This window comes from Niallia sp. MER 6, from assembly GCF_023714395.1.
GTDB lineage: Bacteria > Bacillota > Bacilli > Bacillales > Cytobacillaceae > Niallia.
Map to the genome: position 1 here is coordinate 1 of NZ_JAMAUK010000023.1, position 57671 is coordinate 57671.

Below are 57671 nucleotides of genomic sequence, written 5' to 3' on the forward strand. Positions count from 1 at the left end.
CTGTTTAGCAGACGGGATCTCTGTCCCACTGGCAGTTACGTTTTACCCCGGCTACAGTTATAATAAGCCCATATAAAAAATGGTCAACTAGAAATATTTTCATTTCTGGTTAACCTTATAATACGAACTCGGCAGGTTAGTTTAACAAGCATTCCGAAAGTATTATGGTGCTTTAAGAAAAAATAATTTTTGGGAGGGGTTGGGAGAAGAAAGAAAATGAAAAAATTATTGTTAAATCCCTTTTTAATAAAGATAAATAACAAAGAGTTTTATTTAACCATTAGGGCTTTAAGTGGTAAATGTTCTTCTAGTCCTGGTCATACTAGCATTCCTCTATAACCGAATAAGATATAATCGACTTCCGAATTTAGTGGTAACCATCGCAACTTGACAAGGTGCCTCCAAGTCCATACTTTTGCCAGCCAGAAAACCAGATGGAAAAGATATCTGGCTTGCTAGCTAGGCTAGCATAACCGCCTCTCCTAGTATTGTTGCTAGTATGAATCTCTTATACTATTTAGCAGTATGCCCTGATTTAGTGATTAGTCGACTGGACCTTATTTTTTGTCCAGTTATGTGTAGCTCATTCAACACATGTAATAAAATGGAATTATTTTGCTAGTACATCTTGATATTCTTCTTTACTTTCAAGAACACTTTTTGCGTAAGGACATACAGGAATAATATATAAGTTTTCATCTCTTGCATATTCAACTATCTTGTTTACTAATTCTTTGCCTAATCCACGGCCATTATGTCCCTCGTATACAACTGTATGGTTTACAATAATTAAATTTTGTCCATTTACATCTTTTCCACTTGGGATAAATTGAATTCTTGCAATAATTTCATTAGATTCCTCAATATAGAATTCATTCTTGTCCATTTTAATTTCAGTCATTTCCTCATTCTCCTAACTTTTTAGTCCTGTTTATTTTTGTTCATAAGTAAGTGCTCTGCTTGGACAAAGATCAATCACTTCCATGATTTTTTCAGCTGTTGCATTCTGTGGTGATACCCAAGGTCTGTTCTGGGTATTGAATACACTGGGCAATCCCTTTACACATTCTGCTGCATGTTTGCAATTACTGGGTTTCCAATATATTTTGATACCTTCAGTATCATAAGTTTTAATTTTTTCGCTCATAATATCCTCCTTCTGATAGTTCCATGGTAATAGTTTTGAATTACTCTTAATTCTTACTCTAATTGATATTTCACAAATATGTATGATGGGTTTTTACCAGCAAAAGAGCTATTTAGTAGCAACATTATAAATTTTTGAAAAACAATATTAATTTAATAGTACTATATGTTAAGAGGAATCTCCAATTCGAGACTTGTTATTTAAAAATAAAATTATTGAAACATAGTGAAGTTATTTATAATCAGATTTTATTCCACAGAAATAAAAACAGTAAAGGTGCAGTATTCCTTTAATAAGTGGAAGCCTGCCTATTGAAGAAAAGTAGCTGGTTATTGGATGTGATTGAATATAATGAAATGTCTTTAAAAAGGATTATCTACTTCAAAAAATGTTTAATTTGATAAGAAGGAATTCTAGCAAAAACCAGAAGCCAAATTAAGATTTCTGGTTTTTAGTTTTATTATATCTTACTATGTCATATACAGCTCGAAGCGAAAAAATAAAAAGTATTAGTATCATAATACTAGAGGTTATCCCTGTTTTATAAGTAAGTAAAAAAACGAGTATTGCAGATAATATTAGGTTAGCAATTAAGTTTGTAAACTCTGATTTGAACATAGTTAACTTCCCCTTTATTCTTGTCTTTCTTGTATTCTATTAATTTGTAAATCATATAATAGGCGGTAGGTAATTTTATATGTTATTAAAACGAATTGCTTAGAATAAGGAAGAACCAATAAAATGAATTAAGTAACCGAGGTGCTTCCATATGACATATAACTAACAAACAAACTCTCTTCGAATAAACTTTCCAATCCTAAAAAATAAAAAATGGAGTTAGTATAGTTTCATGGACACAATTTAATTAAGTCCTTACAATTATTTTGAGAGGATGTGTCCGAATTGGAACGTAAACCTGCAGGCAAAAAATATAACGATGATTTTAAGAAAACGATTGTGGATTTGTATCATTCCGGCAGCCCGGTTAAAGAATTAAGCAGCGAATATGGCGTATCAGAAGTAACGATTTATAAATGGGTGAAAGACTTTACCCCTATTGGTTCAGAAAAAGAGGCGCTGACACCAAAAGAGTTAGCCGAAATTCAGAAAGAAAACCTTCGGTTAAAACAGGAGGTAGAAATTCTAAAAAAGGCTATGGCCATATTCGCCAAAAAGTAACCGAATCAGAGCTCATCGATTTTATCGAGGAACACAAGGATCAATATCCCGTCCAGAAAATGTGCGAAGTACTGGCCGTGCCAAGAAGCAGCTACTATGGCTCCCTTGAAAAAACGACGTCAAAACGCGAACTGGAAAACCAGGAACTCACACAGGAAATCCAACGGATTCACCTGGAAAGTAAGGCGCGTTATGGCGCACCGAAAATCCATAAGACCTTATTAAACAACGGGGTTTGTTTAAGCCTGAAGCGTGTCCAGCGCTTAATGAGAAAGGCAGGCATCCGTTCGATTACCAGGAAAAAATACCGTCCTTTCCCCTCAAAAGAAAAGATTGTGCAGCTGGGTAATCTTTTAAAAAGAGACTTCTCTACCTGCACGATCAATGAGAAATGGGTGGCGGATATTACGTATATTCCTACGGTAAAAGACGGCTGGTGCTATCTGGCCTCTGTATTGGATCTGCATTCGAAAAAAATTGTTGGCTATTCTTTTTCTCGTTTTATGACTTCGGAATTAGTGATCGAAGCACTTCAAAACGCCTGTTTTTCTCAAAAGCCCCGAAAGGGCTTAATTCTTCATACCGATCTGGGCTCACAATATACCAGCAGTGAGTTTACTCAGCATGTCCAAAAATACGGAATAAGGCAGTCTTTCAGTCAGAAAGGCTGTCCTTATGACAATGCCTGTATAGAGTCATTTCACGCTATATTAAAGAAAGAAGAAGTCTATCATACCAAGTACACAGACTACCGGGCAGCGAAGCTGGCCATGTTTCAGTTTATAGAGGGCTGGTACAACAGAAACAGAATTCACAGCAGCATCGGCTATCAAACACCTCAAGCTATGGAGGATCAGATTAGAAGAACCGCTTAATACTTAACTTTTTTGTGTCCAAATTATTGACTCAAATCCAAAAATACCTCACTTATCAAACCTCCGTTATAATAAATATGAAGTCAATTACAGTATATACATTTAATGCCGTTTTTACAAAAAAAACCATTTGATTAAGACTGAGAGATTATATAATACCAGGTTGTTATGTTAAATATAAGCTGCCAATTATGAAAACTTATCTTCTTCCTAAAGGGGAGAAACCAAGGATGAAAAATGTTAATAATATTAGGGAAATCCTAAAAAGGAATTCCTATTTATATAGAGAAGAAATCCATTTTCTATCATAGGTATGTAGCAGATTCAGTACAGTATTGGCAACTTCAATGTAATCTTGGTTTCTTTTTACAGATTCAAAATTAAATCATATACCGTCTTCTTCTAGAGATTCACTTCCTAGTCTAAACCGATCATTCGCCGATTCAGATGCCTGATAGAAATATAAAGGCTCCTAGCAACAATCCGCTTTTTACAAGACATGCAGAAGAAGGAGTTCTTAATGAGTTTGATGCTGCTGTTATTCAGAAGGGATTGAATCCAGAAGAAGTAACAGGTACATTAAGATTACATCAGTCTAATCCATCTGGTGTTTGTAGAAAATGCTATCAAGGATTAGCTAATGATAAAGTACCTACTGGCATTTTAAAGCAATTAAGTCAGCGTTATCCTAATTTAACTATTATAGTTACATCTGACCCAATGAAGCTGTTAAGGTTACAGGTAGGTTAGAATTAAATATTAGAAATGGAAAATACATAGAATAAAGATTTATAGGAGGGTATTATGGAAGAACATACATTTAGCCATTTAACAGATGAAGGAAAAGTACTCTTTTTCATTCTGCTATCAAAAGAAATTTTAAGTGACTTTTCACAGATTGAAGATAGACAGCTAGCACAAAATGCTCTTTCAAAAAGTTTGGAATGGGTAAAAAACAAAGAAGAAATTGGTTACGAACTTTATAATTTGTTGGATGATGAAGAGAATGGAATAACAATTATTCAAGAGATGTCCGAAAATGAGAACGATATTGCTGCATGGAATTGTATTATCGACACAGTTGCTTATACAAGTCGAAAAGCTATGGAAAAGGAGGGTGTAGAATACTTTCCAGAACCAATTGCCCTAGTGGATGATACTTTAGTGGAACATTTTATTAGTTCAATTGAACAAATTAAAGGTAATGCTACTCTCCTAATAAAGAAGACTTACGACCAACTTTTAACAAACTTAGATTAAGCGTAAAATAAATAATATAAATTTATATCTGTTTTTAGGGATGCCGATATCGTTGGATGTCGGCATTTTGAAATTACATACTTAAGAAAGATTCTAGCGAGAAACTAAACCAAGACTTAGAGAATAGATATATAGAAAAGCAAGTTATTATCATTCTTTGACTCTAATCGTATGTGTAACAGAAGTTAGTATATTGTTTATAAATCAAAAATATTAAATAAATTTTATACTCTCCCTTATATTAGGATAATTTTTGAAATGTAAATTCCAAAATAAAAGTTATTTGGTTAAAACTTAAATATTAAACTTCTGCATATCTTAAGTAATTATGTAAAAAAATGTTAGATAAAGGGCTTGTCTTATTATTTTGAAATCTTTATATTTGTTAGAATATTGACATACGATCACTTACATAGGAGGACTATTTAATGAAAAAGGGAGTATTTATTTTTGCGACGTTGGTTTTAGTAGCTCTTGTTGTTTTTATATTTAACAAATTAATCAATACTGAAAAAATTGAATCAGAAGTTCAATTTGATTCGGAGGCAGAGGCATTAGAATATGCTAAAGATGAATCTCCATATATTGTTGACTTCATCAGTCAAACAAAATTAGTAGATAGTGAGAAAATGGTAATTTATAAATTTAAAAAAGATGAAGCGGTTGGTATAGGTACTGGAACTTTGGTATGGAAAAACAAAAAAGTTTCATGGTATAAAAATGGAAACGATGTAATTATTAGCGATAAAAACAATAATACGAATATTATAGGGGATGTTGAATCTTATTCAGGAAAAAAATTCAAATTGTATGCTGGTATAACAAATTCAAAAAATATTAAAATTGAAACAGAAACAGATAGTGAAATCTCTCCCCATATTGATGATAACTCTGGTTTATATTATTTATTAGTTCCAAGCTTGAGACAAAAATAATTAAATATTTACATATTTTATCAATTTTTATTTTAGGCATTTTTAGTTTTTCTCAAGGCATGCAGAAGAAATTCAGAAGGTTAATGTTAATGCTAAAGGTGTGGCAACATTTTACGATGAAGAATTAAAAGCAGAAATTTCACCTTTTATAGTGACTGAATCTGGTCTTATTCCTGTTTCTGAAGAAGAATATAAAGAATCTACGAATATATCAGAAGTGGAAAACTTAGAAAATGAATTTATTGATAATAGTGAAAGTTCAGTTGCTAAACTAGTTACGACAATTAATAGTAACCAAACAGTCACTCCTTACGCAGATATTGATTGGGTAACATGGAGATACAAAGAAAAATCAGCAACAAAATATTATGGCGATTCTATTAAAGTTTCTGCTAGCATTGACTGTAATACAAAAACTTGTAGAGTAGATAAACAATGGTCAGCAACAGTCTCTAAATCTTATAGTGCTAGTGCTAAAACAGAAGTTAAAGCTATAGACGTAGGAGCAAGTTTTACTTTAACCACAGCAAAATCAAGTTCTAGTACATATTCATTTACTGTTAATAAGTGCCAAGCTGGATATGTAGCTTTTAAGCCTTATAAAAGAAAATCTACAGGTACACTAAGTCAGGTTTCAGAAATGCGAGGAGTACTCAAGAGTAAATCAGCATATGCAAGGTCTGCTATTAAGTTAAAGTCTGGAGAATTTAGATAATTTAATGATTACTTCTCCAAGAATGCTTCAAGTTATTTTGGATCCTGCATATCACTTTGGAAAGAAAGGGAATTAATTAAGGATGGTGGATAACATGGAAAATAAAATGTCAAAAGAAGAATTAGTTCAATTAGTAAATAAGATAATAAACCCATTACTTTCTGACGAAGAGGTAAGTGAGTATATTGATATTCTTGAAAAGAATGTACCACACCCAGCACCGAGTGATTTAATTTTCTGGAGTGATAAAGAATTAACACCAGAAGAAATCGTAGATATTGCCCTAGCCTACAAAGAACAAGAAGACGAGTAAGGGGTTCTTGTCAATGTATATACATAAAAGAAAACACTCTAACTATGTGTTAGGGTGTTTTTTTATTAGAAGAGATAGTTTGGCTATCTTTTAAAAAGGAGAGAATGTAATGTTTAAAAAAGAAGTAATCCAGCTCTATAAATATAATGGATAGAGATGGATTAAAAGAAGAGTCTTTCATAATAAAATTATGTATCCGTCTATAAGAGTAGATTGTGTTCTTACAAATTCCCTTTTTTATACGAGTTATATGTTAGATGGATAGGGATGATACAATAATTTCAAAGTTATATTGTACATATAAGTTTATTGACAACGTTTTCTTTACGTGTTAAGCTTATATCAAAATTTAGGAGTGTTACTGATTCGATCAGGCATAACCAATTATAATTGTAATGGAAATAGGGAACCTATCTATCCATGCGATTATAATTGGTTTTTTTTATTTTATTCATAAAGTAAGAGGGATTATCAATGAAACTAAAACAGGCATTTAATAACAACGTTGCTCTAGCTCTAGATAATAGTGGAAACGAAATCATCGTGATGGGAAAGGGGGTTGGTTTTAATAAGAAAAAATATGAAGAAATTAATCCTAAATTAGTTGATAAAGTATATTCTTTAGATTCTCCTGAGTCCAATCAGTTAACAAGTATTCTAAATAGTATTCCAGCCGATTATATCTTCTTAACAAATCAAATTATTCGTTTGGGCGAAGATATTTTACAAAAAAAGTTAAGTGATGCCTTTATTGTTACTTTGGCCGATCATTTAAACTTTGCCTTAGAAAGACATCAAGATAACCTATTAATAAAGAATCCACTTCATTGGGAAGTTAAGAATCTTTATAAGGAAGAATATGAAATAGGCGTTAAATCCCTTAATCTTATTAAGAGATTTACTAACATTTCATTGCCAGAGTATGAAGCGACGTCTATTGCCTTGCATTTTGTTAATGCGCAACATAAGAGTGAAGAAATGAAGGTTACTCTACAAATCACAGAAATTACTAATAAAATTCTTGATATTATTAGCTATCATTATCAAATGAAAATCCAAGAAGACTCAATTAATTATTCAAGGTTACTGACGCATTTACGTTACTTTATTTTAAGGCAATTAAATCATGATGAAAAAACCATGGAAGAAATTACGTCTCTATATAACATCATAAAAGAAAGATATCAAAACGCTTATATCTGTGTGAAGAAAATTGAAAAGTATTTAAACATCGAGTATAACTGGCATCTGTCCAACGATGAACTGGCATATTTAGCAATTCATATACATCGAATGACTTCAAGGAATGAAAAACAAAATTAGGGTGTTACTGTTAAATCAGGCATAACCTAAATATACTTCAGAACAAAATTTTGTTTTGAATTATATTTAGGTTTTTATTTTGTCTAGAAAAAAGAATAGGAGTAAACAAATGAGTCAGGAAAAATTGGCAAAAGATATTGTAAATAGAATTGGTGGCAAAGAAAACATAACAAGAGCTTGGCATTGTGTAACAAGGCTTCGTTTCCATGTCAAAGATGAAAGTAAAGTCGATGTGGAGGGAATTAGAGAGTTAACTGGAGCAATGGGGGCTCAATTTCAAAACGGTCAGTTCCAGGTGATTATTGGAAATAAGGTTATGGAAGTATTTAAAGAGGTAGAATCGTTAGTTGGAAGTAATAGTGAAAGTGGTGTTGATGAATCAAGTGCAAGCAAGAAAAAGCTTTTAGGTAGGTTCTTTGATATGATCTCGGGTGTATTCTCTCCTGTCATTCCAGCAATTGCTGGGGCTGGGATGATGAAAGGGATACTTGCTTTATTGCAAGTATTAGGATGGATATCAGTCGAAAGCGATGCGTATCAAGTTCTTACCATTATTTCTGATGCCGCATTTTATTTCCTTCCTTTCTTATTAGCAATATCAGCTGCTAAAAGATTTAAAGTGAGTGAATATTTAGCGGTAGCATTAGCGGGTGCATTACTGTACCCAACTATTACAGCTGGGGTAGCCAGTGGAGAAGCAGGATTAAAGTTCTTAGGTATGTCTGTTCCTTTCATAGGCTATAGTGCCACTGTTATTCCAATTATTATTGCTGTTTGGGTTCTAAGCTATGTTTATAAAATAATAAATCGAGTTGTTCCTAATACAGTGAGAGTGGTATTAACACCAACACTTGTTTTCCTAATTATGATTCCTTTTACATTAATTGTTGCTGGTCCAATTGGATTTATAGTTGGCGATTATGTAGGAATTGCAGTTGCATGGATTTATGAGCATGGAGGAGTATTTGCTGGGATTTTAATTGGTGGTTTAATGCCTGTGTTTGTAGTTACCGGAATGCATTATGGTTTTGCTCCTATTATTCTACAGAATATGGGTAAGTATGGTTATGATAATGCTATTTTGCCATTAAATATTGTAAACAGTTTAGCACAAGCAGGTGCAGCATTTGCAGTTTCATTTAGAACCAAAAATAAAAAGTTGAAATCTTTAGCAGTTTCTACTGGTGTTTCTGCGTTATTAGGTGTTACAGAACCTGCTGTCTTTGGAGTGAATTTGAAACTGAAACGACCATTATATGCAACCATGATAGCTGGTGCAATAAGTGGAGGAATGGTTGTTTACTTTGGAGTAAAATGTTTCGGTTTTATCTTACAAGGTTTAGAGGCTTTCCCGGTTTATATTGATCCTGTTAGTCCTATGAATTTAGTGTATACCATTATTTCTATGTTTGTTTCCTTCATTATTGCTTTTGTAATGACACTTATATTAGGGTTTGAAGATGTTCGAGCAGATGAGGAAGAAAGTACAGAGAAAACTAAAACAACTAGATTATCCCAAGATGGGGAAGAAATAGGTAGTCCATTAACAGGTAAAGTTTTGCCTCTTCAAGATGTACCAGATAAGACTTTTTCAGGTGAAATTTTGGGGAAAAGTATTGCAATTGATCCTTCAGCGAATACATTAGTTTCTCCCTTTGATGGTACAGTTGCAATGATTTATCCGACAAAGCATGCAATTGGTTTACGTTCTGAAAATGGTTTAGAAGTACTTATTCACATTGGCCTTGAAACAGTAAATTTAGAAGGCAAGTTCTTTGATGTTAAAGTAGAACAAGGTCAATATGTACAAAAGGGTCAAGAGCTTATTACCTTTGACCGAGTGGCAATCAGTAACGAAGGATACAATATGGTTACTTTAGTGATACTGACAAATAGTGATCAATATAGTTCCGTAGAGAAGTTGGATTTAGATTATCAAGAAATAAAGACAGAAGAACAACTATTTAATATTCAAAAATAAGAAGGAGTGTTTATTATGGCTAAAAGATTTCCAGAAGGGTTTTTATGGGGTGGAGCAACAGCTGCCAATCAATTAGAAGGCGGTTATAACTTAGGTGGAAAAGGTTTGTCAACAGCTGATATGATACCATTTATACCTAAGGAAGAGCGTGCTGGTGACAATGCAGTACATATTACATCTGAGCAGTTTGAGGAAGCATTTAAGGAAGACTCTAAAAAGCAATACCCGAAAAGATGGGGAGTGGATTTTTACCATCGCTATAAAGAAGATATTGCTTTGTTTGGAGAGATGGGTTTTAAAACATTCCGATTATCTATTTCTTGGGCACGTATTTTTCCAAACGGTGATGACTTACAGCCGAATGAAGAGGGACTACAATTTTATGATAATGTCTTTGACGAATTAGCAAAATATAATATTGAACCTCTTGTAACGCTATCACACTATGAAATGCCTGCTGCTCTTGTTAAGAAATATAATGGATGGATAGATAGAAAAGTAGTTAATATGTTTACGAAATACGCAGAAACAGTATTTAAGAGATATCGTAATAAAGTAAAATATTGGTTAACATTTAATGAAATCAATGCTATTGCTTTAGCTCCATATAATGGTGGAGGTTTAATAACAGACCGTTTTGAAAATATAGATCAGGCAATCTATCAAGCCCTACACCATCAATTTATTGCTAGTGCAATGGCTGTAAAGCTATGTAGGGAGATTAACCCCGATGCGAAAGTTGGGTGTATGCTTGCGAGACTGGAAACATATCCAGAAACATGTAATCCACAAGATGTGTTAAAAACGCTAAAACAAGAGCAGATGAATTTCTTTTATACAGATGTTCAAGTTCGTGGATATTATCCAAACTTTATCAAAGAATATTTTAAAGAGAACAATATTAATATAATTATGGAAGAAACGGATGAAGATCTTTTATTACAAAATAAAGTAGATTATATTTCCTTCAGTTACTATATGTCTTTAGTGGAAAGTGCCGGACCACATGGAGAAAGAGCTCCAGGTAATTTATTCTCTGGTTTAAAAAATCCATATCTTGAATCATCTGACTGGGGATGGCAAATTGATGCTGTAGGACTTCGTGTTACTTTGAATAAACTGTATGATAGATATCAAGTTCCGTTATTTGTTGTAGAGAATGGACTAGGTGCAATTGATACACCAGATGAAAATGGTATGATTCAGGATGATTATCGCATTAACTACCTAAGAGAGCATATTGTGCAAATGAGAGAAGCTATCTCAGATGGTGTGGAACTAATGGGTTATACTAGTTGGGGACCAATTGATATTATTAGTGTTTCAACTTCTGAGGTAAGCAAACGTTATGGTTTTATTCATGTCGATATAGATGATTACGGAAATGGAAGCTTCAAGAGAACAAAAAAGAAAAGTTTTGAATGGTATAAAGAAGTAATTAACTCGAATGGTCAAGTGTTGTAAAATAATAACAAGGTTATAATTAAAGTTTTGTTTTTTAAGGAGGAACTTCTATGAGTCAAAATAAAGTAGCTATTGTAACTGGTGGTGGTAGCGGGTTAGGTCAAGCGGTAGCATTAAAATTAGCAGATTCAGGTGTGTCTATTACGGTTGTGGACATTTCAGAAAGAGCAGGAAAAGAAACAGTAAGCTTAATTGAAGAAAAAGGAGCAAGAGCAATCTTTGTCCAAGCTGATGTAAGCAAGGCAGAGGATGTTAAAAAATATGTAGATAAAACAGTAGAAGAATTTGGCACAATTGATATGTTCTATAATAATGCAGGTATTTCCGGCCCAGGGGTAAAATTCGTGGATAATACTATTGAACAAATCCAACAAGTGGTTGGTATTAATCTATTAGGTGCATTATACGGAATTAAATATGTAACAGAAGTGATGCTTAAAAACGGTGGCGGTTCGATTGTTAATACTTCGTCTACTGCAGGAGTAGTAGGACAAGCTACTGTTGGTACGTATTCTGCGACAAAGCACGGCATTGTCGGTATTACTAAAACAATTGCTGCGGAATATGCAGAGCAAGGTATTCGCTGTAACGCTGTTGCACCTGGCACGATTGAAACACCTATGGTAAAAGAATACCGAGAAAAGAATCCTGAAAATGTTAAAGCGGTTGTAGAAGCCATCCCGCAGAAACGTCTTGGAAATCCTGAAGAAGTGGCAGAACTAGTTACTTTCTTGCTGGGGGATACAGCTAACTATATTAACGGAACAGTAGTATCTATAGACGGTGGCTTTACTTCCATTTAAATCCCTGATACAAAAAAAGCAATGGACTGATGCCATTGCTTTTTTTAATTACAAACAGAAAAGTTTTACTTGGCAATATAGAAAAGGAAAATATTATGTTGCTATTGCTATAATTTATGTTCAAGAAAAAGGCCGCAAATTTCATTTGTGGCAATAGGTAGTAATAAAATTAAATTTGACAGCCTCGCTACACATACTTTGTATCTAAATCCTAATAATTATTAAGCCTCAAATCTATACTCCTAAGTTGTGATAATTTAAGTAATTATTAGCTCAGCCATAAACCGTACTGCGATCCGTCTTAATTAAAAAAGCGCTGAATAAATCAGCGCCATCTAGCCTATTTCTTAGGAATAAATCTATGCATTTTGTTTACTAAGATCTCGCTGTGCACCCATATAGCTTCCAATTACATTTTGATAGCCTGGGAGATTACTAGCAAGTAAATTCCCAAATCCTTCAACATCGTTGCGCCAATCACGTTGTAATTCGCATGCTACGCTAAACCAGTTCATAAGTTGCACGCCATTATGTGCCATACGGGTATTGGCTGCATCTGCAACTTGTTTGTTGAAAGTCCCTGAAGCATCAGTAACAGCAAATACTTCATATCCAGCATTAATAGCGGAAAGTGCTGGGAAAGCAACACAAACATCTGTAACTACGCCTGCGATGATAAGTTGTTTTTTGCCAGATTCTTCGATTGCCTTAACGAAATCATCATTATCCCATGCGTTAATTTGTCCAGGGCGTGCTATTTTTGGTGCGTTAGGAAACAGATCAACCAATTCCTGCATAAGAGGTCCATTAGGTCCGTTTTCAAAGCTTGTTGTTAAAATAACTGGTAATTCAAAGAACTCAGCAGTGCGAGCAAGAGCTAAAACATTATTTTTGAATTCATCAACACCATAGTCACGAACGAGTCCAGCCATCAGGCCAGTTTGGTGATCCACTAAAAGAACAACAGCATCATCCCTATTAATACGAGAATAAAGATCAGACATTATGTATTCCTCCTAAAAATTAGTAATCGATGAAAATGGTTCGTTTGTTAAATCGGTTTATAGCTAATTGATTATTGATAGTTGATAAATAAACTTATGAGTCGGAATCACTCTTTTCATGTATTTGCTTAATGCTGATACAATTTTAAAATAATTTCAAAATTGTACTCTGGACATACAAATAATGACTATGGACTTTTCAATAGCTGTCTAAAATGATGTTACTTGCTTCTAGTGCACTACCAACTTCTGTAATCCTCATTACTTCGGGAAAGTTTATTCATTTTCTAGCCAGATTGGATACATCCATCTGTGACAATAATTGGATTTTTAGAGTTTTGCGTAAACTACCATATTTGACGGCTATTGTTTAAGTCATAAAATTCCTCCTTTGTTAAAATCAATTTATGTTACCATATAATCCCAAGAGTCATTAAGCGGCTATATACCTAATTTTCAAACTAATAAGTGTCTCTTCAAAACTAGGATGGAAACAATTCTTGTTTCTTAGAAGGACAGGAAGATTATACAGCGAACTTATATAATAAGAAATTCATGTGCCAAAAGTAGACTAGAAACGAGGAGGAGTGGGGGAGAACTCTTTGAGCGAGAACGTATTCTTTAGAATCATACGTTTGTCAGTTTTTATTGTAATTATCTTAGTTCTTGTTTATGGCTATTTTCTACAAACAAAAGGGATGTTAATGCCCTTTATAAAGAGCTCTGTAGTGCCTATGTTAATCAAGATCATTAGCGCTTATGGAATTGTTATATTGGTGGTAATGGCTATTTTCTCTTTTGGTTATTATTGTGGCAGAAGACATGGAAGCAAATCAGGATGATTTAAATATAATCCATTATTGTAATATATTTTCCTTCTATTAGTGAGGAGAAAAAAGCTAGTCTGGACTTATGAATATAAGTGCCAGTCTTTTTTTTGTATTTTTTTTCAGCTCTGTAAGTGGAGTACCTTCAATTTCCATGAGTTTCCGAACATTCACCAAGAATAGTTATCTAAGGTGCACTATAGTAGTACCTGATTTATGTATATGGAAATATTTGTATATTAGGAACGGAAACCACTATAGGTCTTTAGATGTTTTTTTGTTTAAACAGAGACTGAGTTAGTAAATGTTTGATAACGGTTTCATCCTTGGTTTAATCAAAACAATCTAAGCAACAGCGATATAGGAGTAACGCTTTAATACGGAAATGTAGCAAAATGAACATGTGAGAAAATCTAACAAGTTGCTTGCATAACTATTACGTAGCCGATTAAACTAGGCACTAGAATATTGTCGGAATTATCTAACTTTTATTGAGGGGGCTGCCAGTTATGTTAAAGCGAAAGTTAATTTTGATTGGAAATGGAATGGCCGGAATTAGGACGATAGAAGAAATATTAAAAATTGATCCTGATGAATTCGATATAACTGTTTTTGGAAGTGAACCACATCCAAACTATAATAGAATCCAATTATCAAAGGTTTTGCAGGGAGATACAACTGTTGCAGATATTACTTTAAATGATTGGAATTGGTATGAAAACAATAATATTCGCTTATATCCAGGGGAAAGTGTAATTAATATTGATACAAAAAAGCAGATTGTTTCTACAGATAAGAACCGTGAAGAACCTTATGATAAGTTAATTATCGCAACGGGCTCTAATCCATTTATGTTGCCTTTACCTGGTTCAGATAAACAAGGTGTGACGGCATTTCGCGATATTAAGGATTGTGAAACAATGCTGCATTACTCAAAAAAGCATCAGAAAGCAGCAGTTATCGGAGGAGGATTATTAGGACTCGAGGCTGCTCGTGGTTTGCTTAATCTTGGAATGAAGGTAGATGTTATTCATATTAATGATTATCTTATGGACCGGCAATTAGATCGGGATGCCGGAAAAATGTTACAAAAAGAGTTAGAAAATCAAGGTATGAACTTTTTATTAAATAAACAAACTACCGAAATTCTTGGGAAGAAACATGTAACAGGACTACGTTTTAAAACCGGCGATAAGATTGAAGCAGACTTAGTTGTGATGGCAGTCGGAATAAAACCTAATGTTGAATTAGCTAAAAAAACTGGCATTCCTGTTAATCGGGGGATCGTCGTAAATGATTTTATGGAAACAGAAATTCCTAATATATTTGCTGTCGGAGAATGTGCAGAGCACAGGGGAATGGTTTACGGCTTAGTTGCCCCGCTTTATCAACAGGGGGAAGTGTTAGCTAAACGAATTTGCAGTGTATACAGTGAGGGATACAAAGGGTCCGTTCTTTCTTCACAATTAAAAGTGTCCGGTGTAGATGTCTTCTCAACTGGAAAAATCCTAGAGGATGAGAATACTAAGGCGATTAAAATGTTAGATGATTGGAATGGAACTTATAAAAAAATCATTATCGAGCAAGGGAAAATAGCTGGAGCAGTCCTGTTTGGCGAAACGAAGGAAGGTAATCGGTTATTAAATTTAATCAAGAATGGTGCATCTATAGAGGAATACACTGAATCTAATCAGACGGAGGAAACAGGAAGTAGCTTAGTAGCCCAAATGACAGATGATGAAGTGGTATGTGGATGTAATGGGGTAACGAAGGGGCATATTGTCTCGGCAATAAAAAATGATGGACTTACAACAGTTGAACAAGTAAAGGGGTGTACGAACGCATCACGTTCCTGTGGTTCATGTAAGTCATTAGTGGCTGATCTATTGGAATTTACACTCGGTGATAAATATAGTGAAGATCAAAAGGAATCGATCTGTGCTTGTACCACTTTATCGAGGGATGAAGTTGTTAATGAAATAAAGGAAAAGCAGCTTACACATACAAGGGAAGTTATGAATGTATTAGGATGGAAAAATGATGAAGGATGCTCTAAATGCAGACCAGCATTAAATTATTATTTAGGCATGCTTAATCCAACAGAATATAAGGACGAACGGGAATCTCGTTTTGTTAATGAAAGATTGCATGCGAATATTCAAAATAATGGTACCTTTAGTGTCATTCCAAGAATGTATGGCGGTGTTACAAATGCAGATGATCTTAGAAAGATTGCTGATGTAGCAGATAAATATAAAGTAAAAATGATTAAATTAACTGGTGGACAACGTATTAATTTGCTTGGTGTACAAAAGCAAGACTTACCAAATATTTGGGCAGAACTTGGTATGCCGTCAGGACATGCATATTCTAAGGGACTGCGTACAGTAAAAACTTGTGTTGGTGCTGACTTCTGTCGCTTTGGTACTCAAGATTCAGTAGGGATGGGGATTGATTTAGAGAAAAAATTTGAAGGGTTGAATGGACCGCATAAAATAAAAATGGCCGTATCAGCTTGTCCAAGAAACTGTGCTGAAAGTGGTATTAAGGATGTTGGAGTCGTTGGTTTAGATGGAGTTTGGGAGCTCTATGTAGGCGGCAATGCAGGTACAGATCTTAGGGAAGGTGACTTACTCGTTAAGGTTAAAACGAAAGCCGAGGTACTGGAATGGACTGGAGCCTTTTTACAGTACTATAGAGAAACAGCGAATTACTTAGAAAGAACATCTGTATGGGTTGGCCGTCTCGGGATTGATAAGGTGAAAGAAAAACTTGAAGATAAAGGCTTGCGCGATGAATTAAATAAACGCATGGATATAACTTTAGAAACGGTGCAAGAACCATGGAGTGAAACACTTAAGGATGAAAGTTTAGTAAAAAGACTTTATGAAACAGTTAATGTTCCAGTAACTTCTAAATGATAGATAGGGGGAGTAATTATGGAAAATACAATAGGAAGAGTATTAATCGGAAAATATTCGGATTTGCCAGACCGCCTAGGGAAAACAGCTTATATTGGAAAAGAAGAAATTGCCTTATTCAAGCTGGCAAATGGGGATGTTCGTGCCATTGAGAATCGATGCCCCCATAAAGGGGGAGTGCTTGCGGAGGGAATGGTTAGCGGAGACCATGTATTTTGTCCGATGCATGATTGGAAAATTAATGTGTGTGACGGTCAGGCTCAAGCGCCAGATCATGGTTGTGTTAAAGCATATAAAGTGGAAGTGGAAGAGAACTTTGTATACATTGTCATCTGATTTTACTAAAGGAGGGGTATTATGTCATTCGTAAAGACAGATCAAGTAGTGCAGGGCATGATTGATGCTGGTGAAGCAAAAGCAAAATTATCTATTATAGATATGTTAATTAGAGGAGGGCTGGCAGGTGCCCTCCTTGGGTTTGGGACAACATTGGCATTTACCGCTGAAATTCAAACAGGAATGGGGATTTTGGGAGCAATCTTATTTCCAGCTTGCTTTGTATTAGTCATACTGCTTGGGCTTGAACTAGTAACAGGGAGTTTTGCGCTCATACCTTTAGCGGTTTTAGAGAAAAGGGTATCTATATCCCAAATGCTCTCCAACTGGTTTTGGGTCATTATTGGTCATTTAATAGGAGCAGGGCTGTATGCTTTTTTATATGTGATTGCAATTACACAACTTAGTCATGTTACTGATAATGCTATTGCAGCAAAAATTATCGCAGTTGCAGAAGCAAAAACGCTATTGTATGCAAATCTAGGCAGTGATGGTTTAATCGTCGTGTTTGTGAAAGCATTACTATGTAATTGGATGGTAACATTAGGGGCAGTCATGGCGATGACATCGACAAACACAATAGGGAAAATTGTTGCCATGTGGTTGCCGATATTAATCTTTTTTGCACAAGGCTTCGAACATGCTGTCGTAAATATGTTTGTGATTCCTGCAGGGATGATGTTAGGTGCGGATGTTTCTTTAGCAGATTGGTGGCTTTGGAATCAGCTCCCTGTACTATTTGGGAATTTGGTAAGTGGGGTTATATTTACAGGTTTAGCATTATACTTTACTCATCATAAAGTGAAAAAGAAAAAAGAAATGGTTGTTTCAAAGAAGGAAGACTATATTGCTGAAACATAACATGTGATTTAAGGGGGGAAGATGATGGGAAAAGTATATATAGTTGGAGCGGGCCCTGGTAATTTAGACTTACTTACAATTAAAGGATTGAGATGTATACAGCAGGCTGATGTTATTGTATATGATCGTTTAGTCAATAGAGAATTGTTACGGGAAGCAAAACCTCATGCAGAATTCATTTATTGTGGAAAACAGCCGAAATTTCATACCATGCCACAAAAAATGATTAATCAGCTATTAGTCCATTATGCTCGCTTAGGAAAAGTGGTTACTAGACTTAAAGGGGGAGACCCCTTTGTGTTTGGCAGAGGAGCGGAAGAGATTGAGGAATTGGTAAAGAACAATATTGCTTACGAAGTCGTACCAGGTGTAACAGCTGGGATTGCAGCCCCAGCTTATGCCGGAATTCCCATCACACACCGAGAACTTGGCAATTCATTCGCAATCATTACAGGTCATTGCAAAAACGGAGAACCAGCAGACATCAAGTGGGAAAGTCTTGTCAAATCGGTTGATACATTAGCTATTTATATGGGAGTAGGGAATTTACCATATATATGTGAACAATTAGTCAAGCATGGTAAGTGCAAAGATACACCTGTCGCCATTATTCAAGAAGGTACCACGCCTGAACAGAAGACAATAACAGGTACAATTGGAAGTATTGTAAGCCTTGCTCAAAAGGCGAAAATAAAGAACCCAGCTATGATAGTTGTTGGAGAAGTAGTTAGCTTCAAAAATAGAATAGAACAAATCCAAGAAGCGAACAACAAAGTAACCATCGGACTTACTTCAGGAAACTGATTATATGGAGAAACTGTTGACAAGGCAAGCTGTTACGAGAAAGGAATCGGGTGGACTAAGAAGCAATTGATTTTGTTTAAAGGTGCTGGGAATTATAGATGTATCGATCTTGCTGTCCACTCCAAAAGCGAAATTTCCGAGTTTCTAGAACAATTGATAACGGAGAATTAATACTAAAACCACTAGGTGTTCTAGATATTCTAATAGAAAGAATGTAAGAACAATTTCAGCTTAGTGAGGAAACAGAAATCCTCTTTATTGGTCGGGGAAGCAGCAATCTAGATGCTGTAAAGGATAAGCAATGAATTGCAGACAAAGAATAAAAGCGTTTCTGTAGTAGCTGTTTTCTAATTGCTGCTTTTTTTTATGGATTAAACCGGCTGGCCATAATATTTAATGTTGCATAGGAAATAATACTATGATATTATGTGTGTAACCGGTTACACAAGAGAGGTGAATTCATGGCTACTATACGGGATGTTGCGAAAAGAGCTGGAGTATCTGTGGCGACCGTCTCAAGAGTATTAAACAATAAAGGGTATGCACATGAAGATACTAGGAAGCTAGTAAACGAGGCAATTAAAGAATTAAATTACAAACCAAATGAAGTGGCAAGATCTCTTTATAAAAAAAAGTCACGATTAATTGGATTATTGCTTCCCGATATCAGAAATCCCTTCTTTCCTGAGTTAGCTCGAGGGATAGAGGACGAAATGCAGGAGCAGGGACTTCATTTAATTATTGGGAATGCTGATGAAAAATTAGAAAAAGAAATAGATTACATACAGACTTTTAACCAAAATAATGTAATAGGAATTATTTCAGCAACAAATCAGGCGGAAACAAAACTTTACGAAAACCTGTCTTTTCCTGTCGTCTTACTGGATCGAATAACAGGCACTTATCCTTCTGTGTATGCAGATGGATTGGCTGGAGGGAAAAAAGCAGCACAAGAAATGGTTAGAAGAGGCAGTAAGCGAATTGCTTTACTTCGAGGTCCGATTGAACTAAGGACAGCACAAGACAGATTCAAAGGTGCTGTTGATGAGCTATGTAATGCTAATGTAGACTTTCAGGTAATTACTTCATCGTTTGGCTTTCACGATGCTGAAAAAATGGCTAAAACTCTATTTGAGAAATTTCCTGAAACAGACGGGGTAATTGCAAGCAACGACCTTAGTGCAGCAGCTATTCTACATGAGGCGTTGCGAATAGGAAGATCTATTCCCGATGACTTACAAATTATCGGATATGATGATATACCGCTTAGCAAGCTGCTGTTCCCGTCCCTTTCTACTATTAGACAGCCTGCTTATGATATGGGAAGAGAAGCAGCAAAACTATTAATAAATCTAATCGATAATAAGCCGTTAGTGAATAAGAATATCCAAATGCCTGTTACCTTTATTGAAAGGCAAACAACAAGAAAGGTTGAGAAAAATGATTAAAATGACGATTATTGGTAGTTCTTCTATAGATTTAGTTGTAACAACTTCCAAACGACCAAATCAAGGGGAAACGATTATAGGAGAAAGCTTTAAGACAGTCCCTGGTGGCAAAGGAGCTAACCAGGCTGTCGCAGCTGCCAGACTTGGTGCTGAAGTATTTATGGTCGGTTGTGTAGGAGAAGATAATTTCGGTGAAACGATCGTTAACAATTTCACTGCTAATGGTGTTAATACAACCTATGTGGAACGGGTTACACATTCGGAAACAGGTACAGCGCATATTACCTTAGCAGAAGGTGATAACAGCATTATCGTCGTGAAAGGTGCTAATGATTATGTCACACCTGATCTAGTTGAAAAAGCATTGAATGTTATCTCTGAATCAGATGTTGTCCTAATCCAGCAAGAAATTCCTGAGGAAACAGTAGAATATGTAGTAGAAATTTGCTTTGCAAATAATGTGCCTTTATTACTAAACCCAGCGCCAGCAAGACCTATTAGTAAAACGGTCATTGAAAAGGCTACTTATCTTACACCAAATGAATCGGAAGCTGCTATTCTTTTTGAGGACAAGGATATCCATGAGGTATTAAAAGAGTTTCCAAATAAATTGCTGGTTACTGAAGGTAAAAATGGAGTTCGTTATTATGATGGAATCAATGAAATAGTTATCCCCGCTTATTCTGTTGAGGCAGTTGACACAACAGGTGCAGGCGATACCTTTAATGCGGCTTTTGCCGTTGCAGTAGCTGAAGGGAAAAGCATGGAAGATAGCATTCGTTTTGCTAATCGGGCTGCCTCCTTGTCTGTAACAAAATTTGGTGCACAAGGCGGAATGCCAACAAGAGAAGAAGTAGAAGGGAGTTTGTAAAAATGAAACGTTATGGAATTTTAAACAGTCACATTGCACAAGTTTTAGCTGACCTAGGTCATACCGATTATATTGTAATCGCAGATGCTGGTTTGCCAATTCCCGATGGTGTTAAAAAGATAGATTTAGCGATTAAGGCTGGTTTTCCAACATTTATTGATGTAGTGAATGCTGTTGAAGAGGATATGATTATCGAAAAAGTGATAATCGCCTCTGAAATAGAAGCAGGAAATCCAGAGCATGCTGACTACTTAAAGGGAAAATTCGCTGATGCTGAAATCGAAAACGTTTCCCATGAAGAATTTAAACAATTAACGAAACAAGCTAAAGCAGTCATCCGAACAGGTGAGATTACACCATATGCAAACTGTATTTTACAATCAGGCGTATTTTTTAAATAGATGAGGTGGTAATTATGCGAATTACAATGGAAAACATCCATAAAGCATTTGGAACCAATCAAGTTTTAACAGGTGTTGATTTCGATTTGCTAGATGGGGAAGTACATGCCCTAATGGGGGAAAATGGGGCAGGAAAATCAACGATGATGAACGTACTTACAGGACTCCATGCCCGTGATAACGGAAAAATCACAATTGATGGAGAAGAAATCTACTTTAAGAATCCAAAAGAAGCAGAGCAAAATGGAGTCACCTTTATCCATCAGGAATTAAATATTTGGCCTGATATGACAGTTCTTGAAAATTTATTTATTGGCAAGGAACGAAAGAATTCCTTTGGTTTTTTAAAAACCGCCGAAATGAAAGCGTTAGCAAAAAAGCAATTTGATAGATTAGCAGTATCCATTCCGTTAGATAAAGAAGCGGGAAGCTGTTCTGTTGGAGAACAGCAAATGATTGAAATCGCGAAGGCATTAATGACAGAAGCAAAAGTGATTATCATGGATGAACCTACTGCTGCACTGACAGAAAGAGAAATCAACAAACTGTTTGATGTGATTACTTCTTTAAAAAAGGAAGGGGTATCAATCGTGTACATTTCTCACCGAATGGAGGAGATTTTCTCGATCTGTGACAGAATTACCGTTATGCGTGATGGGAAAACCGTTGATACGAAGGCCATTCCAGAAACAAATTTCGATGAGGTTGTTAAAAAAATGGTTGGCAGGGAATTAACAGACCGGTTTCCTAACCGAGAGCCTCAATTGGGTGAAACGATTCTACAAGTAAAGGGTTTAACAAAATCAGGACAATTTGAAGATATAAACTTTTCTGTTCGTGCTGGAGAAATAGTTGGGGTTTCAGGCTTAATGGGAGCTGGCCGAACCGAAATCATGCGAGCAATTTTTGGTCTTGATGGAATGGATGGCGGTGAAATTTGGCTGGAAGGTAAGAAAGTGAGTATTAAGACACCAGAACAGGCTGTAAAGTTAGGTATTGGTTTCATTACAGAGGATCGCAAGGATGAGGGGTTAATTCTTGATTTCTCCATAAGGGATAATATTGTGTTGCCAACGCTTGCAAGCTTCGCACCAAAAGGAATTATCCAGGAAAAAAATGAGACAGACTTTGTTAATATGCTTATCAAACGCTTGACAGTAAAAACGGAATCGAAAGACATTGCTGTTGGAAAGCTTTCAGGCGGAAATCAGCAAAAAGTCGTCATTGCCAAGTGGGTAGGAATTGGACCAAAGCTGCTCATATTGGATGAACCAACTAGAGGAGTAGACGTTGGGGCAAAGAGAGAAATTTATCAACTTATGAATGAATTAACAGAACGAGGTGTAGCAATTATCATGGTATCCTCAGAATTACCAGAGATTCTTGGCATGAGTGATCGAATCCTCGTCATTCATGAAGGAAAAATAAATGGAGAATTATTGAAAGAAAATGCGACCCAAGAAAAAATTATGACATTGGCAACAGGAGGTCAATAAAATGAATCCTATTAATACAGTAACACAACCTAGCAAGACGAATATGATGAATGCAATTACACAAAAGTTAGGACCATTACTAGGTTTAATAATATTAGTTATTATTGTGTCCATTTTAAATCCTAGTTTTCTAGAACCATTGAATCTCTTAAATCTTTTAAGACAGGTTGCGATTAATGCACTTATTGCTTTTGGGATGACCTTTGTGATTTTAACTGGAGGAATTGATTTATCTGTCGGAGCTATTCTTGCTTTATCTAGCGCGTTGACAGCAGGGATGATGGTAGCTGGTGTAGATCCGATTGTGGCAATCTTAGTTGGCTGTATTCTTGGTGCTTTGATGGGAATGGTAAACGGACTATTTATAACAAAGGGAAAAATGGCTCCTTTTATTGCAACACTAGCAACAATGACGATTTTCAGAGGATTAACACTTGTTTATACTGGTGGAAATCCGATAACTGGTCTTGGTGATAACTACCTGTTTCAGTTATTTGGTCGTGGTTATTTCCTAGGTATACCTGTTCCAGCTATTACGATGATTCTTGCATTTGCTTTCTTATTCATTCTTCTACACAAAACGCCATTTGGTCGCAAAACATATGCGATTGGTGGAAATGAAAAAGCAGCTTTAATATCAGGTATTAAAGTACCAAAAGTAAAAATCATGATTTATAGTCTGTCCGGAATGCTTGCAGCTTTGGCTGGTGCAATTCTTACTTCTCGCTTAAATTCAGCACAGCCTACAGCTGGCACTTCCTATGAACTTGATGCGATTGCAGCAGTTGTATTAGGTGGGACAAGCCTTTCAGGAGGAAAAGGAAGAATTTTCGGGACACTTATCGGTGCGTTAATCATCGGTACCTTAAATAACGGCTTGAATCTTCTTGGAGTTTCATCCTTTTACCAAATGGTAGTTAAAGGAATCGTTATATTAATTGCAGTATTACTTGATCGTAAAAAGTAGTATAGGGAGAGATCATGATGAAAAAATTAATCGTTTTATGTTTATCACTAACACTTATGCTTCTAAGTGCGTGTTCCATGCAACCGCCTAGCTGGGCAAAACCAGATAAAAAGAAGGATTTAGAAGATATTAAAATTGGCTTATCGGTTTCTACATTAAACAACCCATTCTTTGTTTCTTTAAGAGATGGTGTGGTTAAAGAAGCGAAAAGCTTAGGGATGGAAGTTATTATCGTCGATGCACAAAATGATTCTGCCAAACAAGTTAACGATGTGGAGGATTTAATTCAGCAAGGGGTAGATGCTTTGCTTATAAACCCAACCGATTCGGCATCTATTTCAACAGCAGTTCAATCAGCAAATAATATTGGCATACCAGTAGTTACTTTGGATCGTTCTGCAGATAAAGGAATAGTAGAAGCATTAGTAGCTTCAGATAATATAAAAGGTGGAGAAATGGCCGCAAACTATATGATAGAAAAGTTAGGAGAAAAAGCACAAGTTATTGAATTAGAAGGAGTTCCAGGGGCATCAGCTACAAGGGAAAGAGGTCAGGGCTTTCATAATATAGCAGATGAAAAATTGACTATCATTGCTAAACAGGCAGCAGATTTTGATCGGACAAAAGGATTAACTGTTATGGAGAATCTTCTGCAAGCAAACCCAGATGTTAAAGCAGTATTTGCTCATAACGATGAAATGGCATTAGGAGCAATCGAGGCAATTAATAGCTCTGGTAAGGATGTTATGGTCATTGGATTTGACGGAAATGACGACGCATTAAATGCGATTAAATCAGGAGACATGGAAGCGACAGTTGCTCAACAACCTGAGTTAATTGGTAAGCTTGCTGTGGATGCTGCAAGAGATGTTTTACAAGGTAAAAAGGTAGAGGAAATTATCGCTGCACCGCTTAAATTAGTTACAAAAGATAATTAAATGAAAGAGAAGTAAAAAGGACTGGGGTGCCAGTCCTTTTTACTTGAACCATCCTTTTTCCTTAAATCTGGTGATGGCTTCTATGCGATTTTTAACTTCCAGTTTATCCAGTATCATGCTGATATAATTTCGCACTGTTCCTGTCTTAATGGATAGCTCTTGGGCAATTTCTTTTGTGTTTTTTCCATTTGCAACCAGCATAAGAACTTCTTTTTCCCGCTCTGTAAGGGGATTTTCTTCTTTGTATACATCATCAATTAATTCTGGTGCGTAAATTCTTTTTCCTTCCATCACACTGCGGATGCTTTTTGCCAAATCATCACTTGGACTATCCTTGAGCAAATAGGCTGATACGCCCGCTTTCAATGCACGCTGGAAATAGCCTGACCTGGCAAAGGTAGTTAAAATAATGACTTTGCATGGATGGCTCATGAGTTCTTCCGCTGCTTCCAAGCCTGTTTTGGCAGGCATCTCTATATCCATTATACAAATATCAGGATTTTTTTCCTTGACTAGCTGGATTGCTTCTTCCCCATTGTTTGCTTTGCCGACAACCGTGATATCATCTTCTAAATCAAGCAATGAACCCAATGCACCTAAAAGAAGGCGCTGGTCTTCGGCAATGACAATCCTGATCATAGTAAGTCCTCCCGTTCCATTATTTTTCCATCATGTGGAACAGATATATGTAATATCGTTCCTTCTTTAGCGGTAATCTCGATAGTACCGTTGATAAAATCCAATCTTTCTCTCATGCCTGCTAATCCGTTTCCTTTATGAGCATCTTCTTCCTTAAAAGGACTGGTGCCATTATCTTTGATTTTCATAATTGTTTCTTTTTTGTTTTGGCTGATGCTTATGTAGCAAGAGGTGGCATTGCTATGCCGAACTACATTAGTAACAGCTTCTTTTAAACACATACTAATAATGTTTTCTGCAATTGAAGAAATTTTAAGATTGGAAGCTATATCACTAATTAGGCTTATTTCGGCTGCTTCTAATATTTTTTTTACAAGGAGGAGCTCGTCTTTTAATTTTATACCGCGCATTTCAGAGACCATTTTTCTGACTTCATTTAATGCAGTTCTTGAAGTATGCTGAATATCTTTAAGCTCCAAGCGCGCTTGTTCTGGGTCCTTATAGACTAATTTTCTTGCTAAATCACTCTTTAAGCCGATAAGGGATAGCTTTTGACCAAGTGTATCATGAAGATCTCTTGCTATTCGCTGTCTTTCCTCTAGTTTAACTAAATTGGATATACGCTTATTCGCATCTTCCAGCTTTTCCTGCAGCTGGCCTCTCTCTTTGCGGTTATGGATGGTCAATGGCAATAAAATAACGCCAAACCAGATGATTAACACAAAGGGAAGCTGCTTTAACAGCAAGGGATCACCAATTATCACCTTGAAGTAAATGGCGAATGTTGTAACTGCCAGGTGTATAAAATATAAGATGAAATAAGGAATCTGTTTCTTTATATTTCCGATAAAATAGGATAGGAAAAAAGAAAAATATACATAGCTGTATGCATAAATAGCAAAAGTGGATATCCCGATTAAAAGGGACGGCCATAAATATATCGTCCAACCTTTTGAAAGGTAAGCAAATCTGTAAAATAGAAAAAATAAAATAGTAAGGATAATACCAGATATCACATCAACTGCTGAAGAGGCGTGGAATATAAAATAAAAGGGCAAAATAGTAAGTAATGTCCAAATATAAGGAGAAATACCGGTGCTTTTTTTTAAAACCTCTAATCTTTTTATCATCAGTTTCTAACCTCATTATTTATTAGCTGTCATTCGTCCATTTTAACATAATATAGCAGCAATTAAATGGCATAAAACCTTATAATTGCTGCTCTTAAAGTTTGTTTGTATTATTGGATTTCTGATCCGGCAGACAAGTCAAGGGACTTCTTTTGTTTTTTCCATTCATGGAAACTGATAAACTTTTTGTCTTTTTCATCCCACAACCGGAATTTTAAAGAACGAAGACTGCTTGCCAGTGTGACAGTTGGCACATTTCTCAGGGGCTCGGTCTGGTTATGAACAAGCTCTAGATTGTAATTAGGAACCCTTGGACTTAAATGGTGCACATGATGATAGCCAATATTGCCAGTCAGCCATTGCATCCATTTAGGCAGGTGATAGTAGGAGCTTCCTTCTACAGCAGCCTTTACATAATCCCAATTTTCATCTTCCTCAAAGTAAGTATCTTCAAAAGTATGCTGCACATAAAATAACCAAACTCCAACAGAGCCAGAAATAAGAAAAATAGGCAGCTGTACAAGCAAGAAAGAGGACCAGCCAAGCGTACTGCCAAGGAGAATAACTAATAACACAATGGAAATATTAGTTGCGTACGTATTTAGCCGTTCTTTCCATCTAGCACCTTTACGGTTAAAGCGATTAGCTAAAAGGAATTCATAAATAGGTCCTAAAATAAACATAATGAATGGATTGCGATACAAACGATATTGTATCTTTACAAAAAAAGAGGCATTTTCATACTCATCAATCGTCATCATCCATAAATCACCGACACCACGCTTATCCAGGTTGCTGCTTGTTGCATGGTGAATAGAGTGGCTATGCTGCCATTTGCTGTAAGGAAATAAAGTCAGGATTCCTGTAATTGTCCCTAAAATCTTATTAGCCTTACGATTCTTAAAGAAAGAAAAGTGGCAGCAATCATGGAAAATGATAAAAATTCTTACCAAAAATCCTGCCGCAGCAATTGAAATGACAAAGGTTAAAATATAAGAAATACTCAAGCTTTTGTAGGCTAAGTACCAGAGTAAAACAAAGGGCAGAATAGTATTGGCAAGCTGCCAGATACTTGCTTTCATAGCGGATTTCTCAAAGGGCGCTACAGCCGTTCTCAATTGTTTTAAGTTTTTTATATTCATTATTAGATTCCCTTCTATTAATGGATATCTCCAGTATAATTATAAACCAAACATAATTGCAGACATACATGTCATATACGCTATATGACATTTGTCATATAGAAGGGTTTAGTAAGCTTTATGGTGAATAAGTTATCAGGCTGTCAAAAGGTACTGGTCTTGTTTTCTAGCACGAGGGAATATATAAATCTTAAATCTGTATGTTTTACAAGGAGATGAAGAATTGAAAATTGGAATAGGTTTTTTACCAAAACATTATTATAATACAGAACCAGATGCAGGAGGATTTTTTCCTTTTGGGATGGTCAAGACGCCCTTATATGTCTTTATTTTAGATAAGTTTTATCTTCCGAGATGCAATCCGAATTTAATACCGTCGTGGATGGAAAATATTCAAGCATTTCCTCTATATTTTTGTGCTGAATATTCTGACTACTGGAAGCGTAACCTTGAGAAAGCATGTCTCAAAAATGATATTACTATTAAATATCTATACAAAAAACGTGATAGATTCCTATCTGTATCAACAGTAGAGACTATAAGTCAGTTAAAGAAAATTCTCCCTCGATATATTTCAATGGGGAGTTCAAATGATCTAGTTATGTGGTCTACCAATAAAGATATATTTTCAACAGAAGAACGTGTATGGCAGGGTAATTGGGAAGGCAAAAGGGATGAAGTGCCAGTTGTAAAATTTGATAAAGCGGTTAGTTTATTTTGGATAGGATATGATGGTGATAGTGTAATTGGGCTTTCCAATAATACAAAGTTTTCTACTTATGAAAATATTTGTGCGACTTTACCATCCTTCGTTAGACCTGAGCTAGAGGAGTATGAATAATGTAAAGAGATGTTCAATTAGACATCTCTTTTTGTTTATACACCTAACTCATTCCTGCGCCCTTCATCATTTCTCCACTATGATTTTAATTAAATTCTGCAAAATCCCTCAGCTGGTTTTCTTCTATGAATCCTATTAAATACAGCAAATACGTTTAACTCTTGGTTCATTTTATTTAATTGTTTTGTATATAAATATTATCGGCATTCCCAGCAGATACACTTTTTGAAAATATGTAATACAATAATAAAGTAATAAAAAGCAATAATTATTTATTGTAATACGATAAAATATATGGTAAATTCATTTTGTGAATTATTATAGCGAGGTGTTTTTAAATGAAACGAGGTTCCACTTCTTTTTTAAAATTAGCTGTTTTTCTTTTAGGGATTCCAGTTTTAGTTCTAGGGATTTTAGGTTTAACTTGGTTGCCTTCACATACTGCAAATCCAGACTATGCTGAAGCTTTATATCCTATAGTTACTATAATGTATGCATCAGCAGCACCTTATTTTTATGCGTTGTTTCAAGCATTCCGACTTTTAAATTATATTGATCATAACCATGCATTTTCTGAAGAATCAGTGGTTGCTTTGAAATGGATAAAATACTGTGCCATTTCAATTAGTTGCTTGTATGTTATTATGCTGCCATTCGTATTTTTTGTAGCACAACTAGACGATGCTCCCGGACTTGTCCTTTTTGGTATGGTTCCTATTTTTGCAGCAATCGTCGTTGCAGTGTTTGCTGCTGTCCTTCAAAAGCTACTAAAAGAGGCAATTGTAATTAAAGATGAAAACGAGCATACGATTTGAGGTGTATAACATGGCAATTGTAATAAATATAGATGTGATGTTAGCGAAACGAAAAATGAGCGTGACAGAGCTCTCGGAGAAAGTCGGCATCACCATGGCGAACCTCTCCATCTTGAAAAACGGGAAAGCAAAAGCAATACGGATTGCTACTTTGGAAGCAATTTGTAAGGCGCTGGATTGCCAACCTGGAGACATTTTAGAGTACCGGCCAGATGATATTTAAAATTATATAGAGGTGAAAGTATGAAAGTCGTTGAGGAAAAAAGGGAGCATAGCTGCAATGGCAATCATGAGAATCCTCCGTTAGGATTGCAATTCATCTTCGATGGTTGTAGATTCTCCATTAAAGAAATGGATGATGTAAACAATATGATTATATGTGTATCAAAAACACAAGGAGTTACCTATTTTGGTTTTAAGGAACTAGAAGACTATTTAGATGAGGGCAAAGCGGCTTTTGTAATCGATAGGGAATAGGCTTAAGGCAAAGGGGACTATTGCTTATACTTGTTGAGGAGGGCTTTAGTTGTTAGCAACGTTAATAAGTGAAATCTGTTTTTATTTTTTTCATAAATTATTGCTAGTTAATACTTACTAGACTTGTTGAGAAGTATAAAAATACTGTGCTGAATTAATAAAACCATTTAAAAAAATATAAAAGTACTATATAATCATTTGTGGGATAATATGGTTTTATATACTAAATTTAGAAATAGGTTCCCTTGGAATCTATTTCTTTTTAATTACGTGAATATTTAGGAGTGGGCAATGAAGAAATACATACTTAATTATTATTTATGGATTTTTATTTTATATTTGTGCTGTATGAAATTCATTCCATATCTGGTGTTATATCCGTTTTACTGGATGGGTGTTGGAATTGAGTCGACTGCTTTTGATGGATATCTGGAAGTTAATAAACCAATTCAGTACTATATTACTTTTTTTAAACTACTAGCAATACTTTTTTGCATAATAGCTTTATATAAATGGTCAAACTTGTTCATTAAAAGAAAGCTAGTAATTAAATGGGCTGATTTAGGATGGGCTATATTGTTGCTGTTTCTAAAATTTATTCTTACTGCACTGTTAATAGGGCTGCTTTTTCTATTAGGAAAAGATCCAGACTTCACAGTTCCTAAAAATCAACAGAAAGCAGAAGAGTTTATACAAATGACTGGCCTTTCTGTCATTACTATTATAATTTTGGCTCCAATTATCGAAGAATTCTTTTTTAGAAAGATTATTGTTGGGCATTTATTTTTTAGGCATAAATATATAGGTATTATCGTAAGCGGACTTGTATTTGGGGGCGTACATGTTATAGCAGGTTTTACCTTGCAGGCTTTTATTGCTTATACGGTGATGGGCTTGTTGTTTGGATTCGTTTACGTTAAGACAGGAAGATTGGAAACTTCTATAATTGCACATGGTGTAAATAATCTTATTGCATTATTAAAATTGATTTAGTGAAGGGGAATCACATGATAGGATCGACAGCAGTAGTATTAGTAATAGGGATAATAATGTTAGTAAAAGGTTTATGGAAAAAGCAAAAACGATGGATTGGACTTTCTCTCATACCTATAGCAATGGTATTAATAGGAATTCTAACCCTATAGAATAATAGGTTCAACTTTAACAACTTGGAGGTAAACAATGTCTGTTGAAAATAGGTTAATTCAAGGGGAGAGTGAGTTTTTCTATGAACCTTTTTATATTCCTTATTTCTTAGTAGCTTTAGGGCTATTATATATACTGATTGTTTTTATCAGTTTCGCCAAAGTGAAGTATAACTGGATAGGAAAAAGCTTGCTGGGAATTTCTATTTTTACGTATTTGTTAGTTGGTGCGTACATGATGGGATCTGGTTATTATTCTGACGGCTATAATTCTGATATATACATATTTTCAGGGTTTGGTTTTCTTGAGCTGAACCTGTTGGCGTATCCATACATTTTCCTTGCCCTTGCTGCAGGGATAGGGAAAAAGGGTAATTAGGACAATTGTCTTTTTAGGATGGACGGTATATAATTGTTATGTTTTTATATCTATTAATCTAGAAAGAAGCGTTTTTAAGTTGAAAAATCTGTTTGTTTTCTTTTCGATTCTTTTTATTATCTTCTCAAATGGCGATCATCCTAAGGGAGGATACAAGGAAGAACGGAAGCCTCGATCTAAAGAGGAAACAACCCTATGATGTGAGAAACGGAAGAGCAATGCTCTTCCGTTTTTTCATTAATGAACCAATGTTAATACAAATCCGTCATATCCTTTTTCTCCTACTGTCTGGATACCAACAGAATCAGCTCGTTCATCTTCTGCAAGGATGTCGATAAATTTCCTGACTCCAATTACTTTTTCATCGGAGCTGTTCTTATTTATCACTTCTCCGTCGCGAACCACATTATCGGAAACAATCACTGCGCCTTTTGCAGCCAATTGGATTGCCCATTTTATATAGTGGGGATTATTTGGTTTGTCTGCATCGATGAAAATAAAATCAAACTCACCGAAGCCTGTGTTTTGTAATGTAGGCAATGTGTTTAGTGCGTCACCTTCAATAATAGTAACTTTATCTGTTAATCCTGCTGAGTTTATATTTTCTTGAGCTGTTGTTACATGGTTGGGGTCTGTTTCTAGGGTGACTAGTTTGCCGTCTTGGGGGAGTGTGCGGGCCAGCCAAATGGTGCTGTAGCCGCCGAGAGTGCCGATTTCTAAAATGTTTTTGGCTCCTTTAAGCTGTGCGAGCATGGCGAGAAATTTTCCTTGTGTTGGAGTGACATCAATTTCGGGAAGTCCATTCTTTTGATTATTGTCTCTAACATACTCCAATTCTTTACTTTCTGGCTGAAGCCGCTCCGTAAAATAGTGGTCAACGGAACTCCAAGTTTTATCAATTTTCATTGTAACCAACTCCTTTTGGATTATATATCCATTGTAAGTTATAATTTTACATAAATAAAATATATGATTTTTATATTTATATAAATAAAACTTATAAGGAGGAGTTAAAATGAACCTTCACGGATTAAGGCTGTTTCATCATGTAGCTAGTGTTGGCAGCTTTACTAAAGCTGCTGAAATTCTGCGGATCAGTCAGCCAGCTGTTTCTAGCCAAATAAAGCAATTTGAAAGTGAACTAGGAATTCCTTTGTTTCATAAGAATGGAAAAAAGTTTACGATAACCCCATTTGGAGAAACGTTAGCGCAAAAAGCAGCGTTGTTTTTTGCTCATGAAAAACAACTAGAACAATTTGTGCAAGACTATAAAACAGCGAAAAAAGGACGGCTTCACATTGCTGCAACCTATCTGCCTGCTAACTTCTTAATCCCGCAATGGGCAGCAGCATTCAAAGCAGATAATGAAGAGGTAGAGATTAGTATTACGACGAGAAATTCACAGGATGCTTTTGGTGAATTGATTCATTATAAGGCGGATATAGCCATGTATGCAGGCGGAAGGGAAGAGCAAATGGAGGAAGTAGAGTGGCGGGAGCTTTTTCAGGATGAGATTTGGTTCGTCGTTTCCCCGCAGCATAGGCTTGCGAACTGTACGGTATCACTTGAGGATGTTATGAAAGAGCCTTTTATCATGAGAGAAGCAGGGAGCTCAACAAGGGAAAGACTCTTTTCCTTATGTCAAACACATCGGGTAACGCCGCCAAAAATTGCTTTGCAGTTTACAGGCTTAAATGAGGCTGTCCGTTCTGTTATGACAGGCTATGGCGTTAACTTTGTGTCCTCGCTAGTTGTTAAGGAGTATGTGAAGACAGGACAGCTTGCGAGGGTGTTTGTTGAAGTAGCGCCAATAAAGAATATTATTGCCATTTGTACACGCAAAGGCGAGAATCTTCCTCCCGTAGTAAAGGAATTTATTCGCATATGTATGGAAAGCAGCAAGCACAATGATGCAAAAAAATAGATGTAGGTATGAAGAGACGCGAAGAAAGTCTCAATTTAAAATAGGGACAAGCAGTAGTGAATAGCCAGGGAAGGGAACTGGCAATACTGTAAACAAAGCTAATAACCCCTCCAAAATACAAATCCCAATAAAATTTGCAGCACTCCTAAAAAGCCTAATAAAGTTCAAATAGAATAGGAATATTTTCGCCAATTAATTAATATATTTAATTCTGATAAGGATATTATGTGGTTTTTCCTTTTTGTGGTATTGAAAGGGGGGATGTGTTGCAGGAAAAAATAAAGCTTAGCCCGAGTCGTCTATTCGCACTTACGCCAAGGAAACTTTAGGACACTCTTCGTTGTCACGGAGGTGATTTAAACATGAAGAAGGTGCTTCTGTCCATTTCTAATTTTCTCTACGGCGGGTTTGTATTGACTGCCATGTTTGAAAATTTTAAGCGGATTCGCGATGGATTTGTAGACGGAACTGTTTCATTCTCCAAAACGCCAATTTTGGATATGGTTCAATTCTTAATGGACGACTGGGCATACAAGTGGTTAGCAATCTGGGCTGTTGTTGGGCTTATCCTTTATTTTCTGCACGCCAATACAGAAAGAAAGAAAAAAGCCGAAGCCGCAGACAAGGAACGCTTATTTCGTTGGTTAGACGAATACCGAAATAAACAAAATAAAAAAAGCAAATAACCAATTATTTCTTTAACGCACATTCGCGCCAACGAATGTGCTTTGCTTTTTATATACTATGATACTCTTAATAAAAAATGACTGATTAAACTCAATAAGTTCAAGCATAGATTTTGCTTGTCTAAAGTAAAGCATAACTTATCAAAAGGGCTCTGAACAAGCGATATAATTAGTTTTCCCAAGCTGCACAAAGAATATTCAGCACGGAATCTTTAAAAAAATCTTTGAAAATATGAATCTAGATTTTTTTATATCCATATATTGGATGTAAATGCTAAAATGGTAAGTACAGATTAAAATAATATTCGTTTGGGAGGGAGTTTATGCCATAGTAATGTTAACAAAGCTAGTATTTATTACGAACTTGTTGAAGTGGCATTCCTTTTTTATGATTCATGGATTTCTCCAGATTATTAACGCATAGAAGGGTTTACGAAGCCTGTATTCGTGCGCAAACAGACGGGTGGGTGTCATCCTTTGCTTGCTTGGGACTGGAGTTAACAATTGCATAATATGAAATCAATTGTTCTGAGGAAATGCTTGTTACGGTTTTAGTATCTGAGAGGAAGCTTTGTAAAACTGGATCCCAGCAGGACATTATTTACAAAAAACCTATACGGAAATTTTCACAAGTATTATCGAGAATATGGCTTAATAAAATGAGGGAATCCCAGGAAGGAGTTTAAATACAATGGATAAACAAGAATATAAAAGATTGGCAGCTGAACAAGAAGATTGGGCACCAGGGTGGGATGCTATTGATGCTGTATTTGAGAACCTGTATCCCAATCAGGAACCCTCGCATTTTGGTACAGACCTGCACGCAAGAGCGATTTTTGGCGGTGATCAATATTTGGACGGTTATAGTATTTACGAATCGTCTCATGGATACAAACATATCGTTACATACGGCATGACAGAGCTGTATACAGACACAGAGGCCTTTGGAGGGGAGTGGAGTAAATGGGGCTATGAAATGACGATGAAATTAAACGAAGACACTCTTGATGATTGTATGTGGTCACTTGATATGCTCTCCAATCTAGCTCGCTATACATTTACACAACAGCGTTTTTTTGAACCGCTCCAATATATTGCTGGGAATGGAACTTCCATTCATATCGGAGTAGAATCCGATATTACAGCATTATTAGTCGTACAAGACACAGAAGCGGTTGGGATGGACACTGTTCATGGCAGGGTGGATTTTCTTCAATTGGTGGGAATAACTGAAAAAGAATTAGAGGTACTGAAAGAGGATCATGCGAGAGCAGCTGAGCTTGTTGCAAAAATGAAGCGAGACAATCCCCACTTAGTAACAGATATGAAAAGGAAGCACTCTTATTTATGATAACAAGCTGTCTAACAGGCAGCTTGTTTCTGATGAAAGAGGAAAAAATTTCAAGAAGTCCTTTATAAAATAGTGAAAGCTGATATAATGGCATTATAACGGAGGAAGATTTTTGTTAATATATTTTGTGAAATAAATCACATAAACTAGAGGTAGTGTTATGAAACATAAACCAATATATGTAGAGCTTCCAATTAAAGCCGACCTAAAAGAGGTATGGAAGAAAACACAAACACCTGAACTGCATGAGCAATGGGATATTCGGTTTTCTTCCATTTCATATTTGCCGAAAGATACCGAAGAAGAACCGCAGTTCTTTCTATATGAAAGGAAAATTGGCTTTGGTGTAAAAGTGGCAGGGTGGGGAAAAAGCGTTGGGGATCATAATAAACAGGACGGTACAAGAACATCCTCCCTTCATTTTGGTACAAACCAAAAAATTTCTCCCATTAAGGAAGGAAAGGGATACTGGCAATACCTACCCACCGATGAAGGGATGATATTCTTAACACAATATGATTATGAAATACGTCAAAAAGGACTGTTTGGAAGGATGGTTGATTTCTTTTTTCGACCGCTAATTGGCTGGGGGACTGCCTTAAGTTTTGACGTATTAAAGCGGTGGCTCGAAAAGGGAGAATTGCCAAGGCTCCAATACTTACGGTTTTGCTGCAGTGCACTTATTACAGCACTATTCTTTCTAGTTTGGGTTTATCAAGGTCTAGTGCCAAAGCTATTAGCGATGCATTCTGCAGAGCTGACAATACTATCCCACTTAACTTCTATCGAAGGAGAAAAGGTTCGACTGCTATTGCGGCTCATTGGAGCTGCTGAAATAATGTTTGGTGTAGTTTGGCTAGTATACCGCAAAAAGACTGTATTGCATGCACTTCAATTAATTATTTTCCCTATATTAACAATGTCTGCAGTGATTGCAGACCCGTCGATTATGACACATCCCTTTAACCCGCTAACATTTAACTTGAGTCTGTGGATTTTATCATTTGTAGGTTTTCAGCTTGGAAAAGATTTGCCGACAGCTGCTAACTGTATCCGTACTAGAAGGAAGGGTTAGTCAATGATTTATAAAGAAATTTTAGGTGAAGAGTTCAACAGGCTGCATCCAAAACTGCAAGAACGCTATTCGATTTCACTACAACATCCGTTTCATGGCAGGGGAACAATGCTGTCCATCATAAGCGGAAAAAGCTGGCTCAAGCCCTTTTTAAAATTGGCCGTGCGTTGGAAGTTTCTTTTCCCAGAAGAGGGAAGCAATATTCCATTTACGATACGAAACACTGCAAAACAGCTTCCAAATGGAGAACAAGAAATCTATTGGGAGCGGACCTTTTATTTTCAACATGTTACTAGACAATTTAACGCGTTTATGACGATTGATGCAAAACGAAGGATTGTAAAAGATTATTTAGGAGAACCGAACTTGTTTTACTCTGATTTAAAATTCATTGTTACCCAAGAGGGGAGCTTACAGATTCAATCTGGAGCTCAGCGCCTTCTGCTAGGAAAATGGGAAATTCCTATACCTAAGCTTTTTGAAGGAAAAGTAACGGTTATGGAGGGGTATGATGATATCAACGACGTTTATACGATTCAAGTTCGTATCCACAATCCGATTATAGGAAGGTTGATGGCTTATGAAGGCGGGTTCACATCTGAACAGCTCTAACACTTTAATAGTTGGTGGAGTTATTTTATTTCTGACAAACTGTTTTTTGACAACTGAGCCATATATTTTGTTATTGACTGCAGCACAGCAAATCCTTGTACCAATGACACTTCAGTTGATAATGGAACTAAACAAGAAGCAGATTATTTTTATCTGGACAGGGCTTTTTTCTGTACTTTTACTGCAAGTTATCACTATACATACTGGACAAATGATATTATCTATAATTTACTTACTATTTACGCTTACAGTAGCATTGTCAGGTGTACGTCGTTTTTTAAAACGCGGTTTTGTAAACTGGGCGGAGATTTCAATTGATATAGGAATGATGTATCTGTTTATGGGGGGAATTTGGTTTTTCATTCATATAAACGGGATTAATACTGGTTTTAGTCACATGCTCAACTGGCTGACAGCAATACACTTTCATTATTCTGCATTTATACTGCCAGTATCGATCGGTTTATTTGGCCGAATTCATACATCCAAACTTTATAATATCCTCGTGCCGATAATATTAGCTGCACCTATGTTAGTAGCTGTCGGTATTACGTTTTGGCCGCTGCTTGAATTTATATCTGTTATTTTCTATATTTTTGGCATTTATGGATTAATTTATTTAGCGATGAAAACAAAATTCCCTGCCTTTCTGCAAGGATTACTCATTCGTATTTCTTATAGCTCACTTGGTGTTACTATTCTATTTTCTCTTATCTATTCAGTAGGGCGAGCCTTTGGAAAGTGGTATGTGACATTGGATTTTATGCTCATTTTTCATGGTTTAGTGAACTGCCTGTTATTTGGACTGCTAGGAATAATTGGCTGGGCAATTCACCTGCCGAAAACGAAACAGCCTGCTTGGAGCTTTCCAGTCAGCAACATAAGGGGACAATTAACCCCAGAAAATACAGCCAAGTCTGGGCTCGTCGATGATTTAAGCATGTTTGTGGACATAAGAAGATTACCGCCGATGATTGTTGATTTTTATGAGCATACAGACAAATACCGGTTGTTTGCGGCAGTCCATTGGGCAGGCTGGTTCAAGCCGCTACTATTAATCTATAAGCCTGTCAGTAGATTAATTCAGCAGTTAAATCTTCCTGTATCGAAACAAGTAGTGGAAATGAATGGGACAATTCTAAGCGTAAATGAAGCTTTAGATGGCAGAAACTCTCCGAGGGCATGGATACGTAAAGTCAATGGCCGTACTGTTTTCACTGCTATATACTCCAGCCATAAAACGCAAGGAAGAGCCTATATGAATATAGCGCTCCCTCTTCCGTTCTCAACCATGATAGGCATATTAAAGCTCGATTGCATTACAGACACTCTTGAGTTATCAAGCACAGGGGGCGAAGATCCGGGTATATATTTGGCAATTGGTACATGGCTGTTTAGGCTACCGCTATCTGAAAACTTTGTAATTGAACAAACAACAAAAAGAGAACTTACAGCGATTCATAAAATGAAGCTGTTTGGTGTTCCTTTTTTGAAAATCGAATATCGGATTATAACGAGAGATGAAGCTAAACAAATAAACTAGTTAAAGAGGCTAAAACTACTAGCCTCTTTTTTATATGCTTTTAAAAAGCTTGTCATCGTACAAGAATTTCTTAGTTGACAGCAAATGAATAATACCATAAAATGATGAAATACTTTATTAAAAGTACTCAAATTTGAGTACTTCAATTTTTATAAGGGGATGTAATCTATGAAATTTAAGCAATTTTTAAAAACAAGGGGAGCAATTGCCGCAATATTCATGGGGATTTTCTATGCGATTGCGATGCTTGGTATCTTTTTGCCAGGGTATTCAGCAATCCCAGGAAATGTAGATAAATTGCCGATTGCTATTGTTAATGAAGATGCCGGCGAATATGGTGCACAGATTGCAAGTCAGCTAGAGGAAAATCTGCCATTTAAAGAAATTGAAACAGACTTGTCTAACAGTCAGGCATTAGAGGACTTAGAGAAAAATGACTTAGCATTAGTTGTTCATATACCAGAAACATTCTCTGCTGATTTACAAAAAGGGGAAGTTTCATCAAGCATTGATTTCACAATTAATGAAGCAGGAGCAACAACTGTATCGTCAACGATGAACTCAGTAGTTACTCAAATCAATAATCAACTAAGCACACAATTCTCTCAGCAAACAGCTCAAGGAGTACTAATGAACTTTAATGTTCCAGAAGACCAGGCAGCAGAATTAGCGAATAAAATCGAAACAGCTTATACAGGGAATGTTGTCTCGATAAATGAAATTCCAGACGGGATGAACAATAATATGCTGCCGATGTTTTTAACAATGGCAGGCTATGTTGGGGCAATGATTGGTGCGATGCAGCTTGTAGCTGCTTTTAAAGCGAGCCGTGGTAAAGCAAGCAAAACGAGGTTATTTGCTTATGTACAATCTACTGCATTATTAATTGCCGTAGTTTCTTCACTAGTCGCAGCAGGAATCGCTTATTTAGTGAACCAGCCTAGCGGTGACTTATTCTTTGGTTTATTAGGACAACAAATTTTAAACTATATGGTTTGCTTCAACTTCACAGCGATTTTAATTTTCTTAGTAGGAGAAGGCGGGATGATTCTCAACTTGCCAATTCTTTTAGTCCAAACACTAGCAAATGGTGCCACAATACCACGTGACATGATGTACTTGCCATATGAATGGATGAGTCATATTTCACCAATGTATTACTCTGTGCAGGCATACTTTGCAAATATGTATGGAAGCATCAGTCCAAGTCCATATATTTGGTCAATGGCAGTAATTGGGGCAGCAGCAATGCTAATTAATATTGCTATCGTCGCATTTGTTCACAAACCTGTACCACTTGAAGCTCAAGAAACAGAAGCAGCATCAAAAAATGGGGCTGAAATTACAGCTTAAGTTTGCTAGAATAAGGATAATTAGCCTTTAAGGAGCTTAAATAATGTCCATTCAAATATTTATCTTAAGCAGATTGATGGAGGGTAATAATTATCCTTATAAAATCAAAAAACAGCTGTCAGCACCTATTCCCCTTGATCAGCTTGTCGGATTGACAGAAAGCAAGCTTTACTATCATTTCGAATCGCTGGTTAAGCAAGGATTAATTGAGATAGTTGAAATTATTAAAGAGGAACACAGACCAGATAAACAAGTCTTCGGTATAACAGATAAAGGTCGCGAAGAATTGCCGAAGAAAATTTACAAGCTCTTTGAAAATGCCGATGCCATTACCGATATGCTTGTAGGTTTATCGAATTTGAAATACGTAGAACGAGATAAAATCATTTCGATTTTAGAAAAGAAGCTCGTCAGCTTCACAACGCGCTGGGAAGAAATTAAGACATTTGATAATGTCGACTTCTACCCAGATAAAGAAAAACTGTTGAATTTTATCAGCGGGTATTACTCAACAAGAACAGAACATACCATTCATTGGATGGAAGAGCTTATAAACAGGTTAAAGAATGAGGAAATATAAGAGTACAAGCCGGAATTTGATTCTGGCTTGTTTTTTTGTTGGCTGTGTTCTCACTGATAAATGGAACTAGTGTTAGAGTTTTTAAGAAAAATGGAGATAACTGCAAGAATAAAGAAAGGAATAGCAGTGATTCCGTATGCAGCACCTTCAAAGCCTCTTATACACTTAAAGCCGATGAAGAACAAAATAATGGATAGAACAGACCCTATAATACCGATGATATAGCTGCTGATGATTTTAATACGATACTCCATATGGGTGAAGTTGAAGTTATACTTGGAATGGATATTTTTAAAACAGGTGATGTAGAATTAAATATTCAAGAAACAATGGACCAAATTATGCCGATGATGGTTCCTGCCCTTTTAGTATGTGTCATTTACTGGTTGTTAGGAAAAAAATACTTCAACTCTACTAGAGCGATTCTGTCTATTATTGTTTTAGCAATTATTTTGAAAGCTTTAGGTATAATGTAAGTGATGTGGTCAAGCAATTTAGGAGGAATAAAAGGTGAAAGATGTGATTAAGGAGTTTTGTGCTGAGAACTTAACGAATATTCCTGCTGCTATTAAAGCGGGAGCAAAGAGGATTGAGCTTTGTGATAACTTAGCTGTTGGCGGGACTACTCCTTCTTATGGGGTAATTAAAAAAACGGTTGAGCTCGCTCATCATGCTGGTGTTAAGGTTATGACAATGATCAGACCTCGAGGTGGGAATTTTGAATATAGTAGTGCAGAGGAAGAGATGATGGCTGCTGATATTCAAGTCTGTTTGCAACTTGGTTCGGATGGAGTCGTTTTTGGCTGTTTGAAGAATGGTTGGATTGATGAAGAGTTGACTGCCCGTTTAATTGATTTATCAGCAGGTATGGAAATTACTTTTCATATGGCATTTGATGAACTGGCAGAAGAGGACCAATTTAGAGCTATTGATTGGCTTGCGGCAAGAAAGGTTGCTAGAATTTTGACACATGGCGGCAGCCCTGAACAAACAATAGAAGAAAACTTTCCTCATCTTAAAAAGTTAATCGAATATGCAGCAAATCGAATCATCATTTTACCAGGTGCAGGCATAAATTATCAAAACGTAGAAGGTGTATTAGACGCTTTGCAGGTGGAAGAAGTACACGGAACGAAAATAGTAAAACTATGATCCTCATTTCTAAGGGAAGAGAACCGGTTGTTTAAGCACCTAACTCATAAGTATAAGCCTTCATTCTAGAGCTGCCATGTGCAGCTTTTTTATTTAACTAGAATTGTAAGAATTTTATAAATTTACGGTGTAAAAGTTGAATTTTTTTCATCTATCCAGTATGATGATAATGAGAATGAAAATTATTATCAATTAGAGGAGGATGTTTCCTTTGTCTATATGGAATAACGCAGTTGAAGTCAGAAAGGCTTTTATTATAGATCAATTATTAAACATCGGTATTTATAAGAAAGAAAATGTCCAGTTATATGAGCTTAGTCTTAGTGAATTGGAAAATGAGTATATGATACATATGGGGAGGAAGAAGCGGTGAGAAAGAAGACCTTTAAAGAACTAGTGAATGAAAATAAAAAAATGATTTTAGAGGATCGTAAATCAGTGGAGCTAATTTATAAGAAGATTGACGATAAGCATATGCAGCCTCAGCCTCAAAAATGAAATAAAGCCGATAATTTTCATATTTGAAATTATCGGCTTTTCTGTTTAACATTTTGGCAGGCTTACTGTGAATTTACTGCCTTCATTTATTTCACTTTCGACAGAGATGTCACCGCGGCAAAGCTGGATAATCCTCTTTACAAGTGATAATCCAAGTCCATTTCCTAGCTTTGAATGAGAGATGTCACCTTGATAAAATTTATCGAAAATGCGTGCTTTCGTTTCTTCGTCCATGCCGACTCCTTCGTCTTGAATGGAGAACTCGATTTTGTCCGCCTTGATAGCCAGCATAACATGTATAAAGCTGCCGTTATGGGAGAACTTAATGGCGTTATCAAGCAGGTTAACCCAAATCTGCTGTGTTAAATCTTCGTTGCCGCAATATGTTACTTCATCCAATTCCACATTTATGCTGATGTCTTTACTAGACCATTTTGGTTCCATTAAAACGATAGCTTTTCTTATTTGTTCATCCAGTCTAAACGGCTCTTTATCAGAAATAATTTCGAGATTTTCATATTTAGACAATGTAAGAACATTCGTAGACAAAGCTGCTAACCGCTCTGATTCGGTCATGATAATATCAAGGTATTCTTGCCGCTCCTCTTCGGGCAAATTATTTTCTTTCAAGAGCTTGGCAAAGCCGCGAATGGATACAATCGGGGTTTTGAACTCATGAGAGAAATTATTGACGAAATCACTTCTCAAAGTTTCGATACTGGAAAGCTCATAGGTCATTTTATTGAAGCTTTGTGACAGTTCCTCTAATTCACCAATCCCTTTTAAATTAACCTTTACGGAGAAATCACCGCCAGCAACCTTATGGGTCGCATCAATGACCTTCCGGATTGGATTTAATGCTTTTTTACTGAGAAAAGCAGTTAGGGAGGTTCCAAGGAGGATGCAAAACCCTACAAATCCAAAGAAAGGAAGTGCTTTTGTCATATCACTATGTTTTACATAGCCGATATAGTTTAAAAAAATCGTAATCGCCAATGCTATAACAAACGTTGCTAAAAATACGAAAAAGACAAAAATCACTAATGTAATCGCAAGGCTTAAACGTTTCGTGAAAAAATCCTTCATGCTTTTTTCACTGCCTTGTAGCCAAGGCCCCTTACGGTGATAATATCAAACTCTGTCCATTCCTTAAACCTGTCCCTCAGGCGGTTAATATGTACATTAAGAGTGCGGTCATCTGTGTCTGACTCCATTCCCCAAATTTCATCCATCAGCTGCATGCGAGTGAAAATCATATTCGGATAGGACAACAGCTTAAATAAAAGATAAAACTCCTTAGGTGGCAGTGTGATTACTTCAGCCCTTCTGGAAACGGTCAATGCATCATAATCAAGAATAACCTCTCCGACTGCGAGCTTATGTTCACTCGCAATTTGTGCTCTTCTAAGCAAGGCTTTAATGCGGAGAATCATCTCCTCCTCATCAACTGGCTTTGTCATATAATCATCTGTGCCGGCAAGAAACCCTTGCTTTTTATCGTTTGGCTCCTGCTTTGCTGTTACCATTAAAATCGGCAAATGCTCCCATGCAGCTCTAAGCTGTTTTGTTAATTCATAACCGTCCATATTTGGCATCATTAAATCAAGCACCACTAAATCAACATGCTGTTTATCCATAAAGCGAAGTGCTGCAATGCCATCTTCTGCAGCGTATGCGTCAAACCCATACTGCTTAAGTACAGCACACATCAGCTTTCTTGTATTTTGGTCATCTTCTACAACTAATATTTTAAACATAACCTTAGCGCCTCCATATCACTATTATGACATAAATAATTTTAACGAAGAAATGTAAACTGAAAATCAATTTATTCCTACACTAAGTTTATATTGAGTTTACTTTCCAAGGATATAGTAGAAACACAAATAAAATAATGTATATAAACAGGGGGAAAGTGTAAGTGTTTTATTCCATATTATTCAGTTATTATGAGGTAAGCGGGGAAGAAGAACGGCTGATTGAGGAGCATAAGCTGCATATAACAGATAATAAAGAGAGTTTAGAGGCATTATTGAAGCAGCTTAATTATCACTTTATTGGAAATGATGACTTATGGGGGTTTCGCAGCAATAATTTTATGGGCATTGCCGAAATTATTTCCTTTACAGAGAGGGAGTAATCTGTAAAGGAATGGCAAAAATCTTTTTTATTTTATATTGACACTTATGGAAATATAGCTTATTATTATCTTGTATTCAAGATAATTTAATTCGAAATATTTTTTTAAATTAATATCTCGAATTCGAGATATTTGAAGACTTCCTGGATTTAACATAAAAGCCTAAAAACCAATAAATTGTGGAAGGCGGAAAAAGACAATGTTGAAAACATTAGGTATTCACCATATAACAGCAATGGTAAATGATGCTCAAAGGAATATAGATTTTTATGCAGGCGTGCTCGGTTTAAGACTTATTAAGAAAACAGTCAATTTTGACAGACCAGAGGTTTATCATCTTTATTTCGGCAATGAGACAGGAGACCCTGGTACAGTTATTACGTTTTTTCCTTGGGAACAGCAGCTCAAAGGCAGAATAGGAACAGGTCAAGTCGGTGTCACTAAATATATTATTCCAACCGGGTCAAGTGCCTTTTGGGAAAATCGGTTAAGCAGCTTCGAAGTCGAATTCACTTCATTTGTACTCTTTGGAGAGAAAACAATCAAGTTCAGTGATCCAGATGGACTGCAGCTGGAGCTTGTCGAAAGAAGTGAAGGACCAGTAAATACTTGGAGTACTGATGAAATAGCAACTGAAAATGCAATAAAGGGCTTTGGCGGAGCGGTGTTATATTCTGCTCAGCCTCATAAAACAAAGGCAGTGCTTGAAGATATATTAGGCTTAGAATTCGTCGGCCAGCAGGAAGAAATTCTAAGATTCAGATCAGCAGGGGACCTTGGGAATATTATTGATATTCAGCTCCATCCATCTATACGCGGATTAATGGGTGCAGGTACGGTTCATCATATTGCTTGGAGAGCGAAGGATGAAGCAGAACTGTTAGAATGGAGAGCTCTACTAGAGGAAAAGGGCTATTACCCAACAGAAATACGGGACCGTAATTACTTTAAAGCATTGTATTTTCATGAAGAAGGCGGCATTCTTTTTGAAATAGCAACAAATCCGCCAGGCTTTACAGCAGATGAACCTATTGACACGCTCGGAAGCAAGCTGATGCTGCCAGAATGGCTGGAAGCTAAAAGAGAAGAATTGGAACAGACATTACCAAAAATAGAGATACGTTCTTTAGGAGGAGATAAATAATGAAGCATATATTTAATAAAGGAACCAGTCCTGAAAGACCAACATTATTAATGCTGCATGGCACTGGAGGAACAGAATTAGATTTGCTTCCACTTGCCGGTTTAATGGATGATCAGGCATCTGTATTAAGTGTTCGTGGAAATGTATCGGAAAATGGCATGCCAAGATTCTTCCGAAGACTGGCAGAAGGTGTTTTTGATGAAGAAGATTTAGTATTCAGAACAAATGAATTGAATGCATTTCTGGATGAGGCAGCAGTTAAATATGGGTTCGACCGCCAAAATATTGTCGCAATCGGCTACTCTAACGGAGCTAATATTGCAGCAAGCTTATTGTTTCACTATAAAGACGCATTAAAAGGTGCTATTCTTCATCATCCGATGGTGCCAAGAAGAGGCATTGATTTGCCAGATCTCTCGGGGAAATCTGTCTTCATCACAGCTGGAACGAATGATCCAATCTGCTCCCCATTGGAGTCTGGTGAGCTCGAGTCACTGCTGCAAAAAGCAAATGCCGACGTTGAAATGCATTGGGAAAGCCGCGGCCATTCCTTGACAGCAACAGAAGCAGAGGCTGCATCTCGCTGGTATAAAAAAGTCTTTTAAGCGTTTTTCCCGCATTAAGTCTGATAAGTCTTCTTATCGGACTTTTTTTCGTGTATGAAAAGCTTAAAATAGTTAAATTAATACAACAAATGATGCAAACAGCAGAATATCGATTATAATAATAGATAACTTATAAAGATTAGATGGTGATTTTGTTGAAACAAAGAAAACGGAGGATTACTTTGCAAGATGTTGCTAAACATGCCGGTGTTTCGACTTCGACTGCTTCTTTAGTCATTCGCAACAATCCTCGAATTTCAGATGCTACTCGAAAAAAAGTATTAGATTCTATTGAAGAACTAGGATATGTATACGATCGAGTCGCAGCTAAATTAAGGTCACAAAGCTCTAAAATTATAGGAGTGATAGTGACGGATATATCGAATAAATTTATTTCCGAATTTTTAATAGGTGTTCAACAAACACTTGAGAAGATGGATTATACCGTATTACTGGGAACAACCTTTGATTCTGTGTTAAAACAAGAACGGTTAATTTCTACTATGGTTGAACATAGAGTGGATGGTCTGATTATTAATCCAGCATCAAAAAGCAACAAAAGCACAGTAAGTCAATTGAATCATTTAGAATTGCCAGTCGTGCTTGCAAACAGAGAAGTAGATCATGCGAATTGTGATTATGTTGGGATTGATTACATAAAGGGAACTTTCCTTGCTGTAGAGCATCTTTTAAAAAAGGGACATAAGCGGATTGCTTTTCTTGGAGGCATAAAGATGTCAACCACATGGAAAGACCGGATGAAAGGCTTTCAGGAAGCACATTCTATGGCTGGTTTAGAAGTGGATAAATCACTCATAATCGATGGTCTGCCGACGAGTGAAGGCGGCGTTCAAACAGTTTTAGAGGTGCTTAAAAACCCCGATCCGCCAACAGCTATTTTTTGTTTTAGTGATCTTGTTGCATTTGGTGTACTGCAAGGTTTAGGAATGAAGGGAATAACTCCAGGCAAAGATATTGATATTGTAGGCTTTGATAACATTCCTGAAGCGGAAATATATCATCCTCCGTTAACAACAGTCTCCTCCTTTCCTCGTACGATAGGAGTTAAAGCGGCGACGATTTTATATAATAAACTGGAACAGGACGATCCAATTCAACAACGAATTATCTTAAATCCAGAACTAGTTATTAGAGAAACATCTACATAATACTAATGAAGATAATAAAGCGGAGTATCCAAATTAAAGTTTTTTGGTGCTTTGTTATCTTCTGCATCCCCATATAGTGCGGTTTGGAGCTAGTTTCACACTTTGACACCTTGTTAATACAAAATTTAATTCTTGACTCTAAGTAATTTTAGGATTATTATAGGTACGTAAAGTAACCGAGGTTACTAAAAATAACTTTTTTTATTAGATCCTTTTGTATCTATAAAAAGTATTTTAGTAGAACGATGTACTAAAATACGTACAAGATTAATTTATAGGTGCAAGGAGATATTTTTTATCTATTTAGTAGAACGATATACTAAAAGAGAGGTGATAGAATTTTAAATTGTTATAAGATAAGGAATTTATTCTAATTAATTTAGTAGAACGATGTACTAAATAGGTTAATAAAGCTAATGAAGTAATCAGCTTGTAAAACGGTGATTTAACGTATAAAAACAAGTTGAAAACAAATAGTAATGGTTGTAAGCGTTTAACCTAAAATTAGGAGTATCAAATGAAACATAAACATTTAAACATGGCGCTAGGCTTGTATTTGAGTTATTTCCTGTTAGGAATGGTCAATATTATCTTAGCTTCCAATATGAGTTTTTTATCTGAGCAACTAAATGTGGAAAAAACCGATATCAGTTTGTTAATATCAGTCGTCGGGGTGGGGCACTTACTATCTATTAATATTTCAGGCCGATTTTCCGATCGGTATGGAAGAAAGCCGCTAGTGGTGGCTGCTGCCTTGCTGTATATGGTTTTCCTAATAGGAATCCCACTGACATCGCATTATCAAATTGCAATGGGACTGGCCTTTGTCGCAGGTATCTGCAATTCTTTGCTCGATTCAGGTACGTACCCTGCACTAAATGAAGCCTTTAATGAAGCTGCCGGAACAGCAACCGTTCTTTTAAAAGCCTTTATATCCTTTGGTGCATCATTGCTTCCAATAATGATTAACTTTTTTATCGTGCATGAACTGTTCTATGGATTAGTATTTTTTGTTCCTGCCTTACTGTTCTTATGCAATGGGCTGTTGTTAATGAAGGTTAGCTTTCCAAAAATCAAGGAAGAAAAGGTGTCTCAAGAAACTAGATCAGAGACTGCATCTTCGACTGGACCAAAGCTTTGGAAAGAAGGTGCTGCACTTATATTATTAGGATTTAGCTCTGTATCTTTATTTACGGTCGTACAAACATGGCTGCCAACATACGGACAAGAGGTTCTTCATTTAGACAAGATGAAATCAATTGGATTACTGAGCTTTTACAGTACAGGCGGGCTTATCTCCATTCTATTGCTTGCTGTCCTGTTAAAAAGAACGATAAAACCGATTACGGCCATAGTTATTCTACCAGCATTTGCGTTCCTTGCATTATTGTTGTTAATCATTAATAAAAATCCGACATTGATTGCTGTGAATGCCTTCTGTCTAGGATTGTTTATGTCAGGGATATTTCAGTTAACTGTTACGGTCATGATTGAACTATTTCCACATAACAAAGGAGTAAGCGTTTCGTATATAAGTGCTGCGGCGAGTATCGCCTTTATTGTAATCCCTTTCATTACGGGGCTATTTATCAAATATTTAGGAGTTTCCTCTGTGTTTGTGTTAGACCTTGTTATTGCTTTTATAAGCACGATTCTTGCTCTGTTTATATATATGCGCAAAAGGAACAAGCACAGCGAATTAATTTTAGAGTAATAATTTCTTATTTAAAAAAGCTTTTGTATTTAGGAGTGTAAAAATGAAAAATCCTTTTATCAAGTCATCATTTGGAATGTATATGAACTACTTTATGCTCGGCATGATCAATATTATTATCGCCTCCAATATGGATAATCTTTCGGAACGTTACGCAGTTTCTGTTGGACAAATAAGCCTGCTCGTTTCTGCGATTGGAATTGGGAAATTAATAGCCTTGTTTTTTGTTGGCCGTCTTTCTGACAAATTAGGAAGAAAGCCAGTCATTATAACGGCTAATTTCCTCTATCTTGTATTCTTAATTGGTGTTCCAACGACAACCAATTATATCGTAGCATTTATCTTTGCCATATCTGCTGGTATCGCCAATTCACTGCTTGATTCAGGGACGTATCCAGCTTTAACAGAGTCATTCCCGAAGAAAGCAAGCTCAGCGTCTGTGTTAGTGAAAGCATCTGTATCAATCGGTGCTACATTGCTTCCATTTATCATGGCAATCTTAGTAGCTAACGGTATTTTCTGGGGCTGGACATTCTTTGGACTTGGAGTGTTATATCTACTAACTGGTATTTACTTAATGTTTATGCCTTTCCCAAATCATAAAAATCTTACAAAAGCAGATGGTGCTGCTGAAACTGTGTTTAAAGCACAGCCAAAGTTTGCTGGGGAAGGAATTGCCGTTATTTTAATGGGCTTCACCTCAACAGCGTTATTTGTTGTATGGCAAACATGGCTGCCGCAGCTAGGTAAACAATTTATAGGACTTGATTCAAGCCAAGCAGTGCAATTGCTTTCTTACTTTAGTATCGGCGCACTTGTTTCCGTATTGTTACTCGCTGTTGTGTTAGATAAATTCATCTCGCCAATTATGGTGGCAATCGTTTATCCAATCGGTGCTTTTGTATCCATGCTTGTCTTATTCATGGTCAACTCTTACGGAATTGTTTTGGTTTGTACCTTCTTAATGGGGCTGTTTACATCAGGAATTCTGCAATTAGCATTAAGTATTATGATGAAGCTGTTCCCAGCAAATAAAGCAACTGCATCTTCGTATGTAAATATTGCTTCAAGTGCATCCTTTATACTTGTTCCAATCATTACTAGCAGTTTAGTAGGTTCGGCGGGAATATCGATGACATTAGTATTCGATATGGTCATCGCAGTAGTCAGTGTTCTTCTTGCTGTATACGTATTAAGCAGATTCAAAAAGATTTTTGCTTAATATTTAAATATAAAAATACAAATTTATGAAATAAGGGAGATTACTAATATGTCAAACGTACACGAAAAAAATATTGATGGAAAAACAAAATTAGTAGGCTTACTTGCTACACCAATCGGGCACAGTCTTTCACCACGTATGCATAATCTAGCATACACTTTAACAGATTTAAACTATGCTTATCTTGCTTTTGAAGTTGGTAATGATGAGCTTGAAGCAACAGTTAAAGGCCTAAAAGCAGCAGGGGCAGCAGGCTTCAATGTATCTATGCCGAACAAAATGAAAGTGTTAGAGTATTTGGATGAACTGGATGATTCGGCAAAATATGCTCGTGCCAGCAATACAGTAGTGAACCGTGACGGAAAATTAATTGGATACAATACAGACGGACAAGGCTATGTGAAGAACTTAATCGAACATGGTGTGAGCCTTGAAGGCCAAAAAGTAACACTAGTTGGTTCAGGCGGTGCGGCGACTCCAATTGCAATCCAGTTAGTACAATCAGGTATAAGAGAAATCAGCATTTTCGCTCGTAATGATGCTTTCTTTGTACAAGCTGAGGAAAATGTAGATTACATTAATAAGGAAATGAAGCAATTCGGCGTAAAAGCTAATCTGTTTCCACTAGAAGATAAAGAAGCATTCCGTCGTGAAGTAGCAGAGAGTGCAATTCTTGCTAATGGTACAAGCCTTGGCATGAAGCCGCTAGATCATTTAAGTATTATTGACGACACTTTAGATGTGCTACGTAAGGACTTAGTCGTAACAGATGTTGTTTACAACCCGCAAAAATCTAAATTATTGGCACAGGCAGAAGAAGCTGGCGCAACAGCAATTAACGGTTTAGGAATGATGTTATGGCAAGGTGCTTTAGGGTTTAAGCTGTTTACAGGTGTTGATATGCCTGTTGAGCAAGTGAAGGAAATTTTATTCGGAGACAATCAATAATTATAAACGATTGGAGAGAAAAACAATGAGCAAAAAATTCCTTATGTTACACGGCGTCAACCATAATATGTTCGGTAAACGTGACCCGAAGCAATACGGCACAATTACATTAGAGGAAATCAACAGCAATATTCAAAAATTAGCAGATGAGCTGCAAATTGAAGTTGAAACATATCAAACAAACCATGAAGGGGAAATGGTTGAAAAGATTCATGAAGCATTCCTAAATGGTATAGATGGTGTTGTGTTAAACGCAGGAGCATGGACACATTACAGCTACGCAATTAGAGATGCATTAGCTATATTGACTGTACCTGTAGTAGAAATTCATATGTCTAATATCCATTCACGTGAAGAATTCCGTCATACATCTGTTTTTGCAGATATTGCAACAGGTCAAATTTCTGGATTCGGAGAAGAAAGCTATGTGCTCGGTATTCGTGCAGCGGTAGCAGCAAGCCAAAAATAAATGAAAAGGCCAGATATGTTGATATCTGGCCTTTTTTATATGCTTATTTAAAAATTGGCAGCGGCCTCTTGTGCTTGAATAATAGCCTTTGCTTTAATTTCCTCTGCTTTTTCAGGAAATCGCTGCTGTCCCTCAATAATAATACTTTCAAAAGAGGACACTTCGAAGAAATTCATCATAACCTCTAAATAGCGATTGCTCATTTCATTCTTAGCTTCAGAGCCATGCGTGTAAATATCACCGCTCGATTGAATATGGAATGCTTTTTTTCCTTTTAACAGCCCTACAGAACCTTCTTTTGTGTACTTGAAGGTTTTTCCTGATACAGTCACTGCATCGATATATGTTTTCATAACGGCAGGAATGGAGAAATTCCACATAGGGTTCACAAAAACATATTTATCCGCCAGTAAGAATTGTCCTCCTAACTCTGCAAGACGGCCTGTTTTTAGTCTTTCAATATTGGAAAGCTGTTCGAAAGGGGTGCCTGCTTTTAGTTTTTCCCAGCCGTTAAATACATCTCTATCTAAATAGGGGATATCTGCTTCGTATAAGTCTAGGTGAACAATATGATCCTCTGGATGTAATGCTTTATAAGCTTCGATAAATTCTCGTCCTACTGCCATACTATAGGATGTTGTCTCATCATAGGGATTAGCTGTGATATATAGTATATTAGCCATTTTCTGCTCCTTTTTCGTCGATAAAAGTTTCATCATTTATTTACTTTCCATCTGCATGCAATTTTGTTGCTAACTAGTCACTCATCCAACTTTCACCCCATTGGCTTATCGGACCAAGAATCTTTCCTAATTCTAACCCTTTTTCTGTCAATAAGTATTCTGCTCGCACTGGCCTTTCGGTGATAATATGCCGAATCACTACTCCATGATCCTCTAATTCCTTCATTCGTTCCGTAAGCATGCGTTTGCTTAAATCCGGTATGATTTTGTGTATCTCACTAAAGCGCTTAGGTCCGCTTAACAAAACATAAATAATTAAGCCCGTCCATCTTTTTCCGATAAGTTCAAAGCTTTTTTCCACTTTAGGGCCTAATTGATGCTGTTCGTTCATTAACATATATCTCCTTCAAGATAGATTTCTTCGTTATTTATTATGATTTTTTATATTTATATTATAACTAATATTTGTGAGGAATTTAACAAATTAACATTATAGTAACTAAGAAAAGTAAAAACAGTATATGAAAGCGTGCAAAAATGATGCAGAGTATAGGAGAGTAATATCTGTCTTAGTTAGTAATGAAAAAGTTAGAAAGCAATAGAGCTGAAGTTTTTGAGTGCGATTTGCTAAATAAAGATTTTGAATTCTTGTTTACATAATAAAATTATAATAAATTTGTTTGAGTTCCTTGCTGAAATGAAACTTTACCATGCAAAAATACGTAGGAAGAGTTAACAGCAATAAATTAAACTTGTCAGGAGCGTACTCATGTCTACTATTCAAAAAATCACAGCAAATCTTTGGTTTAATACAGAGGCAGAAGATGCGGTGAGGCACTATACGTCGATTTTTAACAACTCTTCCATTGGCAAAATTACACGTTACGGTAAACAGCGTCAAATAATCAGCGGGATTTCCGAGGGAGATGTAATGACGATAAGCTTTACTATCGAAGGGTAGGAATTCGTCGCATTAAACGGTGGCAGCACACATAAATTCACGGAAGCCATTTCATTTATTGTTCATTGTGCAACACAAGAGGAGCTTGATTATTATTGGACTAAGCTGTCAGAAGGCGGCGATGAGAAGGCCCAAGTGTGCGGTTGGCTGAAGGACCGTTTTGGTGTATCCTGGCAAATAGTCCCAGTAAGTTTGAATGATATGATAGCAGATCCTGACCCGGACAAATCACAGCGAGTAATGAACGCTGTGATGAAAATGAAAAAAATTGACTTAAGTGTATTAGAGGATGCTTATACACAATAAAACGAGGAGTTGTTAACTATGTGGAATCTTACATTGGAGGCAAAAAAAGCTTTTACCCAATGTAATCTACTGCCGATAAATGAAACCGATGAGGAATGGGGAATGGTGTTATCGGAAGCAAAAGAAGAGGGCGAAGATATACATACAGCTTTAAAAGATGAACTGGAGGATGTGAAAGCAGAATTACAGGAAGTTTTGCCAAAGTTGTTTCTACCTTATTTGGAAGATGGCACATTAAATCAGCCTGATCTTCCTGCAACAGTCCGTGCTGATTATTTGCAATGGATAAAGGAGCAAGAAGAGAAATTTGAAGATATTTTAGATGCTGCCTATATGCAAACAACTGAAGCAGCTGCATCACTATCTTCAACAGCACAAGCGGTTTTTGCAGCAGGAATACATGATTTTGTGGTAGAGCGGTTGGAACGGAAGGGAAATGAGTTGCATCTTTTTGTTAATACAGAAGGAGGTTTTTCTACAGCTTCTTATATACACTTCCATTTTGAAAATATTACAGCAGAAGAAGATCCTTGTATGATTATGGCAGGACAATATATGCTATACAGTGAGTTAAAGAAAACGAAAGATGGTTTTGCTTTACGTGTGCTGCTTGACTGTCCTGAAACAGAATGGACTATTCATATGGAGAAAATAAATGCGGCATGTTATTATCGCCCAAGTATTTACACGCAATATAGAGCGGAGGAAAAGCTGGAAGATTTAGCATGGAATGACTTTGTGAAGCAGCTGAACGGAGAGCATTCATATTGGCTGATTACACAAGACATACTCTCACCTATTCAGTCCTTTACAAACAACGTTCAACTCGTAAATGGCAAGGTTGAATTCGAAAAAAATAAGATCATTATCACATCAAAAAACAGCCAATCACAATATAGCTTAGCTGAATACCATCTAGCTGATTTTCTTTATACCGATATTTATGAAGATCCGGACAGTCAGTCTAATGAACCGCTGGCAGTAGAAGAATTAGAAGCAGCAATCTTAGAAGGCAGTATAGAAATGCAAGTTCGTGCTTGGAATACCATTTATCATAACCCTGAAAAACATCTAGATTTAATCAATTCGTTATTATTACAAGTGGAAATTACAGAAGAAAATGAAATGCTGTTAAGTGTCTATCTAACATATTTTTATGAAAAAGATATATTAACAGATGAAGTAAGCAGGAAATATCAGTCCCTTCTTCTGTAAAACTTCTGAGGCTGCCTTTTGGCAGTTTTTTTGTAGTTTTGGAAGGAGGTGAAAACAATATATTACCTATTTATACGTTGCTTATTCTGTTAAAATAAGCTGTAGAGCATTCTTTATCTGAATATCAGGGGAATATTCTGAATCTTACATAAAAAAGAAAAATTATATTTTAAGGGGAATGAGGAGGAATTCTAAATTGCATGAAAAGAAAGTGACATGGTTAGAGCTTTTTTATGATTTACTGTTTGTTGCATCTGTTGCGGTCGCTACACATGTTTTGCTACATGTGGAAGACGGACATATACATACAGAATATTTGTTTAAATTTGTGCTGATATTTGTGCCGATTTGGTGGGCATGGGTAGGACAAACGATGTTTGTTAACCGCTTCGGACAGGATGCGTTTCATCAGCGAATCTTTTTAATTCTACAAATGTTTTTTGCGTTACTTATGACTTCAAGCTTATCGGTAGATTTTGATCCGTATTATCTGTCCTTCTTAATCGGGTATATTGGCTTAAGAGCTGTAACAGCTGTTCAATATTTGGTCGTGCAACGGATTGAAGAGGGAGACCGGAAGCTGGCAGCACAATTTTTCGGAAGATATTTCTGGATAGGAATAGCCGTTTCGTTATTGTCACTGTTTTTCGAGTCGTGGATTCGTTATGCCATCCTGTATGCAGGAATTCTTATCGATATAATTGTGCCGATATTAGGCCGTAAATATTTAGTTAAAGTACCTACAGACACAGGGCATCTTTTAGAGCGTTTCGGTTTATTTACAATTATCCTCTTTGGTGAGTCACTTGTCAGTACATTGGCAGTCATTCAGCCTACTCAAGGAGATTGGGAATCAATCAGTTTTGCGATTGGAGCATTTTTACTGATTATTGCGATGTGGTGGCAGTATTTTGATAACGTCGAGAAAAAAGTAGATAAATCCATCCAAACTGCCGGTCAAACAATCATTTATGGACATCTATTTATACTTATGTCATTAAGTGCAATTGCTGCATCCATCAGACTGATGGTTTTACATGAGATTGACTATCATTTTAGCTTATATTTCACCTTCGGATCTGTCTTGCTGTACTTCTTTTCGACTACATTTGTTTTCCATCAGTACAGACATGTGCATCATCGTCTAAAAATCTATCACTTAGGTTTGTTTTTAGGCATGCTGGCAGTGTTCTTTATTTTTAATTTACTTGTTCCTGTTTCGTCAATAGTAATAGTAGTGGAATTAACATTCTTTTTTATTGTTTATGCAAAGCTGACAACAACTTAAGAAAAAGCGTGATACCTATTCTTTTAGACTGCGATTTCTGCAGTCTAAAAGAATAAATAAACTAACTTTTCTCGGAGGTGACTTCAGTGAAGTTTAAGTCAAAAAAAGACTGGTGGTTAACCGTTATTATTTGGGGAGCATGTATTTTTGCTATAGGCAGTGGCATATATGGACTTATGGTAAAACCATTCAGTATATATGTGTTCATAATCGTTTTGCTTGGCGCCATTATTTTACCACTAATTATGCTGTGGTTTTGGCTGGCTACTTATTATGTCATCACAGACGACAGCTTAATAATTAAATATGGACCATTCCAGACGACCATACCGCTCCATCGTATACAATCTCTTAAGAAAACTAGAAATCCCTTATCAAGCCCCGCCTTATCCTTACAGCGAATTGAAATCTTCTACGATAAATACAGCTCTGTTCTTATCTCACCGGAGAAAAGGGAAGTGTTCATAAAAGTCCTTTCTAGCAAATGTCCTCATATGAAAGTCAGTAACTAAAGCGGAGAAATGCTCTTTTTCCCCGCCAATTAACCTTATAACTCCTGATTCTTGAAGGAATAGAAGGACATAAATAGGCCAACAATTGCACATATGCTTATAGAAGCATATGCTATACCGAAAAACACGTTTACTCCTGGAGCGGTTAACAATGCTACCGCAGACCACGGTACGATGCTGCTTAGTGTTTCCGGCCAGTATAACCCAGCAAATCCAATCGCACTGAAAATAAGGGAACATAGCAAAGAAGGGTAGAAGGTTTTCCTTTGCATAACAGCTATCCAAATGACAGGAGTGAGTGTGCAAAAGTTGTATACTCCGGTTTTTCCCACCATTTCTATCATTTCTGGGACAGATCTGCTCGAAGACTGACTGCCGTATAAGAAGTAAGCTCCAGCAAGAATAATGCCAAGATAAAGCAGGGTTATTATCATATGCCACACAGCCCAAACAATTATCTTTCCAGCCAGAAATTTTTCACGTTTAACAGGTGCGGTCATCGTATTGATCATTGTATGGTCACTATATTCTTTTTGAATCAGAAATGTCAGTAAAAAGGAGCTCAAGATTGGGTAAATAATTAACTGACACAATAAGGATTGGCTAAAGAGCCAAGTCATAACAGGATCATCAGGTGTTGTGCCTTTGTACTGGTAAAGGTCATCTGCAATGAGCAGGCATGGCAGGAGAAGAGCGAGACAAGTGCAAACTAGCATTAGTTTATTGCGACGAAGCTTCATGCATTCTGCAGCAAGAACATTAAGCAATGCCTGCACCCCCTGTAATTTTTTTGAAGTATTCTTCTAGATTATCATTGCATATTTGAATAGTAGAAACACCCACACCAGCTGTTACTAAGCGCTTATTTAGTTCTTCAGGATTTACAGTAGTATCGTAAATTCGAATAGAGTTGTCTGCTTCGACGGAATAGTCGGAAATAGCAAGGCTGTGTTCAAGAACATGTGCTGCCTGTGATTGAGATGAAACACAAACACGAATATACTTATTGTTCTTCTTTTCAAGCTCTGCCATTGTGCTTTCTTCTAGTAGAACACCTTTGTCAATAATGCCGATATCATCTGCC

The 57671-nt window shown here is 36.3% G+C and carries 63 protein-coding genes and 1 pseudogene (1 of these 64 running past the window's edge); 50 read left to right on the plus strand and 14 right to left on the minus strand.

Annotated elements, in window-relative coordinates; all coding sequences use genetic code 11:
* Positions 1–610: 610 nt before the first annotated feature.
* On the minus strand, positions 611–901 hold the full coding sequence (locus tag M3600_RS20985; protein WP_233314970.1) for a GNAT family N-acetyltransferase: 291 nt from the start codon (positions 899–901) through the stop codon (positions 611–613).
* 30 nt (positions 902–931) lie between these two features.
* Positions 932–1147: a (4Fe-4S)-binding protein gene (locus M3600_RS20990; protein WP_233314971.1), complete on the minus strand. Its 216-nt coding sequence runs from the start codon at positions 1145–1147 to the stop codon at positions 932–934.
* A 903-nt stretch (positions 1148–2050) separates the two neighbouring features.
* Here M3600_RS20990 and M3600_RS20995 point away from each other — a divergent pair.
* The 10 genes from M3600_RS20995 (at position 2051) to M3600_RS21040 (ending at position 11995) form a co-directional block, all read left to right on the plus strand.
* A protein-coding gene (locus M3600_RS20995) for an IS3 family transposase (protein ID WP_251647429.1) occupies positions 2051–3201 on the plus strand; the annotation gives its coding sequence in 2 pieces (ribosomal slippage) (positions 2051–2300 and positions 2300–3201; 1152 coding nt in all).
* Positions 3202–3648: 447 nt separating this feature from the next.
* Entirely contained in the window at positions 3649–3951 is a 303-nt protein-coding gene (locus tag M3600_RS21000) for a hypothetical protein (protein WP_251647431.1), read from the plus strand.
* A gap of 54 nt (positions 3952–4005) precedes the next feature.
* The gene (locus tag M3600_RS21005; protein ID WP_251647433.1) at positions 4006–4461 is read left to right on the plus strand and encodes an Imm6 family immunity protein; all 456 of its coding nucleotides are present in this window, start codon (positions 4006–4008) and stop codon (positions 4459–4461) included.
* A 428-nt stretch (positions 4462–4889) separates the two neighbouring features.
* The gene (locus tag M3600_RS21010; protein WP_233314974.1) at positions 4890–5396 is read left to right on the plus strand and encodes a hypothetical protein; all 507 of its coding nucleotides are present in this window, start codon (positions 4890–4892) and stop codon (positions 5394–5396) included.
* 100 nt (positions 5397–5496) lie between these two features.
* Positions 5497–6111 (plus strand): DUF6060 domain-containing protein, encoded by a 615-nt coding sequence (locus M3600_RS29250; protein WP_251647435.1) that lies wholly within the window; start codon positions 5497–5499, stop codon positions 6109–6111.
* 94 nt (positions 6112–6205) lie between these two features.
* Positions 6206–6424 carry a bacteriocin immunity protein gene (locus tag M3600_RS21020; protein WP_237943016.1) on the plus strand — a complete coding sequence of 73 codons (219 nt, stop codon included), beginning with the start codon at positions 6206–6208 and terminating at the stop codon, positions 6422–6424.
* 474 nt (positions 6425–6898) lie between these two features.
* Positions 6899–7747 carry a BglG family transcription antiterminator LicT gene (licT, locus tag M3600_RS21025; RefSeq protein ID WP_233314977.1) on the plus strand — a complete coding sequence of 283 codons (849 nt, stop codon included), beginning with the start codon at positions 6899–6901 and terminating at the stop codon, positions 7745–7747.
* Positions 7748–7856: 109 nt separating this feature from the next.
* Positions 7857–9728 (plus strand): beta-glucoside-specific PTS transporter subunit IIABC, encoded by a 1872-nt coding sequence (locus M3600_RS21030; protein WP_251647437.1) that lies wholly within the window; start codon positions 7857–7859, stop codon positions 9726–9728.
* A 15-nt stretch (positions 9729–9743) separates the two neighbouring features.
* On the plus strand, positions 9744–11192 hold the full coding sequence (locus tag M3600_RS21035) for a glycoside hydrolase family 1 protein (RefSeq protein WP_251647439.1): 1449 nt from the start codon (positions 9744–9746) through the stop codon (positions 11190–11192).
* A gap of 50 nt (positions 11193–11242) precedes the next feature.
* Entirely contained in the window at positions 11243–11995 is a 753-nt protein-coding gene (locus tag M3600_RS21040; protein ID WP_251647440.1) for an SDR family NAD(P)-dependent oxidoreductase, read from the plus strand.
* 359 nt (positions 11996–12354) lie between these two features.
* Here the strand turns inward: M3600_RS21040 and ycaC are convergent, their stop codons facing one another.
* Complete coding sequence (ycaC, locus tag M3600_RS21045; RefSeq protein WP_233314981.1) at positions 12355–12999, minus strand: isochorismate family cysteine hydrolase YcaC; 645 nt, start codon at positions 12997–12999, stop codon at positions 12355–12357.
* Between the two features lie 1336 nt (positions 13000–14335).
* Here ycaC and nirB point away from each other — a divergent pair.
* The 10 genes from nirB to rbsB all read left to right on the plus strand — a co-directional run bounded on the left by nirB (position 14336) and on the right by rbsB (position 24869).
* Positions 14336–16747: a nitrite reductase large subunit NirB gene (gene nirB / locus M3600_RS21050; RefSeq protein ID WP_237943010.1), complete on the plus strand. Its 2412-nt coding sequence runs from the start codon at positions 14336–14338 to the stop codon at positions 16745–16747.
* Positions 16748–16762: 15 nt separating this feature from the next.
* The gene (gene nirD / locus M3600_RS21055; protein ID WP_251647507.1) at positions 16763–17083 is read left to right on the plus strand and encodes a nitrite reductase small subunit NirD; all 321 of its coding nucleotides are present in this window, start codon (positions 16763–16765) and stop codon (positions 17081–17083) included.
* Positions 17084–17104: 21 nt separating this feature from the next.
* Positions 17105–17944: a formate/nitrite transporter family protein gene (locus M3600_RS21060; RefSeq protein ID WP_251647442.1), complete on the plus strand. Its 840-nt coding sequence runs from the start codon at positions 17105–17107 to the stop codon at positions 17942–17944.
* A gap of 24 nt (positions 17945–17968) precedes the next feature.
* A complete protein-coding gene (gene cobA / locus M3600_RS21065) occupies positions 17969–18748 on the plus strand; it encodes a uroporphyrinogen-III C-methyltransferase (protein WP_251647509.1) in 780 nt (259 codons plus the stop codon).
* 461 nt (positions 18749–19209) lie between these two features.
* Complete coding sequence (locus tag M3600_RS21070) at positions 19210–20196, plus strand: LacI family DNA-binding transcriptional regulator (RefSeq protein WP_251647444.1); 987 nt, start codon at positions 19210–19212, stop codon at positions 20194–20196.
* Positions 20189–21067 carry a ribokinase gene (rbsK, locus tag M3600_RS21075; RefSeq protein WP_251647446.1) on the plus strand — a complete coding sequence of 293 codons (879 nt, stop codon included), beginning with the start codon at positions 20189–20191 and terminating at the stop codon, positions 21065–21067. The genes M3600_RS21070 and rbsK overlap by 8 nt, the downstream gene beginning before the upstream one ends.
* 2 nt (positions 21068–21069) lie before the next feature.
* Complete coding sequence (rbsD, locus tag M3600_RS21080) at positions 21070–21468, plus strand: D-ribose pyranase (RefSeq protein WP_233314986.1); 399 nt, start codon at positions 21070–21072, stop codon at positions 21466–21468.
* Between the two features lie 14 nt (positions 21469–21482).
* Complete coding sequence (locus M3600_RS21085) at positions 21483–22964, plus strand: sugar ABC transporter ATP-binding protein (RefSeq protein ID WP_251647448.1); 1482 nt, start codon at positions 21483–21485, stop codon at positions 22962–22964.
* A 1-nt stretch (position 22965) separates the two neighbouring features.
* Positions 22966–23931 (plus strand): ribose ABC transporter permease RbsC, encoded by a 966-nt coding sequence (gene rbsC, locus M3600_RS21090; protein WP_396953833.1) that lies wholly within the window; start codon positions 22966–22968, stop codon positions 23929–23931.
* Between the two features lie 17 nt (positions 23932–23948).
* On the plus strand, positions 23949–24869 hold the full coding sequence (rbsB, locus tag M3600_RS21095; RefSeq protein WP_233315629.1) for a ribose ABC transporter substrate-binding protein RbsB: 921 nt from the start codon (positions 23949–23951) through the stop codon (positions 24867–24869).
* Positions 24870–24908: 39 nt separating this feature from the next.
* Here rbsB and M3600_RS21100 read toward each other — a convergent pair whose 3' ends face one another.
* The 3 genes from M3600_RS21100 to desA form a co-directional block, all read right to left on the minus strand.
* Positions 24909–25508, minus strand: coding sequence for a response regulator transcription factor (locus M3600_RS21100; protein WP_233314988.1), 600 nt, complete (start codon positions 25506–25508; stop codon positions 24909–24911).
* A complete protein-coding gene (locus tag M3600_RS21105) occupies positions 25505–26638 on the minus strand; it encodes a sensor histidine kinase (RefSeq protein ID WP_251647449.1) in 1134 nt (377 codons plus the stop codon). The genes M3600_RS21100 and M3600_RS21105 overlap by 4 nt, the downstream gene beginning before the upstream one ends.
* A gap of 110 nt (positions 26639–26748) precedes the next feature.
* Entirely contained in the window at positions 26749–27780 is a 1032-nt protein-coding gene (gene desA, locus M3600_RS21110) for a Delta(5) desaturase DesA (protein WP_282581466.1), read from the minus strand.
* 223 nt (positions 27781–28003) lie between these two features.
* On the opposite strand from desA, the gene M3600_RS21115 reads away from it, so the two are divergent.
* From M3600_RS21115 to M3600_RS21140, 6 genes are all read left to right on the plus strand, one after another.
* Positions 28004–28621, plus strand: a complete 618-nt coding sequence (locus M3600_RS21115) for a hypothetical protein (RefSeq protein WP_233314990.1) — start codon at positions 28004–28006, stop codon at positions 28619–28621.
* A 338-nt stretch (positions 28622–28959) separates the two neighbouring features.
* Positions 28960–29436 (plus strand): DUF2975 domain-containing protein, encoded by a 477-nt coding sequence (locus M3600_RS21120; RefSeq protein ID WP_233314991.1) that lies wholly within the window; start codon positions 28960–28962, stop codon positions 29434–29436.
* A 10-nt stretch (positions 29437–29446) separates the two neighbouring features.
* Positions 29447–29659 carry a helix-turn-helix domain-containing protein gene (locus M3600_RS21125; RefSeq protein ID WP_237942998.1) on the plus strand — a complete coding sequence of 71 codons (213 nt, stop codon included), beginning with the start codon at positions 29447–29449 and terminating at the stop codon, positions 29657–29659.
* A 20-nt stretch (positions 29660–29679) separates the two neighbouring features.
* Positions 29680–29913 (plus strand): hypothetical protein, encoded by a 234-nt coding sequence (locus M3600_RS21130; RefSeq protein WP_251647451.1) that lies wholly within the window; start codon positions 29680–29682, stop codon positions 29911–29913.
* Positions 29914–30204: 291 nt separating this feature from the next.
* The gene (locus tag M3600_RS21135; protein ID WP_251647452.1) at positions 30205–30906 is read left to right on the plus strand and encodes a CPBP family intramembrane glutamic endopeptidase; all 702 of its coding nucleotides are present in this window, start codon (positions 30205–30207) and stop codon (positions 30904–30906) included.
* A gap of 189 nt (positions 30907–31095) precedes the next feature.
* Positions 31096–31437 (plus strand): hypothetical protein, encoded by a 342-nt coding sequence (locus tag M3600_RS21140; RefSeq protein WP_251647454.1) that lies wholly within the window; start codon positions 31096–31098, stop codon positions 31435–31437.
* Between the two features lie 237 nt (positions 31438–31674).
* Here M3600_RS21140 and M3600_RS21145 read toward each other — a convergent pair whose 3' ends face one another.
* Complete coding sequence (locus tag M3600_RS21145) at positions 31675–32343, minus strand: O-methyltransferase (RefSeq protein WP_251647457.1); 669 nt, start codon at positions 32341–32343, stop codon at positions 31675–31677.
* A gap of 109 nt (positions 32344–32452) precedes the next feature.
* Between M3600_RS21145 and M3600_RS21150 the strand changes: the two genes are divergently transcribed.
* From M3600_RS21150 to M3600_RS21185, 8 genes are all read left to right on the plus strand, one after another.
* Positions 32453–33361 carry a LysR family transcriptional regulator gene (locus tag M3600_RS21150; protein WP_251647459.1) on the plus strand — a complete coding sequence of 303 codons (909 nt, stop codon included), beginning with the start codon at positions 32453–32455 and terminating at the stop codon, positions 33359–33361.
* A gap of 362 nt (positions 33362–33723) precedes the next feature.
* On the plus strand, positions 33724–34047 hold the full coding sequence (locus tag M3600_RS21155) for a hypothetical protein (protein ID WP_233314998.1): 324 nt from the start codon (positions 33724–33726) through the stop codon (positions 34045–34047).
* Positions 34048–34738: 691 nt separating this feature from the next.
* Entirely contained in the window at positions 34739–35398 is a 660-nt protein-coding gene (locus M3600_RS21160) for a suppressor of fused domain protein (RefSeq protein ID WP_251647461.1), read from the plus strand.
* Positions 35399–35558: 160 nt separating this feature from the next.
* Complete coding sequence (locus M3600_RS21165) at positions 35559–36473, plus strand: DoxX-like family protein (protein WP_237942986.1); 915 nt, start codon at positions 35559–35561, stop codon at positions 36471–36473.
* A 3-nt stretch (positions 36474–36476) separates the two neighbouring features.
* On the plus strand, positions 36477–37085 hold the full coding sequence (locus M3600_RS21170; protein WP_233315001.1) for a DUF4166 domain-containing protein: 609 nt from the start codon (positions 36477–36479) through the stop codon (positions 37083–37085).
* Positions 37054–38628, plus strand: a complete 1575-nt coding sequence (locus tag M3600_RS21175) for a YndJ family protein (protein ID WP_251647463.1) — start codon at positions 37054–37056, stop codon at positions 38626–38628. Before M3600_RS21170 ends, M3600_RS21175 begins: the two co-directional genes overlap by 32 nt.
* 168 nt (positions 38629–38796) lie before the next feature.
* Positions 38797–39981 carry a YhgE/Pip domain-containing protein gene (locus M3600_RS21180; RefSeq protein ID WP_233315003.1) on the plus strand — a complete coding sequence of 395 codons (1185 nt, stop codon included), beginning with the start codon at positions 38797–38799 and terminating at the stop codon, positions 39979–39981.
* 43 nt (positions 39982–40024) lie between these two features.
* Positions 40025–40561, plus strand: coding sequence for a PadR family transcriptional regulator (locus tag M3600_RS21185; RefSeq protein ID WP_251647465.1), 537 nt, complete (start codon positions 40025–40027; stop codon positions 40559–40561).
* A 50-nt stretch (positions 40562–40611) separates the two neighbouring features.
* Here M3600_RS21185 and M3600_RS21190 read toward each other — a convergent pair whose 3' ends face one another.
* Positions 40612–40815 carry a hypothetical protein gene (locus tag M3600_RS21190; protein ID WP_251647467.1) on the minus strand — a complete coding sequence of 68 codons (204 nt, stop codon included), beginning with the start codon at positions 40813–40815 and terminating at the stop codon, positions 40612–40614.
* Between M3600_RS21190 and M3600_RS21195 the strand changes: the two genes are divergently transcribed.
* The 4 genes from M3600_RS21195 (at position 40816) to M3600_RS21210 (ending at position 42211) form a co-directional block, all read left to right on the plus strand.
* On the plus strand, positions 40816–41037 hold the full coding sequence (locus M3600_RS21195) for a PTS system mannose/fructose/sorbose family transporter subunit IID (RefSeq protein WP_251647469.1): 222 nt from the start codon (positions 40816–40818) through the stop codon (positions 41035–41037).
* Between the two features lie 34 nt (positions 41038–41071).
* Entirely contained in the window at positions 41072–41713 is a 642-nt protein-coding gene (locus tag M3600_RS21200; protein WP_396953834.1) for a copper homeostasis protein CutC, read from the plus strand.
* 211 nt (positions 41714–41924) lie between these two features.
* Positions 41925–42086 carry a Fur-regulated basic protein FbpA gene (locus tag M3600_RS21205; protein ID WP_233315006.1) on the plus strand — a complete coding sequence of 54 codons (162 nt, stop codon included), beginning with the start codon at positions 41925–41927 and terminating at the stop codon, positions 42084–42086.
* On the plus strand, positions 42083–42211 hold the full coding sequence (locus M3600_RS21210; protein WP_233315007.1) for an FbpB family small basic protein: 129 nt from the start codon (positions 42083–42085) through the stop codon (positions 42209–42211). Before M3600_RS21205 ends, M3600_RS21210 begins: the two co-directional genes overlap by 4 nt.
* A 45-nt stretch (positions 42212–42256) precedes the next feature.
* Here the strand turns inward: M3600_RS21210 and M3600_RS21215 are convergent, their stop codons facing one another.
* Positions 42257–43297 (minus strand): HAMP domain-containing sensor histidine kinase, encoded by a 1041-nt coding sequence (locus M3600_RS21215; protein ID WP_251647471.1) that lies wholly within the window; start codon positions 43295–43297, stop codon positions 42257–42259.
* Positions 43294–43968, minus strand: a complete 675-nt coding sequence (locus M3600_RS21220; protein ID WP_233315009.1) for a response regulator transcription factor — start codon at positions 43966–43968, stop codon at positions 43294–43296. Before M3600_RS21220 ends, M3600_RS21215 begins: the two co-directional genes overlap by 4 nt.
* A gap of 164 nt (positions 43969–44132) precedes the next feature.
* Here M3600_RS21220 and M3600_RS21225 point away from each other — a divergent pair, with 164 nt between their 5' ends.
* From M3600_RS21225 to aroQ, 8 genes are all read left to right on the plus strand, one after another.
* A complete protein-coding gene (locus tag M3600_RS21225; protein ID WP_233315010.1) occupies positions 44133–44351 on the plus strand; it encodes a hypothetical protein in 219 nt (72 codons plus the stop codon).
* Between the two features lie 199 nt (positions 44352–44550).
* The gene (locus M3600_RS21230) at positions 44551–45495 is read left to right on the plus strand and encodes a ring-cleaving dioxygenase (RefSeq protein ID WP_251647473.1); all 945 of its coding nucleotides are present in this window, start codon (positions 44551–44553) and stop codon (positions 45493–45495) included.
* Complete coding sequence (locus tag M3600_RS21235; protein ID WP_233315012.1) at positions 45495–46100, plus strand: alpha/beta hydrolase; 606 nt, start codon at positions 45495–45497, stop codon at positions 46098–46100. Before M3600_RS21230 ends, M3600_RS21235 begins: the two co-directional genes overlap by 1 nt.
* A gap of 152 nt (positions 46101–46252) precedes the next feature.
* A complete protein-coding gene (locus M3600_RS21240; RefSeq protein WP_251647475.1) occupies positions 46253–47269 on the plus strand; it encodes a LacI family DNA-binding transcriptional regulator in 1017 nt (338 codons plus the stop codon).
* Positions 47270–47786: 517 nt separating this feature from the next.
* The gene (locus M3600_RS21245; RefSeq protein ID WP_251647477.1) at positions 47787–48983 is read left to right on the plus strand and encodes an MFS transporter; all 1197 of its coding nucleotides are present in this window, start codon (positions 47787–47789) and stop codon (positions 48981–48983) included.
* A gap of 43 nt (positions 48984–49026) precedes the next feature.
* Entirely contained in the window at positions 49027–50205 is a 1179-nt protein-coding gene (locus M3600_RS21250; RefSeq protein ID WP_233315015.1) for an MFS transporter, read from the plus strand.
* Positions 50206–50253: 48 nt separating this feature from the next.
* Complete coding sequence (locus tag M3600_RS21255) at positions 50254–51153, plus strand: quinate/shikimate dehydrogenase (protein WP_233315016.1); 900 nt, start codon at positions 50254–50256, stop codon at positions 51151–51153.
* A 25-nt stretch (positions 51154–51178) separates the two neighbouring features.
* Positions 51179–51622, plus strand: a complete 444-nt coding sequence (gene aroQ, locus M3600_RS21260) for a type II 3-dehydroquinate dehydratase (RefSeq protein ID WP_233315017.1) — start codon at positions 51179–51181, stop codon at positions 51620–51622.
* Between the two features lie 47 nt (positions 51623–51669).
* On the opposite strand, the gene M3600_RS21265 is transcribed toward aroQ, so the two are convergent.
* Together M3600_RS21265 and M3600_RS21270 are read right to left on the minus strand one after the other, a co-directional pair.
* Positions 51670–52305: an NAD(P)H-dependent oxidoreductase gene (locus tag M3600_RS21265; protein ID WP_233315018.1), complete on the minus strand. Its 636-nt coding sequence runs from the start codon at positions 52303–52305 to the stop codon at positions 51670–51672.
* 73 nt (positions 52306–52378) lie between these two features.
* The gene (locus tag M3600_RS21270) at positions 52379–52696 is read right to left on the minus strand and encodes a winged helix-turn-helix transcriptional regulator (RefSeq protein WP_233315019.1); all 318 of its coding nucleotides are present in this window, start codon (positions 52694–52696) and stop codon (positions 52379–52381) included.
* Positions 52697–53074: 378 nt separating this feature from the next.
* Here M3600_RS21270 and M3600_RS21275 point away from each other — a divergent pair.
* The 4 genes and pseudogenes from M3600_RS21275 to M3600_RS29255 all read left to right on the plus strand — a co-directional run bounded on the left by M3600_RS21275 (position 53075) and on the right by M3600_RS29255 (position 56587).
* Positions 53075–53572, plus strand: a pseudogene (locus M3600_RS21275) (VOC family protein).
* A gap of 18 nt (positions 53573–53590) precedes the next feature.
* Positions 53591–54787, plus strand: a complete 1197-nt coding sequence (locus M3600_RS21280) for a DUF4085 family protein (RefSeq protein ID WP_251647479.1) — start codon at positions 53591–53593, stop codon at positions 54785–54787.
* A 196-nt stretch (positions 54788–54983) separates the two neighbouring features.
* Complete coding sequence (locus tag M3600_RS21285) at positions 54984–56075, plus strand: low temperature requirement protein A (RefSeq protein ID WP_233315021.1); 1092 nt, start codon at positions 54984–54986, stop codon at positions 56073–56075.
* Positions 56076–56161: 86 nt separating this feature from the next.
* Entirely contained in the window at positions 56162–56587 is a 426-nt protein-coding gene (locus M3600_RS29255; RefSeq protein WP_251647481.1) for a PH domain-containing protein, read from the plus strand.
* A gap of 35 nt (positions 56588–56622) precedes the next feature.
* Here the strand turns inward: M3600_RS29255 and M3600_RS21295 are convergent, their stop codons facing one another.
* On the minus strand, positions 56623–57354 hold the full coding sequence (locus M3600_RS21295; RefSeq protein WP_237942967.1) for an ABC transporter permease: 732 nt from the start codon (positions 57352–57354) through the stop codon (positions 56623–56625).
* A protein-coding gene (locus M3600_RS21300; RefSeq protein ID WP_251647482.1) for an ABC transporter ATP-binding protein crosses the window boundary here: on the minus strand, positions 57347–57671 show its end. The gene runs 599 nt beyond the window's last position; only the last 325 of its 924 coding nucleotides appear in the window; the start codon falls outside the window, past its right edge; it ends in the stop codon at positions 57347–57349. The genes M3600_RS21295 and M3600_RS21300 overlap by 8 nt, the downstream gene beginning before the upstream one ends.

Coding starts and splice junctions, on each gene's coding strand:
- M3600_RS20985 (WP_233314970.1), bottom strand. CDS start 901: ATGACTGAAATTAAAATGGACAAGAATGAATTCTATATTGAGGAATCT.
- M3600_RS20990 (WP_233314971.1), bottom strand. CDS start 1,147: ATGAGCGAAAAAATTAAAACTTATGATACTGAAGGTATCAAAATATAT.
- M3600_RS21000 (WP_251647431.1), top strand. CDS start 3,649: ATGCCTGATAGAAATATAAAGGCTCCTAGCAACAATCCGCTTTTTACA.
- M3600_RS21005 (WP_251647433.1), top strand. CDS start 4,006: ATGGAAGAACATACATTTAGCCATTTAACAGATGAAGGAAAAGTACTC.
- M3600_RS21010 (WP_233314974.1), top strand. CDS start 4,890: ATGAAAAAGGGAGTATTTATTTTTGCGACGTTGGTTTTAGTAGCTCTT.
- M3600_RS21020 (WP_237943016.1), top strand. CDS start 6,206: ATGGAAAATAAAATGTCAAAAGAAGAATTAGTTCAATTAGTAAATAAG.
- licT (WP_233314977.1), top strand. CDS start 6,899: ATGAAACTAAAACAGGCATTTAATAACAACGTTGCTCTAGCTCTAGAT.
- M3600_RS21030 (WP_251647437.1), top strand. CDS start 7,857: ATGAGTCAGGAAAAATTGGCAAAAGATATTGTAAATAGAATTGGTGGC.
- M3600_RS21035 (WP_251647439.1), top strand. CDS start 9,744: ATGGCTAAAAGATTTCCAGAAGGGTTTTTATGGGGTGGAGCAACAGCT.
- M3600_RS21040 (WP_251647440.1), top strand. CDS start 11,243: ATGAGTCAAAATAAAGTAGCTATTGTAACTGGTGGTGGTAGCGGGTTA.
- ycaC (WP_233314981.1), bottom strand. CDS start 12,999: ATGTCTGATCTTTATTCTCGTATTAATAGGGATGATGCTGTTGTTCTT.
- nirB (WP_237943010.1), top strand. CDS start 14,336: ATGTTAAAGCGAAAGTTAATTTTGATTGGAAATGGAATGGCCGGAATT.
- M3600_RS21060 (WP_251647442.1), top strand. CDS start 17,105: ATGTCATTCGTAAAGACAGATCAAGTAGTGCAGGGCATGATTGATGCT.
- cobA (WP_251647509.1), top strand. CDS start 17,969: ATGGGAAAAGTATATATAGTTGGAGCGGGCCCTGGTAATTTAGACTTA.
- M3600_RS21070 (WP_251647444.1), top strand. CDS start 19,210: ATGGCTACTATACGGGATGTTGCGAAAAGAGCTGGAGTATCTGTGGCG.
- rbsK (WP_251647446.1), top strand. CDS start 20,189: ATGATTAAAATGACGATTATTGGTAGTTCTTCTATAGATTTAGTTGTA.
- rbsD (WP_233314986.1), top strand. CDS start 21,070: ATGAAACGTTATGGAATTTTAAACAGTCACATTGCACAAGTTTTAGCT.
- M3600_RS21085 (WP_251647448.1), top strand. CDS start 21,483: ATGCGAATTACAATGGAAAACATCCATAAAGCATTTGGAACCAATCAA.
- rbsC (WP_396953833.1), top strand. CDS start 22,966: ATGAATCCTATTAATACAGTAACACAACCTAGCAAGACGAATATGATG.
- rbsB (WP_233315629.1), top strand. CDS start 23,949: ATGAAAAAATTAATCGTTTTATGTTTATCACTAACACTTATGCTTCTA.
- M3600_RS21100 (WP_233314988.1), bottom strand. CDS start 25,508: ATGATCAGGATTGTCATTGCCGAAGACCAGCGCCTTCTTTTAGGTGCA.
- M3600_RS21105 (WP_251647449.1), bottom strand. CDS start 26,638: ATGATAAAAAGATTAGAGGTTTTAAAAAAAAGCACCGGTATTTCTCCT.
- desA (WP_282581466.1), bottom strand. CDS start 27,780: ATGAATATAAAAAACTTAAAACAATTGAGAACGGCTGTAGCGCCCTTT.
- M3600_RS21120 (WP_233314991.1), top strand. CDS start 28,960: ATGAAACGAGGTTCCACTTCTTTTTTAAAATTAGCTGTTTTTCTTTTA.
- M3600_RS21125 (WP_237942998.1), top strand. CDS start 29,447: ATGGCAATTGTAATAAATATAGATGTGATGTTAGCGAAACGAAAAATG.
- M3600_RS21130 (WP_251647451.1), top strand. CDS start 29,680: ATGAAAGTCGTTGAGGAAAAAAGGGAGCATAGCTGCAATGGCAATCAT.
- M3600_RS21135 (WP_251647452.1), top strand. CDS start 30,205: ATGAAGAAATACATACTTAATTATTATTTATGGATTTTTATTTTATAT.
- M3600_RS21140 (WP_251647454.1), top strand. CDS start 31,096: ATGTCTGTTGAAAATAGGTTAATTCAAGGGGAGAGTGAGTTTTTCTAT.
- M3600_RS21145 (WP_251647457.1), bottom strand. CDS start 32,343: ATGAAAATTGATAAAACTTGGAGTTCCGTTGACCACTATTTTACGGAG.
- M3600_RS21150 (WP_251647459.1), top strand. CDS start 32,453: ATGAACCTTCACGGATTAAGGCTGTTTCATCATGTAGCTAGTGTTGGC.
- M3600_RS21155 (WP_233314998.1), top strand. CDS start 33,724: ATGAAGAAGGTGCTTCTGTCCATTTCTAATTTTCTCTACGGCGGGTTT.
- M3600_RS21160 (WP_251647461.1), top strand. CDS start 34,739: ATGGATAAACAAGAATATAAAAGATTGGCAGCTGAACAAGAAGATTGG.
- M3600_RS21165 (WP_237942986.1), top strand. CDS start 35,559: ATGAAACATAAACCAATATATGTAGAGCTTCCAATTAAAGCCGACCTA.
- M3600_RS21170 (WP_233315001.1), top strand. CDS start 36,477: ATGATTTATAAAGAAATTTTAGGTGAAGAGTTCAACAGGCTGCATCCA.
- M3600_RS21175 (WP_251647463.1), top strand. CDS start 37,054: ATGAAGGCGGGTTCACATCTGAACAGCTCTAACACTTTAATAGTTGGT.
- M3600_RS21180 (WP_233315003.1), top strand. CDS start 38,797: ATGAAATTTAAGCAATTTTTAAAAACAAGGGGAGCAATTGCCGCAATA.
- M3600_RS21185 (WP_251647465.1), top strand. CDS start 40,025: ATGTCCATTCAAATATTTATCTTAAGCAGATTGATGGAGGGTAATAAT.
- M3600_RS21190 (WP_251647467.1), bottom strand. CDS start 40,815: ATGGAGTATCGTATTAAAATCATCAGCAGCTATATCATCGGTATTATA.
- M3600_RS21195 (WP_251647469.1), top strand. CDS start 40,816: ATGGGTGAAGTTGAAGTTATACTTGGAATGGATATTTTTAAAACAGGT.
- M3600_RS21215 (WP_251647471.1), bottom strand. CDS start 43,297: ATGAAGGATTTTTTCACGAAACGTTTAAGCCTTGCGATTACATTAGTG.
- M3600_RS21220 (WP_233315009.1), bottom strand. CDS start 43,968: ATGTTTAAAATATTAGTTGTAGAAGATGACCAAAATACAAGAAAGCTG.
- M3600_RS21230 (WP_251647473.1), top strand. CDS start 44,551: ATGTTGAAAACATTAGGTATTCACCATATAACAGCAATGGTAAATGAT.
- M3600_RS21235 (WP_233315012.1), top strand. CDS start 45,495: ATGAAGCATATATTTAATAAAGGAACCAGTCCTGAAAGACCAACATTA.
- M3600_RS21245 (WP_251647477.1), top strand. CDS start 47,787: ATGAAACATAAACATTTAAACATGGCGCTAGGCTTGTATTTGAGTTAT.
- M3600_RS21250 (WP_233315015.1), top strand. CDS start 49,027: ATGAAAAATCCTTTTATCAAGTCATCATTTGGAATGTATATGAACTAC.
- M3600_RS21255 (WP_233315016.1), top strand. CDS start 50,254: ATGTCAAACGTACACGAAAAAAATATTGATGGAAAAACAAAATTAGTA.
- aroQ (WP_233315017.1), top strand. CDS start 51,179: ATGAGCAAAAAATTCCTTATGTTACACGGCGTCAACCATAATATGTTC.
- M3600_RS21265 (WP_233315018.1), bottom strand. CDS start 52,305: ATGGCTAATATACTATATATCACAGCTAATCCCTATGATGAGACAACA.
- M3600_RS21270 (WP_233315019.1), bottom strand. CDS start 52,696: ATGAACGAACAGCATCAATTAGGCCCTAAAGTGGAAAAAAGCTTTGAA.
- M3600_RS21280 (WP_251647479.1), top strand. CDS start 53,591: ATGTGGAATCTTACATTGGAGGCAAAAAAAGCTTTTACCCAATGTAAT.